Source organism: Bacillus sp. FJAT-26390 (genome assembly GCF_001682865.1).
Lineage (GTDB): Bacteria > Bacillota > Bacilli > Paenibacillales > Paenibacillaceae > Pristimantibacillus.
Map to the genome: position 1 here is coordinate 1 of NZ_MAQX01000001.1, position 56,604 is coordinate 56,604.

The following is a 56,604-nucleotide window of genomic DNA, read 5'->3' on the forward strand; positions in this document are numbered from 1 at the left end:
GCATGGAGTGCCCAGAATATCATTATCTAACGGCTGACTTGACACCCAATGCGCGGATGGGTCCTGCTATCGAGGTAACAAGTTGGTTAGTCTACCGCGTTTTCTTGTTACGGGATAAAGCTCTTGTGAAAATTTAGAAATATCTATTCCGATTTTGACAAGAACTTTATCTCATTGCCACAAATAGTAACGGATTGCTACGGCAGAAATTCACAATGAGAAACTCGGGCAAGCGGTTTGCATGCCGGGGCTTCTCTTTGGTTTCCAAAGGCCGATTTATTTTTTTAAATACAGGGGAAACTCTCATAAAATAAGGCGGCTGCTTTCCGAAAGAAATGTCGGAGAGCAGCGATTTTAAAGCTTTTTGTTTTATGCTCTTCCTGCTTGCTCGCCAGCGAACAGGACTTATCCAATTGGAGCGAATACTTGAAAAATATTACTGGCTGGTTATGTGGTGTGATAATTCCGACTCATGTTGAAAGAAAATAAAGTCTTAGACTAACCTAATGATAAAGTGCTGTAATGTAAAATATTTATTAGAAAACGAGATTAAGTGAATTGAAAGCACCTCCGGAATGAGGAGTGTTGCAACAAGGGGTTATTCATCCACTATTATTAACGATTGCAAGAGAGTCACAGCTGTTATATTCGCAACACGAACTCCTTAGAAAAAAGGATTCCTCATTAAATCAGCTGAAGAGATTTCGCGCCCTTCTTTCTCTACTCCCGTACTTTCAGCCACGATTTGTTTTAAATACTTATTTGAATGAATAATTGATGTAGGGGAATAAATGGTTTCATCTTGCAATACAATCGTAATGTTTCCTTTTCCGAGGATAAAAACTTGACATACAGAATTATCTTTGTTCATGTTTGACAACTGTTCCATTAAATCTTCCATCGTTTAACTTCTATCATATCAATCACCACCCATTGTAAGATTATAACAAGGTTCCGTACCTCTTTATCCACTGCCTAAGTCATCCTACGGATTTACTCCTATTGAGAATGGACGAGCTCCCACTGGAATGGTCGCAATCACTGTATTGGTTACTCCATTAATCACAGAAACGGAATTATCATCCTGATTTGTTGCATAAATACGATTGGTTAATAGGTTGGTTCCAACTCCGTTTGGATTATTCCCGACTGGAATGGTAGCAATCACTACATTTGTTAATCCACCAATCACAGAAACATTATCGGTATCTCGATTCGGTACGTAAATAGCGTTCGTTGATGTATTAATTCCTACTTCACCTGGAGTAGTACCGACCGGAACGGTAGCAATCACCGTATTGGTTACTCCATCAATCACAGAAACACTATTACCCGAAAAATTTGATACATAAATTTGATTAGTTAATGGATTGATTCCTATTCTAAATGGGTTAACCCCAACTGGAATTTGGGTAATCACGGCATTCGTTGCTCCATTAATGACCGTAACGACATCAAAATTAAAATTTGCTACATAAATACGATTGGTTATTGAATTGACGCCTACTCCTGTTGGAAGAGACAGACCTCCTACAGGAATAATGGTTGCAATCACTGTATTGGTCAATCCGTCAATTACGGAGACTGTACTATCATTAAAATTTGCTACATATATGGCATTGGTAGCAGTATTAACCCCGATTGAACTTGCGCCATCCCCAGTAGGGTCCGTAGCAATCACTGTATTAGTTATTCCATCAATTACGGAAACGTCACCACTAGTCAAATTTCCTACATAAATTCGGTTAGTTATTGGATGGACACCTACTCCCGCAGGATTTACTCCAACAGGAACGGCAGCAGTCACCGCATTCGTTACCCCATCAATCACAGAAACATTGTTACTATTGAGATTGATACATAAATACGATTGACTGATATGGATTCGACAGGACCTGTAGGTCCGGTTGTCCCTATTGCTCCCGTCGCCCCAGTTGCTCCTGCAGTTCCTGTTGCTCCGATTGCTTCTCCAAGTCCTTGAAGTAATTGCGGTCCTTCTGCTAGTGGTCCTTGGGGCCCTCGCGGTCCTTCAGGTCCAGGAGGTCCAGGAGGACAATTGCATCTACCCATCATTTCATCTCCTTGTTATTAAGCTTTTTCATCATATTAAAAGCCTAATATTAGAAACACTCCAAATACCTATTAAACTTAAAATAGGCAAATAGAAAAGTATATTCACTGAATATTTGCACAGCTATGTTAGGGATTTTAGTAACCAAAAGAAGCAATAGAAAGAGTGTTTTGAAGCTTTATGAGAGAGATATTCATTTAAGTCAAAAGCTATTTGTCTTTATTCCGGTGGACATTATTTGGGAGGAACAACGCATTAACGGAATCAGTATGAATAGGGGGATTAAGATAGGCTCTTTCGCTCTTCCTCATGTCGTCTATTACTGGTACTTAAAGGCGATCGGCATTGTTTAATAGAGGAAAGAAGTAATCAATGTGGAATTACAAAAAGAGTAGCTTGAAGAAATTATGGGCGAAATATCCGCAGCTATTCATAAATCTTGAGGTGTTCAGACTTGTAGCCTCCATCAAACGATCTGTAGAGCGTGGTGATAGGAATTGTATGATCACTTGCTCTAACTTGCGTTTCGATAATGGCATCCATGATATTTTTGTGCAAGGATTGCAAGGTTCCATTTCCCGCCTTCACCTATAATTAAACTTGAAAGAAGGATCTGAATGGATTGGCTGGACCGAATGAACAACGCAATGGAATATGTCGAATCAAACCTGTCTGAAGCAATCGATTACGACCAAGCAGCAATAATTGCCTGTTGCTCAACTTACCATTTTCAGCGCATGTTTTCGTTCATCACTATGTTCCGATGGCGGAATATATTCGGAGCAGGCGGCTTACACTTGCCGCATTTGAACTGCAAAATAGCGGTATAAAGGTCATCGATGTGGCATTCAAGTACGGTTACGAATCGCCTGAGGCATTCTCTAGGGCGTTCAAAAAATGCACGGTGTAATGCCAATGTCAGCGCGCGACAAAGGCGTTACACTCAAGGCCTATCCTCGGTTATCTTTTCATATTTCGATTCGAGGAGATGTTGAGATATATTACAAAATCGAGGAAAAACCAGCCTTTGAAATGTTTGGCATTTCAACTCTGGTCAATGCCGATGGCGAGAATCCGTTCATTGAATACCTGAATTTTGGGAGAAGTGCATTTCCGACGGAACCGTAAAACGAATCCGTGCCGCCGCAGGTTTGGGGGAACATGGCCAGATCCATGCGGTTTTATACAACAACCAAGGTGAGAGATTCTCCTACATGATCGGTTATTTCTTGCCTCAGACTGGCTTGCCGCAAGGGTTTAAAAAGCTTCAAATCCCCCCGCAAATGCATGCTATTTTTTCAACTGGCCTAAACCCAGACGGACAAAGCGGTATTCATGATTTGTGGAGACGTATTTGGGGAGAATGGTTTCCGACCTGTGATTATCAATTCGCAAATGGCCCTGAGTTTGAAATGACCTATGATAGAGGCAACGGTATGTACGAAATGGGAGTTTGGATCCCTGTCGTTAAAAAGTGAGTCGTGTGCGCAGTACCAAATTCACCTTAGTGTTAGGGGCGATTCCCTATGGAAAGCGAGAACAGAATGGATCATGCAATCATTGCACAACATGCGCTTGCACAGTACGATATAAACGTTGTATCCGTATCGCCAATAGCTCAAAGTGGTGCAGCGGTTTTTAAAATTGAAGATAACCGTGGATTGTTATACAGCTTGCGTGTTCATAAATCTAAAAGCAGTGCGCTTGAAAAGATATGGACGCGCCGAGATGTGCTGGACTCTGAGTTGGTATGGCTGGATGCGCTTAATCGTGTTACTAGTCTTACTATCCCTGAGCCAAAACGCAATCAGCAAGCGTCGTATGTCACGCAAGTGGACGAAGTTTATTGTACAATGCTCAGTTGGGTGGCGGGCGAGCAAAAACCATACTTTACGAACGAGCAAGATTTGAAATCCACCGCTGAGATGACGGCAGCTTTGCACCGTCATTCCAGTAAGTGGCAGCTCCCTTCCTCTTTAGTCCGTCCAACGAATAATAGTGCACGCATACGGCTCGTTCTTGACATGCTAAAAAGTCTGCGTCTCGTGAATTTGGCAGGTATGCAATAGGGAAGTTCATTATCATTTATTTATGAATTGTGTGATGCTAAGGCTCAAAGCAGACCGGATATCTGAGCACTGCACTCCCTTAATCTTTTGCTTACAGAACGGTCTCTTTTCCGGTTTAATCGGACGGCAGGGCCGGATATGGCTACCGCCGCGATTACGTTTCCTTTATAAAAGATCGGTGCAGCGATGCAGCGCAAACCTATTTCTGTTTCTTCATCATCAATGGCATATCCTTGCTGGCGTATTACGTTTAGATGCTCTTTTAACAAATGATTGTCGTCAAAGGTATGTTTTGTTGCTTTGTGCAAGGTAAGGTGATTAAGCATTTTATTTAGCTGTTCATCACTCAGGTACGCTAGGATTACCTTCCCAAAGGCACTCAGATGGGCATAAGCAGAATCACCAACACGGGAATGGCTGCGTATGGCATGATTCCCCTCGACTACCTGGACCGTCATGACATTCATTCCGTGCAAAACACCGATATAAGCGGTTTCGCCAATCTCCTGCGCTAATTGATGTAGGGAAGGCACAACCAGCCAATTAAGGTTGGTGTTAACAGATGAAGAATAAGTCCTTCTTAATTCAGAGGCTTTGTAAGTATTCCCATCTTTTTGAATAAAACCAGTCTTCTCGAGTGTATACAACAGACGAAAGGTTGTTGATTTGTTCAGATTAAACTGGCGCATAATGTCTGTCAATCTCAGGGGTTCCCCTTGCTGCAGCGCGTCAAGAATGAGCAGCCCTTTTTTTAGGGTCGCAACCTCATATTGATCCATTGCTTCACCTCAAAGCATCTTTGTTCGAACTTATAATCCTAAAAGGAAGGATTTAAAAGTTATTGTTTAAGTTTATATCTTGATCTTCACCCGTGTATACTATTCTTCCTCCTTAATTTTGATGTGTTTTCGATAAATAATGAACCAATCAAGAACGAAAAGAGAGGGCAAGAGCTTTACGCCCAACCCTCCCGTATATTTTCCGGATGCTGAATTCATTATAGAACTTACTGTAATTCCTATGAAATAATAATTCCGAGTTTGTTCTCACCCTACTCCATAACCATCACTTTCCTAGCAAAAATAGGCGAATGCCCTCAACCGCATAAGCATGATCCAACTCGCCGGTCAATCCTCCGACTGTAACTGACCCGACCACGCCAACATTTTTGACCCGTATGGGAAAAGATCCGCCTACCGCTTGATAGTCTGCTGCGGGCAGCAATGAGTGTTCAGCATGAGAAGCTCCACTTTGGATAAAGCGTTCTTCAATGTAGGCAGAACTACGGCTATAATGATCGACGATCCGTTTTTTGCGAAATAACCAAACGTAGTTTTCCTCCGAGGTACCATCCATCAGATGTGTAAACACGGGAACTCGGTTACGTTCGATATGAACGGCCACTGCTGCATTGTTTTCTCGTGCATATTGAACAATCCGGTTTCCAAGTGCAAGGGCATCCTGATGGCTAAACGTTATAAATTCTAAATCTTGCTCCACGCGGTCCAATTCATTCAAATTCATTTATTCTCTCTCCTTAACGAAATATATTTTGTTTCTTATCCAGCATGTAGTTTATTACGGCCAGAAAAGAGGCAAATCCAGCCATAATTGCTCCGATCCAAGCTGTGTCCATGATATGCATTTGTTCTACCGCAACCCCGCCCAGAGTGGAACCAACAGCGATCCCGATATTAAAAGCAGATATGTTGAGTGCAGAAGCCAGTTCCTTAGCAGAGGGCACCAGCTTCTCAGCAAGTATTAAAATGTAAGCCTGTACGCCGGGAGACATTATAAATGCGAACAAGCCCATCAATATGAGTGACAGAATGCTGAGCGTCTTGCTGGGCAGCAGCCATATTTGCAACAACAGGGCAATTGCCTGAAACAGAAACACGAATCGCAGTGCCTTTACAGGATGCCCGTTTGCTAATTTCCCCCCGATAATATTACCGATGGCCACTGCAACACCGTAAACCAGCAGGAGCCATGAAATGGACGAGGCGGAATACCCGCTGATCTCTTCCAGAATAGGAGATATATACGTAAATAAGGCAAAGGTCGCTCCGAAACCGAGTACCGTCATCAACAAAGCCATAATGATCCGGGGGTTGACGATTAAGCAACCCACATCCTTCAATGTTGGCGAGTGCTTTGAACGCTGGACTTTATCTACCGCTATGAGGTTGACCAGCAAGGCTATCAGCCCCAATCCGGCAACTGCGACAAATGTCATCCGCCATCCAAATTGCTGTCCGATATAAGTGCCTAGAGGCACTCCAAGAATGGTAGCGACGGTTAAGCCGGTGAACATGATGGAGATAGCGGTCCCTTTTTTTGTAGTCGGGACCATATCTGCGGCCACTGTAGCTGCAACGGCGAAGAAAACGCCATGCGCAACTGCAGTAATCACCCTTGAAATAAGCAGTACCGTATAAGATGGAGCTAAAGTGGACAGGACATTCCCGGCAGTGAACACGAGCATCAGGAATATCAGGTATCCTTTTTTGGGGAGTTTTCCGGTAAATACCACCACTACTGGCGTACCAATCGCGATGGCCACTGCATACCCAGAAATCAGCGTCCCTGCTTTCGTAACGGTTATCCCGAGATCGGCGGCTACTTCTTGCAGGAGGCCGACAATAACAAATTCAGTCGTTCCAATGGCAAAAGCACTCACCGCAAGTGAAATCAATGCAACATAGATTTTTGAGTTCATATATTCACCTCCCTTATATAAGCCTGATATTAAGAGAGAAGTTAAAAAAGTTCAAAAAAAAGAAAAAAAGTTTCTATTATAGAAATCTTTTTCGATTATAAAAAAACTAGAAACGGCTGGATGCAAGAGATCGAAAAGGGAGTTGAGGTGAATTAGTACGGAGAGCTCACGATTGATGGAAGCCTGATTAAATCGTTTTAAAAAGATAAAAGCTACCATGTAATATGGCAGCTTTTTAATGCTTAACGCAATAGTATTAATAGCATTTTATAATCAAATGATCCTTTCCATTCGACGTAGAATCGTTGATCTTTATTAGTGATTCAACTAAACAAGAGCGAAGGAACATGCGAAGTCAAAACGACGCAAGCTGCAGGACTCAAACCGGTAACCGCACTTCTTCACCCACATGCAGTCTAGTTCTCCATAACAAGACTAATGAAAGAATCACAATCACCAGACATACCCAATAAACGGACCGAAATCCTATAAACGGGGCAATGATACCACTCGGGTACCGATCCATTTCACCATTTCTGGATCCCGATGTGAAAAGAAGAGGCTCTGTTTCGTATCGAGCGCGGCAATCGACTCCATATCCTCTTTGTCTAATTCGAAATCGAAGATATTGAAGTTTTCGATAATTCTTTCTTTACGAACCGATTTTGGTATTACAACGACTTCTCTATGTGTGAGCCAACGCAAAACAACCTGGGCAACGGATTTATTATACTTTTCAGCTATCGTTAACAATTATTTTAAAAGTGTAAGTATAGGGAGCCAAAATTGAGCAAGCAGCTTATCTAATGATGAATGGTATGCTCGCCAATTACACCCTTATTATGCACCGGAAGAAAAAGAGAACGTTATCCCATTCGTGTCTAATGTTTGCCTAATCCTCTCACGACCACTTATGTATCAAATGAATATAGGCTATAATCGAACTATAAAAATAACGAAGTGGGAGGGGCCAATGTCTGAAATAATTATGAAACAGCAAAATGAACTCGCAAAATCATTGAGCGTTATTCAGAAAAAGACGATGTTCATCCCACCGCTATTTCATCTTTTTTTTTCATCCGTGTCTCAAATGCTGGCGTGAAGTCCGTCTGATTACCTTGTGGCATCCGTTCACTTGCCGGTTACAGCCCAAGTCACAGAAGCGGCACCGGAGGCTCCTTATTTAGGTTTCAAACTTGAATTTACGCCCAGCCAAATCTTAGAGGTTTTACATGAATCTGAAAAACAGGTGAATCCGAAAGTAGATCCTAAGAGGGCCATGTTTGTCAGCAAGTTGGATTCGTCTTTGTTGGATGCGGTCCTCCGGTTAGCTCGTTTGTTAGATAATCCCAAAAACATTCCGGTGCTTGCTCCATTATTTACGAAGGAGATTCTATATTGTGTGTTGGAAGGTGAAAATGGAAGTATTTTAGAACAAATTGTAATGGAGGGTAGCTCAATCTTTCAAATCAGAGAGGTTATTGAGCACATCATGACTCATTATGATGGACATTAGCAAGGTGCAATTGCGTTCGTAGAAGATACTTCGTTATTCCGTTCACGCCAACAAATTACGCCGAGTCTCTGGTATCTTTGCTTGGCGAAGGTATATGATATGGATATGAATGAAATGGAAGGATGAAATCACCGATGAGTTATAAAACCTATTTTAAAAACGTAAGGGAACAGCAATTGGACGAGCTGAAGCAATGGTTGTCCATCCCGAGCATATCTGCCCTGTCCGAGCATAAAGCGGATATGAACAAAGCGGCCGATTGGCTTGCGGACGCACTCACCCGCGCAGGCCTCGAGAATGTGGAAGTGCATCAAACCGACGGACACCCGATCGTGTATGCCGATCATCTTCATGCTCCCGGCAAACCTACCGTGCTTGTTTACGGCCATTACGACGTGCAGCCAGTCGATCCGCTGCATTTGTGGACGACGCCTCCCTTCGAGCCGGACATCCGGGACGGCAAGCTGTACGCGCGGGGCGCGACGGACGATAAAGGCCAGGTTTTTCTACATATCAAAGCGATAGAAGCTATATTGAAGCAAGAACAGCAGCTTCCAGTCAATATCAAGCTGTGCATCGAAGGCGAAGAAGAGGTTTCCAGCCGGAGCCTTCCCCCTTTCTTGGCGACGAATCGGGACAAGCTGGCCACTGACGTCGTCTTGATTTCGGACACATCGCTGATCGAGCCGGGCAAGCCCGCCATCAGTACGGGACTTCGTGGGTTGTGTTCGCTTGAGGTCACCGTGAACACCGCGAATACCGATTTGCACTCCGGAACATTTGGCGGAGGCGTTCCCAACGCGCTTCATGCCCTGGTCTCATTGCTTGCGACTTTGCATGATGATCGGGGCGGCGTAAGCGTCGAAGGATTCTATGAAGGCGTGCCAGAGCTTTCACCGCTTATGAAAGAAGAGTTTGCCAAGCAGATGCTGGATGAAGATCAATTGAAGGCAAGTCTTGGTCTTGACGCATTGTACGGCGAAGAAGACTTCTCCTTTGTGGAGCGGGTTGGAGCAAGGCCGACGCTTGAGCTGAACGGCGTTTACGGCGGATTTCAGGGCGAAGGCACCAAGACGGTCATTCCGAAAGAGGCGCATGCCAAGATCACCTGCCGCCTTGTTGGAGACCAGGACCCGCAGGACATTTTGGACAAGATTAAACGGCATTTGCAGAAGCATGTTCAGCCCGGTGCGAAGCTGCAAGTCAAAGACGGCGAGCAGGCCCGCGCTTTCAACATCGATCCTTCCGACCGGATGCTGCAGTTGGCTGCGGATGCTTACGAAGACGTCTACGGCACGCGAGCGCTGTTCACGAAAGACGGAGGATCGATTCCGATCGTCGAAACCTTCTCCCGCGAACTGGCGGCTCCTGTCGTTATGATGGGCTTTGGTCTTCCGGACGAGAATCTGCATGCGCCGAACGAGCATTTTAATCTGAGCAATTTCGATAATGGGCTTCTGACGATCGTATCGTTCCTGAAGCGGTTATAGGCATGAAAAATCGCGAAGCAGATGGCTTCTCGATTTTTTTTTGACGATCAGGCTGTTCAACGAAAATAAAGACTGGAGATGGGCAGTGAACTGATGGGCTGGTTCGTGTAACAATAATTTCCATATTTCGTCTATATTTTCGACTGCACAAACTGGGGTGGGGTGACAGTTTGAATGAAAAAAATCTTAGCTGTTGTTTTATTTATTTGTATTATCGTCAGTATAAGTGTTCTACGGCCTAATGTGGTATTTGCATGTAGTTGCAGTAATCCAAGCATTGAACAAAAATTTGAGGGAGCTAGCGTCATTTTCACGGGTACGTCGGTTAGTAAAGATAAAGAAGGCGGGAATATTTTTAGTGTGGATAAGGTTTGGAAGGGTAATCTCGCGGATGGTTATGTATATAGCGGTTTCAATGGTATGTGTGGGACTGAATTTGAAGTAGGAAAAAACTATTTGGTTTATACCTTCAATTCCTTGAACCCGAATGGAAAAACAAATATGATAATTGCATTTGTTTTCGCAATAATAATTTTAGTAACAATATGGAAAGTTAAGCTGAGGCTCAAAAATAACGTTCGTTAAGATAACTGGACACGATAGTTCCATACCTGAAGGGCTGCACATGGCAGCCCTTCGCTACGCTGACGGGCAGAAGAGTGTGGTGGAACGGCTATTTATTATCGCTCTTTCTTTTGCCAGAGTCACACATCCGCTTCACCTACAATATGATGAGTCTAGAAATCTAAAGAGGTGAGGCAATGGCAGTCGTAAAAAGCAGGAAACAGGATATTGATATGTTGGCAAGGTTGCTTAGAGCTGAAGCTGAGACCGAAGGCGAAATGGGCATGCTTCTTGTTGGAAATGTTGGCATTAACCGAATAAGAGGGAATTGCTCCGATTTTAAAGATATCCGGACAATTCCCCAAATGATCAACCAGCCGCATGCGTTCGAAGCGTTGCAACATGGTATGTACTATCAAAACGCAAGAGAGAGGGAACGCCGTCTGGCGCAACGGGCTGTGAATGGGGAGCGGAATTGGCCAGGCGAATTCTCCCTATGGTATTTCCGACCAGGATCGTTCGATAATCCCGGACCATGTCCGCCAACTTGGTATGATCAGCCGCTCGTAGGACGATGGAAGAAGCACTGTTTTTATCAACCGACCGTGAAAGAATGTGAAAATATATATAATACGGTTTAATTTTATAAACGGAAAGAGTTCATAAAGGATCTTTTAACCTGACTTATCACAGCTATGTGTCGGTTGACAAGAATTACAACTCATTTAATGCCGCGTAAATCGCGGCTTTTTTGGGTTTTCTTAAATTGCGGGCATTATTTATTATCGAATCAAGTTTTTGTCATTTGTCAATGTCAAGAACATTGTCCGATTGCGACGAGCTTTGCCGGTCAGCAGCCTGTTTAACGAACGGAAAAAAAGTTAAAAAAAGAAAAATCACGATGGATGGAGAATAAGTTGTTGTGATATTCAACGATAATAAAAACAGTCGCAGAGGACCGGCGGTCATGCCGATTTCCTGCGACTGTTTGGCGCATATCAGATCGAGAAACTTAGTTCATTGCGCTTCCTCGTCGGCCGAGGGACCGTAGAAGCCCGGCACCGGAATATCGAGAAGCCGCAAGTATACCCCGAGCTGCGCCCGGTGGTGGACCATGTGGCTTAATCCGAAGGTGCGGAATGCAATCGCCCGCGGCTCGCGGAGAATAATATGGTCGCCGTGGCGCAGCGTCCATTCCTCGCCGAGTGTTTTCTCGTCGCATTCGGTGAGCAACTTTTCAACCTTGCCGACGTTCGCGTCGAACTCCTCCAGAACGTCAGCGCGTTTCTCCAAAGGCTTCCTCCGCAGTGGCACGGTCGAAAGATCGAACTCCAGGTACTGAAAAATCGCGATTTGCCAGTTCAGCAGGTTGATCAGGTGCGTAGCTAGTCCCCCGAGCGTCATCGATTTCTCGTGCGGCTTCCATGACATATGCTCCTCGGGCAAGCGTTCCAGAATGCGGCGCGTAATTTCCAGTTCATGCGTTGCGTCGCCGACGATCAGTTGTTTGACCATAAATTCCTCTCCTCCCTTATGGTTTAGCATACTATAAATTCCAGTCTAGTGGAAAGTACTCTGGTTAACCGACTATGATATTGTGCTATTCTGCCGGGGAGCTAAACAATGGGATTAATCGATAATGCTAACTGGTAACGATTGCTCAATGAACACAAGAAACGGCTGCCGATATCATGGCTGCCGTTTTCTCAACTAACTGGAGGTTATCCATAACTGGTTGCCTAAATCTTGGATCAATTGGTCCACCCTATACTTAAACTTTCTCCCTATCCCCCGTTTTTGCAGACAGCATATCCCATACACTCATTAGCTGCGTTATGGCAGCATCAATTGCCTCAAGCGGAATACCGTCTCTAGCTTGTGATGAAATCCCTCGAAGAAAGGTGTCAAACAAGGTAACCAGCATGGGGATATCCGTTGAAGCGGGCAACTCACCATTTGCTATGGCCCGTTCTATACAATCTTGCTGCCAACCGCGTACCTTTGTTCGTTCCTTGGAGAGCATGACTTGGATATGTTCTAGCTCAGGAGAACAGGTTACCGCGGACATAACCAACAGACAACCTAGAGGGTGGGACCTATCTGTCTGCATCTGTGCCGATCGCCGTAATCCCTGCTCGATGGCTGCTTTCGATGTCATGCTTTGATCCCTGAAATCTTCCGATACCTGCCCAAAAGTAGAGATATACTGATCCACTGCTTCGCTGAACAGCGCTTCCTTGGATTCGAATGCTGCATAAAAACTCGCAGCTGATATATTGCCCATCGAAGCGCGCAGCTGAGCGAGTGAAGTGGATTCAAAGCCATGTTCCCAGAAAAGAAGCATTGCGGCAATAACTGCCTCGTCACGATTAAATGCGCGAGGACGTCCCGTTCGTGGCATAAAATGACCTCCTTTAATACTTATATACTAATCAATCCAGAAGTCCTTGACAAGTGAGTATCGTTGGCTTAATATGTGGAATGATCGATCCATAATTATATTCATCTTAAGGAGGAAACTAATTTGTCTCAACTTTCATCGTCCACCGGCATGTTCCAATCGACCAACATCCCTGCCAGGCTTCCCTGGCTTTCCTTGTTGGCGCTAGCGATGACAGGGTTTATCTGTATTCTTACAGAAACCATTCCAGCCGGGTTGCTGCCGTTAATCGGGGAAGGGCTACATATTACGAAAGCAATGGCCGGGCAGCTCGTAACCCTTTATGCCATTGGCTCGCTTGTGGCGGCGATTCCATTCGTTATATTTACCGGAGCGGTGCGACGGCGTCCGCTGCTGCTCGCCATTATTGCGGGATTTTTAGTCTTCAACACAATTACCGCCTTGTCGTCCAGCTATGCTCTGACGCTTGCCGCGCGATTTCTCGCCGGTGTTGCTGCCGGCGCTGCTTGGGGGATGATCGCTGGTTATGCGAGACGCATGGTTCCTGAGGACCTGCGGGGGCGCGCCCTTGCTGTCTCAATGGTAGGAACACCGATTGCGCTAACCTTTGGGGTGCCGGCTGGAACTTTGCTAGGCGACTTGTTCGGTTGGCGCGCGGTATTTGGGCTCATATCTCTTTTGACTCTTGTGTTAATCGCTTGGGTGCTATGGAAGGTGCCGGATTATCACGGGCAGCCGGCAGGGCAGAGAATGACAGTGGGTCAGGTGTTTGTTTTGCCGGGCATTCGTCCGATTCTAATGGTGGTGCTCACCTGGATGCTGGCACACAATATTTTATATACGTATATAGCGCCATTTCTTGAACGTTCCGGACTTGCTGAGCGCGTCGATCTTGTATTGCTCGTTTTTGGAGTAGCCGCGCTTCTCTCTATCTGGGTTGTTGGCCTGCTGATAGACCGCAAGCTGCGCCTGATGGTGCTACTCAGTCTGTTCGGTTTTGCGCTGGTGTCCGTTGCACTATGGGTTGGCGGGACATCGGCGTGGGTCGTTTATGCGGCAGTTGCGTTATGGGGACTTACTTTCGGCGGTGCCGCCACGCTATTGCAAACCGCGCTGGCTGATGCTAGCAGTGAAGAAGGCGTTGATATCGTGATGCCTATTAATACGACGGTGTGGAATCTGGCCATAGCCGGAGGAGGGATTGCGGGTGGAATATTGTTAGAACTGGGTGACGCGCAGGCTTTTCCGAGAGTGCTGTTGATTCTCCTGCTTATGGCGCTGATTACAGCGTGGAGTGCGAAGAGACACGGCTTCCCCGGAAAACAATAAAAGATTCGTGAACTATGGTCATACCGGATGTAAAAAAGAATCGACTTTCGCCTGAAGGAAACCCGATGGAGGATTAAAATATAATCCGATTTATTTTGCTGATTTGGATCACATAGTCCCGTTTCAAGAAAACGATGAAACAGATAAGATTTTATTTTGGAATTTAACCGATGATGTTGGCTATATTGATGAAGTTGACGTAGCAGTTCTTAAATGGTGTAAGTCACTGTGCTATCGGGTGGTATAGTCAATAAATTGAAATTATGTTAAAATATCGGTAACAAAATTGAAGGTGGACATGATATTATGGAAAATTATGCGAAAGTAATGGGAGTTCAGTTTCCCAAAATTACATTAGATCGCACCGTAGATATCCTTAGTAATGTAATTGAACAGGACAGGTCTCAACTTTTTCATGTTATTACGGTTAATCCGGAAATTACTATGGCATGTCAAAAGGACAAGTCACTACGTTCTATTATAGATGAAGCTGGTCTTATTACAGCAGATGGTATTGGGATTGTGATGGTATCTCGTTTAAGGGGTGGGAATCTTCCTGAAAGGGTTACTGGTTATGATACGTTGCTAAGGCTTCTAGATTCAGGGAATAAAAAGAAATGGTCATTTTATTTTCTGGGCGCAGACCCGAACACTAACCAAAAAGTATGTGAGGTTATTCGTGAAAAGTATCCTGACCTTTTAATACTAGGTAAGCATCATGGCTTCTTTAAACAAAATGAAGAAGATAAGATAGTTAAAGAAATTGGCTTCTTAAAACCTGATATCTTGATTGTTGCACTCGGAGCCCCCTATGCTGAGAGATGGATACATAAATATAGATTTGAGCTTAATGCCAAAATTGCAATTGGTGTTGGTGGAAGTCTCGATGTAATAGCCGGAAAAGTAAAGGAAACTCCTGAAAGTTGGAAGAGGCTAAACGTAGAATGGCTATATAGGTTGATTCGACAACCGTCAAGATGGAAACGACAGCTTATATTACCTCGATTTGCTATACGGGCATTGTTATTTAGGGAAGATAAGTAGACCATTATTTATTGATCTAACGGGTAACTACAGTGCGGTACTATGGAATGTGGCGCATGAAAAAGGAGCGAAGCATTTGTGATAGTTGAATAAAACACCGGGATGAGTAGGCGCTACGGATGCCTGCTCATTTTATTATGCTGACTGGTAGTATAGAGTAATAAAGGTAAGGAATCATCCAGTCTCTATTATACTTTGAAGGGGAAAGGAGAGAGAAAGTTGAGAATTCGAACCGCAGCGAGGGCTATAATGATTAAAGATGAAAAATTACTTGTACTACGCAGATCTGGAGTTCAAGGGGAATTTTATGTTCTCCCTGGTGGTGGTCAAGAACATGGAGAAAGCATCCAAGAAACTTTGGTCAGGGAAGTGCTTGAAGAAGTAAGTTTGGAGGTTGAGATTGAGGAACTTCTCTTCATAAATGAATTCATTGCTAAAAGAGATTCTCTTTTTCCTGATTTAGAGCCCGATGTCCACCAAATTGACTTTACATTTTTATGCAAGGTTATTTCGTTAAATGAAGAAAAAGTTGGAGACACTCCTGACGTGCACCAGGTCGGCATTGCTTGGATTCCACTGGATGAAATAACCGATTACAAATTGCATCCCAATAATGATGTCAATTTTATACTTGGTGCACCTTCGAGAAACGCTTTAACAAAATGGATAACAAATAAAGAAAACTTAAGAACGCCTTCATTTATTGCTGGATAAAGAGGACGAGGCTGCTGGCATAGAATGGCAGCCTCATAGATACTCTCGTTTATAGATAGTTCAACAAATCCGATCTAATACTTCATTTCCCTTGAACACGAAAATCATATCGGCGAATTAAAAAATCTGCTCGGTAGATGTCGTCAAAAACGGACTATAATGCTACGATTTATCATTGTAAAATATATGCTTGGCAGCTACTGTTCCAGCAGCAAGTTGAAAAATGCCGAACGAATACATGGGCTGCCGCCTCTTATCAGTTGGTGACCCAGGATTAAATACCAGCAGGCCACCTGAGCGCTTAAGTACTGGAATATGGGAATGGCCATAGATCAGCACATTCAAATGAACATTCTTGAAGGCTTCCAACGCACGCGCTTCCGTATTTATTCTTTTCCCAACACCATGTCCGTGAACGATACCCATTTTTACACCCTCGAGCTCTAACTGCCTCTGCAGTCCAAACTTGCGGATAATGTCTGGTCCATCATTGTTGCCTGCGACACCGTAGATCGGGGCGAATGCTGCCAAAGCCTCATACACGGAAAGATTCGTCCAATCACCTGCATGAATGATAGCATTTGCCGTTTTTAGCTCGCGAAGCAATCGATCTGGCAGTTTCTTGTTCATTCTGGGCATATGCGTATCAGATACGACGACGATTTTCATCCTCACCGACCTCGATTCCTTGTCTTCATATTTTCATTCGTATTTCATGTTTTCATCATATAGACCAATAAGACAACAATCAATGCAACAACGAAAAAAACGACAGCTATTGTTTTCTGACCAGAAAAATCGTGACCTTTCATGTTGACGTTGAGGTGCCAAAGCGTCTGGATATCGATACGGATTCCTTCGACCTGGGCTTGAATAAGTCCTGTGAATTAAAGCTTTATGCCGCTTTTGCGGATGGAACCCGGGAATGGATTACGGACAAAGCTCAATGGTCGTCTGATCATACGAATATCGCGGACGTGATCAAAAGCAAGGTGACAGGATACAAATCGGGAACAGCTACCATTAAAGACTCTTATAGTGGCAAAGAGGCGACCGCGATAGTTAGAGTGGACATTCGGAATCAGATTGTTCTGAGCAAAACAACGGTGGACAAGCAGATCGGCGAGTCGATGACCTTGACCGCCAATGCCAATTACAGCGATAACCGTGTGGTCGATGTCTCCGCGCTTGCTCAATGGAGCTCCGCTCATCCTAATGTGATCGAGGTCAACAAAGGAACGACTAAGAGCGTGAAAATTCAACTTTTTACGAGGCTACGGCGGATTTTACCTTAACGGTAACTCCCTGGGTTTCTTTTTTTATACAAGCTATTGCACTTAAAAGAACATCGTTCGTATTAGTCGCCCGGATGTAATATAGCAGAATTGGATTGGGAATCCTAATGAATTGGAGTTTAGGCATATAGACATTACTTGAACTGAACATTAGCGTCAAGCAAGAAAAAGTCATTGCAAGCTGAAGTTGAATCATTTATTATGGATATCGCGGGTCCATGTTTATAGGGTCCTTAGGAAAGGATGAGGGGACCATGCAATACTCTAAAAGTACAGATTACGCTCTACACGCCTTACTTCATTTGGGCCAATCGGATCGCCGCAACAATATTGGAATCAAGGAATTAGCTGTGACACTTGGCGTTTCTGAAAGCTATTTATCCAAAATCATGTCCAAGTTGAGGCAGGATGGAATCGTACGTGCGGTACCGGGGGTGAACGGCGGTTACGAGTTGGCACGACCGGCCGAACAGATTACATTTCTTGATGTGGTTCAAGTAATTGAAGGAAGACAGCAATTGTTCGAATGCTCGAATTCGAATTCGCAGCAGCATCGGTTGCTAGCGAAAGCTGGGGATGTACCACGGGAGCAAGAAGGCCCAAAAAATAGCGAATGTTTGGTTGAGAAGGTGATGGGCGGCGCGGAAGAGCATCTGCACCAATACTTGCGGGAGCACTCTATCCAGTCGGTAATGGATGAAGCTTTCAAGCGTTGCAATCATGAGGTAAACAAGAAGTGATACGCTTCTTGCGCTTTAATTATGGATAATATAGATCTATGGAGGGTGGTATTGATAGCGAAAAACGAACATCTTGATGTGGTGATTATTGGCGGAGGCCCCGCTGGGTTGAACGCCGCCCTCGTGCTGGGGAGGGCGAGGAAAAATGTAGCGGTGATCGATGAAGGCCGTCCTCGCAACGCTGTCACTCGCGAGACCCATGAACAATGAACTGAATGCAGAGGCTTGGAGGAAGACGGATGGACATTTTTGAGGCAGGAAGTACAAGGTGTAGTAGCAATGTAATCACTAAATTATGGGTCGGTTTTCCAGGCGAGCTGCAACAATCCCGGATGACAAAATGTCAGGAGTAATGGCTGGTCAGAGCCGGAGGTGATTTGGACCATTGTGGCGAGCGGTGCCGCCTTGATACTTTCGTCTGGCGGCAACTTATCCGTTATTTTCACTTGTCGCAGTGCTGCTCGTCATGTTAATGATGACATTTTTCTCGACGGCGATCATGCTTCCGTTGACGGCGTTCAAGTCTGGATTGATCCTGCTTCCCGGAGGAATAGTGAACGGGAGCATGGCTCCGGTCGCTGGAAAGCTGTTCGATTAGTAGCGGTGTACATTGCGATGATGATCGGTGTCTCGCTAGTGATGATGCCCGCACAGACCGCTGGGCTCAATCAGCTGCCGCGCCATCTGTACCCGCATGGGACCGCGATCTTAAACACGCTGTTGCAGGTAGCCGGTGCGATCGGCACTGCTCTGTATATTAGTATCATGGCCAATGGACAGAAAAATTACTTGAATGGATCGAGCGACCCGCATTCTCCAGGAGAAATAGTCAAAGCGCTTGCAAACGGCATAAATAACGCCTTCTGGGTTGGCGTTTTCATCGCACTTGGTGTGTTCATTCTCGGTTTGTTCCTCCGCAAAGCGAAATCGCCGGAGATAAAAAATGAAGGGTCGGCATGATGAAGATAGACGCTGGTCCAGAACAGAACGTCATAAACCATGATGCCGCGACTTAGCTGATGTAAGATAAAACGCTAAGTCGGTCATGTCCGAAGGCTTAGCGTTTAATGTTGGGGGGACCCCATAAAGGAGATAGAGAAATGACGGAATTTTGGGAATCAAGTTTTATAGAAAAACAATCGATGTGGGGATTTGAGCCTACAGACTCCGCAATCGCGACAAAGGACTTTTTCCTTGAAAGGAATGTTAAAGACATACTGGTGCCAGGTATAGGATATGGCAGGAATGCAAAGGTTTTTATTGACAATGGAATAAAAGTAACAGGTATTGAGATTTCAAAAACAGCGATTGATTTGGCGAGGCAAAATGGGATTGATATTAGTATTTTTCATGGTTCTGTAACAGAGATGCCTTTTGATAACAAACGCTATGACGGTATATTTTGCTATGCGCTTATTCATTTATTGAATGATCGCGAGAGAGAGAAGTTTATTAAGGATTGCTATAATCAGTTAAAGCCAAATGGATATATGATTTTTGCAACTGTTTCGAAAAAAGCCCCAATGTTTGGAAAGGGCAAACAACTGGATAAAGACTATTTCGAGATAATGGAAGGCGTTAACATGTTTTTTTATGATTCTGACTCCATAAAACAAGAATTTGAAAAATATGGACTGGTAGAGTTTTCAGAAATTGACGAGCCAAGTAAGAACGTGAAAAATAAACCTCCGCTTAAATTTATAATTGTAAAATGTATGAAAGCACTATAAATATATGAAGTTGCTTCTTCGTCAGCGGCTGCTCCCAACGGCAGGCGCTTTTTAGTATTGATCCTAAAAGTCGTTTGTTATAGGCGCGAACCTTCGCCATCCATTTCATTGGAATGTTGGAATCTTACGTACCAGAAGAAGTAGATGGATAGAATGAAGCTGTAGCATCGCAAGTTGGACTGCTAGTGAAAAAACATTTCTAGTTTGTTGAATAGAAAGATTTTCTTGGCGAGGCAGTAAGATTAATTTGTATGATTTTCATTCGGCGCTCGACTATTAATCTCTATTGAGCTAACGGGCAGCAAACTGTAAATATGTGTTAAAATAAGAAAGGACGTTTATTGAAGTTCCATGTAAAATTCGTTATGAAAGGTAGGGATGTAATTGGGGACGGACATTCATGTATATATCGAGCAGAAAACGATCAAAAATGACAATCCTTTAATGACTCACTGGATCAGCGTAGATGAATGGATAAATCACCCTTGCTTTGAAGCAATGGAAGTCCGAAAAAAATACTGGACAGATAGAAATTACTTGTTGTTTGCGATATTAGCTAATGTAAGAAATCGATATAGTATTCAACCAATCTCACTGCCAAAGGGTCTACCTGACGATGTTAGCCCAGAGGTAAAGAATGAAAGTGATGAAGAAAATGGGGACGCTCACACAAGAAGTTGGCTGTCTTTAAAAGAACTCCTCGAATATGATTGGCAACAAACAATGGAGGATGACGACGAAGTAATCTGTACTTTTGAAGACTTAGTTATTCCTTTTGTGAGTGACTTTATCCCACGGCTAAGTAAAATTGACGAGCCTGAGAATGTTCGCATGGTCTTTTGGTTTGATAATTAGCAGCTCTTTAAACTAGAGGATAAAGTTAGTTGAATAATAATTCGAAGGCGACGGAGCAGATCGATCCATTACTTTCTGCTTCGCTAATTGCGAATAAACCTTATGCTGAAATTTATGATATTCTATTGAAAACATGAAATGAGAGATCAGGAGAGGCGGGCACGTGTTATGAAGCTTACATTTCCACAAGTGAATACAACGGAACAAATCGCTGAGGTTGCACGATTGGCGGCAGAAATATGGCGTGAATATTATGTATCCATTATTACAATAGAGCAGATTGAATACATGATTAGCCAATTCCAATCGATTCCAGCGATTAAGGATCAGATCCATCATCAGGGCTATGAATATTACTTCATTCATCACGATGGATCTGCGGTCGGATATATGTCGGTCAGACAAGAAGAGGGTAAGCTCTTCCTGAGCAAGTTTTACATAGGTAAGGAGCACCGGGGGCGCGGCTATGCGAGCCAAGCGTCGGCATTCCTTGAGCAGCTGTGCAAAGAGCGGAATTTAAGCCATATTTGGCTGACGGTCAATCGTCATAACGAATCCACTATTGCGGTATATGAGAAAAAAGGCTTCAAGACCGTACAAGAAAAAAAGGCGGATATCGGGAATGGATTCGTCATGGATGATTTTATTATGGAAAAAGAAATTCCGGTTTCATAACTGAAAAGAGGACCAATTGCGAATACAAGAGACCGCTCTAGAGACAGGGCCGTCTTTTTTTGAAAGATTCACAAGGATTCAATTCACGGACAAAGATAGTTTAGTTGAAATCGATAACTATGGAGGGGTAACGATGGATGAAATAGTCGGAGCATGGTCTGCAGATGCTTTATTTGAACCGGGGCCAAGTGATGAGATAATTCTACGGAAAAGACAAATAAAGTACATTCAAATTTACTAGTAAGTATCCAACAAGGAACTACGACAAAAAATGAACTGATAACCATCCTTTCGGTAGAAAACGGTAACCTATTCGAAAAAAATAAATATGGTTTAGTGAAAAGAATAATTGAAAAGGATTACTTTGCTAAAAGACTGATACTTTTAAATAAAAGCTAACTGTTTGCTTTTTTTTAACTAACGGTCAGTTTAGTTGAGCGAAGCGTTATATCTAACACCTTTTGTATTATTCAATTGGAATCATTTCCACTTAAAAGGAGGTTTCGTTAAATGGAAGAGCAAGCGAAAATAGCGAATATATCTGGTTCATCAATGGTATTGCTAGTAAAGGATACACAAGCTGCTTCTGAGTTTTACAAGAAACTTGGATTTATATATGAAGAAATTGGCGGACACGTACACGTATCAAGAGGCAATATTACATTTATTTTGCATCCCGCTAAAAACAAAGAGGATGTAAGACCTTCATCTTCTGTTGAAGGTGGGTTATATTTTGATGCTTTTGCATATACAGATGCAGTCGATTTGTTGGTTGAAGAATGCCTTGCTAAAGGTATAGAGATAGTTAAGGGTCCTAGCTACTCTGAACACTGGAGTGAATTTACTATGAAAGACGCTGATGGATACCGCATCGCCTTCGGCGGTGGAGTAAGTAAGAAGCAGGATTAGTAATGAAATTTAAACGTTAACTGTCGCGATAGTTGAACATTCAAGGAGCAGTTTGCTGCGGTAGCTGCTCCTTTATTAATTAAGCTGACGGACAGGTTAGTGTAAGGAAGAATAGTTCAAAAATTACTGCCAATGCGGCTGATTGAGGCCCGGTTCCGCTATAACGCTTAACTCTTTACGACCCGCCTCGCATCCAATTGCTTCTGTACTTCTTTCCGTACCTCTTCGATGCCTGCTTGCTTCAGCTCCTCGTTAAACTTGGGGAGGATCATGTCGACATCGACGGTGCCGGTCATGAGGCTAGGATAATATTTTTTCCAAACCATCTCGATGTTATCGGTTTGGGCGGTCAGCTTGGATAGATCAGGCGTAAAGCCGAGAGCGGTGGACTTGATTGCTTCGGCGTTGTATTTGCGGAACTGATCCCATTTATCGAGAGGTTCCGGGTTATCACCGCCCAGGGTGTTCAGAATGAACCAGTTACCCTGTGTATATTGTACTCCTGCATAGCTTGCTGGTGCATCCGGGATCGGGTTGCCGTGGCTGTCTTTGCCGGGAATGGGCACCACTTGCCCGTGTTCGCCCCGCGTGTAATGCACGCCTTCAATGCCATAATTAAATAAGTTTCTTATTTCAGGGTCGGTATTGAGCAGATTCAAAAACTTAATAGACTGGGTGGGATGTTTGGTGGTGGCATTAACAGCCATCACTCCTCCACGGACTGATTCTGTGGTGACGACACTAGGGGTAACGGGATACGATACAACCTTGTAGCCGCGATCCTTACTCCAAGTATTCTCCGAGAGGGGGCCGCCGCCTGAGGACTTCCAGAACACTTTATCCCCACGCTTAAGTCCGCCAGGCTCCCGCAGCGCAGCGTCCTTGTTAATGAAGCCTTCCTTATAATAACGACGTAATGTGTCTAATACCTGACGTGCTTCCTTTGTTTCGAAGATATTTACGACCTTAGTGTTAGGGTCCAGTGATTTCACCATCAAGGGAACTTTATGGTTCAAAACATATTCGTAGCCGTAGAGGGCAAAGAAATTATGTGAATCCCGATCTAATTCCATCGGTATGTATGCAGGTTCATCCTGTTGAATCATCCGGAGCAGCGGTTCAAGTGATTCCAGCGTATCGTACTTGGTAATGTCAATATTGTACTTATTCACAATTGAAGCGGGGTACATCCAATGATCGCGCACGGCCAGCTCTTTATTGGTCGGCACACCATAAATGCCTCCATCATTCATTCGTACCCCTTGCCAAAAGGTGGGGTCAACGGTGTCGTACAAATCCTTGCCCAGGCCCGAAAGATAGTTATCAAGTCTGAGCCATGCGCCGCGCATAGCGGTGGATGCATAATTGGGTGCAAAAGCAATGTCAAAAGGAGTTCCTGCGGATATAAGTGTGTTCAGCCGATCTTCATACTCCTGCCAACCTACCTTGATATAGGTGATAGTCACGCCAATTTTACGAACCAGGATTTCGTTGATTTTATCATTTACGAGCTTCAGATCCTTGTCAGGCTCTCCAATTGTGTAATAAATCAGATTTACAGTGTCACCATAATTTTTGTCATCGTTGCTTTTGCTAGGCTGCCGGGAGCAACCGGTCGTATACGCTGTGAGCAGCAATATAATACTGATTGTCATGAAGATACATCTGTGTCTAGAGCACTTTAGCATCCGTATCCTCCTTTCTGCCTAGCTCATTGTTAACCTTTTCCCCGCAAATCAGAGGGGGATTTTCCGAAAAAGCTATGAAAGTGTGTATAGAAATAATTGAGATTATTGTAGCCGACGGAAAGCGCGACAGAAGAAATCTTCTCATCTGACGATTGGATTCGTTCTTGTGCGAGTAGCATTCGGTAACCCATTAGGTATTCTGAAAATTTCATTTCGGACTCTTTTAGAAATAGTTGTCCAAGATAGGTGCTGTTCATCTGGAAGCGCTCTGCCACTGATTTTAAGGTAATATTCTGAGCATACTCTGTCTTGATCATTAGCAGAATGCGGTTGACCAGCTTGGATAAGCTGTCATAGCTTACACCTAGAACCGGATCCTTGTTCAAACTCTCGCAGCTAATATTACCTATCGTACCACCCAGATCTTCAACAATAATCTTCTCAATAACTCGCTGCAGCTTTGTACGTTCTACAGGCTTGAGCAGATAGTCTTTGACACCACAGCGAATGGCTTCTTGGGCATACTTGAATTCGCTATAGCCGCTCATAATAACATATTTTGTAGGGATGTGGAGCTCGTTGAGTCTCTGGATCGTTTCATAGCCAAGATTCTTGCCAATGCAGACATCAAAAATGGCGACATCTGGCATCAGGTCTACAACCTTGGACATGGCCTCGTCCGTAGATTCGCAGGTTTCGATCCGACTGAAACCGTATTCTTTCCAGTCCACGATTCGCTTCATGCCCTCCAAAATCTGAGGCTCGTCATCCATAATCAACAGTTTGTACATGCTCAGTCACCTCTTTTGATATCCGTACGGAAATCTTAACTCCAGCTTCCTCGTTATTCTCAATCTCTATAGAAAAGCTTTTCCCATAAAAGAAGTGAAGCCTTGTGTATACGTTCCGTAGACCGATACTCTCGGAGTAAGTATCATCATGGTTGGACAGTGTGCTTCGCACTGCATGTAAACGCTCCGTATTGATACCACGCCCATTATCCACGAATTCCAATACATAATGCTCCTCGTCTTCCCAGCCATTAACGACATACAGGTTAAACTCATTACTAGCGCTAAAGCCATGGATGAAAAAATTTTCAGCCAAAGGCTGCATCCAAAATTTCACGGTCGGGAGCAAGAGTAACGTTGGCTCTACATTGACTTGATAAAAAAAACGCTCGGGATACTTAAACTCCATAATCTCTAAGTACTTCTGTAGTAATTCCAGCTCACTTGCAATAGAAATGATATTTTCCTTTTTGACAATCTCACGATAGAGCGCGCCTAAGGTAGCAATTGCATCAGCGGTGTCCCTGTCCTGGTTAACAAGAGCAGTGGAGCGGATAACCTCTAACGTATTGTAAAGAAAATGAGGGTTGATTTGGTTTTGGAGCGCTATCATTTCCGTTTCTTGCTGCTTAAGCTTAAGCAAATATTCATTTCGGATATACTTATCCAACTGCTGAATCATATCGTCTAATTCCCTTGCGATCATGCCGTATTCATTTCGACGATAACGGGCAGGGCGATTAGGTGTGAAATTGGCTGTTTTCACGCGTCCAATCGATTGAATAATGCGATGCAGGAAGCGGGAATCATCCCGCATATTGTACATTATGAGCAGTAACACACTTATCATGGTCGTTAATACGATCAAAAAGATGGTGATTAGCATCCTGGCATGCTGCCGAATCAGCATAGATAAATCAACGATGCTGACGAATTTGAAATTGAATTTGGTGGATGGAAAGGTAATAAAAAATATATGCTTTAAAAAACCATTCGAAATATAACCATGACTGCGTCCATTCGCCGCCGCCATACGGGCTAGTTCCTTCAAGTCTTGGTCCTGTCCATTACCGATAAGGTATATCTCGCCAGAAGCACTGATTGCAGCGGCCTTTCCAAATCGGTATTTTTGTGTAGATTTAAAGATTTGATCACTGCTGACCAAGAAGCGCAGCTCGCCTAATTCCTTAGAGTCCACTGTAGGATCCGATAGTTTCTTGCGGTATACGAATCCCTTTAGAATGGTATCTTGAAATGCTTCATCTGTATTTGGAAGACCGAACTTATAGCTTGCAATTCCGTTATCGTTAAAGCGTACGACATTGCCATACTGGTCGGTATGAAGACTAATCTGCGTTATTTCACCTTGCGCCCAGCTGTACAAATAGGTTTTAATATCCTCTGGGAAGGATACCAGCGGCTGTGAGAACTGGCTGTTTTGCAGACTATTGGTTAAGTAGCCTTCGGCGCTGCTGCTTAAAAAGCTGCGAGCATCATCCATCAGACTATGATTGGAATATATACGCTGCATGTAAGCTTCAATCCGGTCGGCATCATACTGCAGCTCGTTCTCTACGCCAGCGAAAGCATTAGCGGCCTCTAGACGGGCATCGCCAACCCATTGATTCAGCAGCATTGCACAGGTTAGAATGCCTAGCGTGAGCCCGATGGTCAAGACGAAGACGACATAGGCGATAAACTTGTAACGATAAATTTTGATTTGTAAAAAAGAGCTCATACGACACCTCAATTGCAGCAGCTCATTGTAAGTAAGCGTTTACCATTCCACTTTAACATGATTAAGCAAAGCTTCATAGGTAGCAAGAAATAAGCATCCCATACAGAGTGTCTCAATAAGGGATGCTTATTCATTTAATCTTACTTGAAGTAATTATTAATTTGCTCTTGAGCAGCTTGCATAATCGTGTCCATACCAGCGGACTTTAGCTCAGCTGTAATCTTTGGAACCATTTTCTCCGGATCAGATGCCCCTGTAATGAGTTCATATTTGTATTTATCCCATACGGATTGGCAATTCGCCACTTCTGTCTGAAGATTACTGATGTCCAGTGCGAAACCTAGTATAGTGGACGATGTCGCTGCGTCATTCAGTTTTTTGACCTGTTCCCATTGATCCTCAGGAGCACCTTTGGTAACCGCTAGATTAAAGAATGTTCCTTGGGAGTAAGCGGCAAGCGGCCAAGTATCGGAAGTACGCTCGATTACCTTTTCGCCATCGACATTATTGTAGTCTACGCCTAACTCACCGAATGCCAGCATATTGCGCAGTTTTGGATCTGTGTTGACTAATTCGAGGTATTTCAATGCTTCCTTCTTATATTTCGAATTCGCAGAAATCGCGTTCAGGGAGCCTTGGATCGTACTCGTTGTATAAATAGGACCGAAGTGCTGAACCATATCATATTTTTGAACCGCGTCATTGATCTGCCAGCTTACTTCTGCGCCTGGAAATGCTTGAGCCGCAAAGAATGGTCTGCCTTTGTCGTTCTCTGTTTTGGTCGGAGCATCAGGGTTGATGATGCCATCCTGGTACCATTGATGCAGGAGCTTCAGATCGGCCATAACATCAGGCTGCTCGAGAACAGAGACAACCGTGCGTGATCCGTCATCAGCTTTTACGCCAATTGGGGTGAAGCCTAGCGTTAAATCGTCATAATTGTTAAAGAAGCCGTTCAATCCTTCGCCTTGCGTCATTGGCAATGGGTAGAAGCTCTTGCCTTCGCCAGACTTGATGCTGCGCAGAGGTTTATCAAGATCCTGCAGTGTTTTGATGTTATTGATATCGATGTTGTACTTTTGCACGTATTTATCATCGTACACCCAATATTGCGTTAGTGCTGAATCCTTATATGTGGGAACGGAGTAATACTTGCCGCCAATTTTTGTGCCATCCCATACTTTTTCAGGAATCAATTTGTATAAGTCAGCCGTTTCGCTTTGAACCAGATCAGTAATATCGGCAAAAGCACCCATAGCCACTTGCTTGCTGTATTTACCGCTGTTTGTGAACATAATGTCGAATGGTTCGCCAGTATTCACAATCGTGTTTATTTTGGTATCCCATTCGCCCCAGCTGGCTACCTTGATGTCAATTTTCACACCAATCTTCTCGGCTGTGTATGCATTCATGGCATCAATAGCTTTGCTGAAGTTATTTGGCACTTGGCCGCCGATGGTCCACCAGACTAACGTCGGTATATCCTTGCTAGGTGCTGCGGTGTTCTCTGCTGTGTCTGTAACTGTGGGAGGTTCGTTTGTTGTAGACGGAGCCTTCGAGCCGGAGCAGGCTGCTAAGGCACTCACCATTACTGTAAGAATACAGAGTGTAGAGAGTAGCTTCCAAGATTTCTTCATTTCATTTCCCCCTTATTGAAGTTGGATCACCGCAAGAGTTGCACAGTGATTTATCATAAACCAAGCTTGCTTGGCTTATTTCGTTTATTATCCTTTGACAGCGCCGATCGTTAGTCCAGAAATGAAATATTTCTGAAAGAACGGATAGGCGAAGGCTACAGGCAGCACAATGATTATGGCTACAGCCATGCGGGCAGATTCCTTCGGCATAGTTGCGACGAGCACGGCATAGCTAACGCCCATGCTTGCAGCATTCTTGGCAAGCGCATCCACATTGCTCATCAAGCTATTTAACAGTGCCTGAAGAGAATACAGGTTTTGGTTGTCGATATATAGCATCGATTGGAACCAGTCATTCCAATAAGAGAAGCAGAGGAACAGCCCAATTGTTGCAATGACGGGCAAGGAGATCGGTAAGATGATAGAGAAAAAGATTCGCAGCTGGCTCGCGCCATCAATTTCAGCAGATTCAATAAGCCCATCGGGAATCGTGCTTTTGAAGAAGGTTTTACAAATGATAACGTTGAACGATGAGACGGCCAGCGGTAGAATAAGTGCCCAGACGCTATCTTTTAGCCCTAATAAATTTGTATTAATGAAGTAGCTGGATACCAGACCGCCATTGAATATCATCGGGATGAATACGACCCAGGTCAGAAAGCCATTCAGCTTGTAGGTTGGTCGAGAAAGTACATAGCCCATGGAGGTCGTAAGCAATACGCCGAGCACAGTGCCAACGACAGTAACAAGAGCGGATACGCCGAGCGCCCGCAAAATCATCGTTCCCTGCTTGATTACATAGGCGTAAGCCTCACCTGACAATGCAATCGGCAACAGATGGTATCCTGTCTCACGTATGGAGTCCTCACTGGAAAATGAAATAGATAGTACAACAACTACTGGAATGACGCAGAGCAGCGCCAAGATGATAAAGATCAGGTTGAAAAAGATGTTAACGACGTTGTTTGTACGGTTAAATTTCTCAAGGCCCGTTTCGTAAGTCGTCCTTGTTGACATTGTGTTACCTCCTTACATCATCGCGCTATCAGGATCAATTTTGCGAACAATCCAATTAGCGATTAGAATAGTTGCGCAACCCAGAACCGACTGTACGAATGCGGCAGCAGCTGCCATCCCTAGTGTTGCGGACTTCAGTTGTTTATAGACCATGACATCGATCGTGGTAGACACGTTGAACAGTGAATTGGAATCTCGCGTGACCTGATAGAACAAGCCGAAATCGGTGTAGAATATACGTCCAACGGCCAAAATGAACAGCATGACGATAACTAGCTTGAGCATAGGCAATGTAATAAATCTCGTCTGCTGCCAAATGGAAGCGCCATCAATAACAGCTGCCTCATAGTATGTGCTGTCAAGGCTTGTGATGGTTGCCAGATAAATGACCATACCATAGCCCAAGCCTTTCCAGACATTTAAGAGAATCAGAAAATATGGCCAGTATTGCGGCTCCATATACCAGTTAACAGGATCGCTGCCCATATTGACGAGCATTTGATTGACAATCCCTTTATCGAAGCTTAGGAATGCCCAGCCTACAGCGGATACGACAACCCATGATAGGAAATAGGGGAGGAACATCATCGTCTGATAGACTTTACTTGCTTTGCGGTTGTGGAGCAGTCCGATCATAATCGCTAATAGAACGGGCAGCACAATGCCTAGAACGATAAAAATAATATTGTATCCGATGGTGTTTCGAATAATAATCCAAGCATCATTCGACTTGAATAAGAACTCAAAGTTTTTGAAGCCAACCCACGGACTGTTAAACACATTGCTCAAGAAGCCGCCGCTAATTCTGAAGTTTTTGAAGGCAATAATGATCCCGAACATAGGTAAGAAACAAAACAGTATGTACCAAATCGTCGTAGGCAATGCCAAGATCGTTAGTTCCGTATCCTGCTTGTGCCAACGGAATGGTAAGCGCTTTCTTTTGACTTGTTGCTCAACTGCAGATCTCATGTCTGTCACTCCTTCCGGTGTTTTCTCGCTTGTGTTGCACTTGTTAGGCTCATTGTATAATAGAGCATTCGACGCTTCTAGATAACAAACTTGATACTATAGTCAACAAACGTTAGATTCGAAAATTTCTGCTTACAGGACATGTTTGCTATTCCGCTTACCGAAGTGTTTAATCAAGTTCCTCGGGAAGGTTAATCCAAAGATTTCTAGAATGATTTGTACGATGGAATTTTAAAGGAAAGGTATACAGAATAAATGAAAACGATGTATATGAAAAAAATAATACTTATAGGTTCAGGAGGTTCTGGAAAGTCTTCTTTGGCTCATAAGTTAGGTGACAGTTTAGCTATTGATGTATACCATCTTGACGCAATGTTCTGGAAACCAGGGTGGAAAGCCACTCCGAAAGATGAGCAAAAAACGGTTCAACAGGAACTGGTGAATCGTGGGAGTTGGATTATCGACGGTAACTATAACGGTACAATGGATATCAGATTGCAAGCCGCGGATACTATAATTTTTTTAGACTTGTCGAAGTGGCTGTGTTTATACCGTGTAATAAAGAGGAGAGTTCAGTACCGTAACAAAAAAAGGAGTGACATGGCAGAGGGCTGTGAAGAAAGAATTAGTCTGCATTTTTTGAAGTGGGTCTGGGACTACCCTAAGAAACAAAAACCTGTAGTTTCCGAAAAACTGCAAAGATTATCGCAAGAAAAAGAAGTCATCATTCTAAAGACTCCTAAGGACGTGAGAGGTTTTTTGGAAAAAGTGTATTCATTAAACGAACGCGCAGACAAACAATAACCGAATATTTGAAAACGTCCCATATGTAATTGAAGTATACGGGGCGTTTTTGCGTGATGGAGAAAGCTTCAATATTTATGTGAATGGTCCTTAACATTTTGTTCGAAAATTCGCTTTTCCCTCCAAAGTTGCAGTCAAGAATTTTTTCGACTTTCTCAATTGCTTTTCAATTTCTTCAATCTCGATGATTTTCTGTTCAACTATTTTCTTCTTTACCTCGTAAGATAAGTTAAGTTGTTGATTTACTAGCAAACTTAACTCTTCTATAGAAAAGTCTACGGATAAAAGAGTCTTCACATCATTTAGAAAGTCAACAATCTCTTCAGAATAAACACGATAATTGTTTACATCCCTTTTAACAAATGAATCCGGAATTAGATTCTTGCGTTCATAGAATCTCAATGTTGATATGGGCAGACCAGTTAATTTTGAAACCTCATTTATTTTCATAATAGGACCTCTTTAGTTGTTGCTATAAACCTAGGTTTATAGTTCATAATACGAATATGATAACGAACGACATACACAATGTCAAAAAATCTAATGTTATCAAAAGGAGAGGTATTATGTTTAACAATATTCAAAATAACGATTTCGCCAACATAGTAAAGGGACGACGTTCTGTGCGTAGTTACGATGAGAACATTAAAATATCGAAAGAGGAGATAAGCGAGATTATTTCGGAAGCCAGCTTGGCGCCATCCTCTGCCAATATGCAGCCCTGGCGTGTAATGGTGGTTGATACGCCAGAAGGAAAAGAAAAACTAAGACCTCTTGTTCGTTTCAATACTTTACAAAATGATACTTCATCAGCCATGTTATTAATTTTCGGTGATACCGAGAGCTATTTATATGCTGAAGAAATTTACAATACAGCTGTGGAACAAGGAAAGATGCCCGCCGAAGTACGAGATAGACAACTTGGAACTATTCTAACGATGTTCCCGTCTCTATCAAAAGAATTGAAAGTCGAAGTAGCGAAAGTCGATAGCAGTCTCTTTGCCATGCAGCTAATGTTAGTAGCCCGTGCTCACGGGTATGATACGAATCCAATGGCAGGCTTTGAAGTTGACCAGTTAGCAAAAGCATTTGATTTAGATGAAGAACGTTATGCTCCGGTAATGATTATTTCAATCGGAAAAGCCAAAGAAGCTGGGCATGAGTCAGTTCGATTAGGATCCGATAAGATTACGTTTTGGAGATAGCCATATATCTGGAATCTATTCATACTAGTGGAAAACAATATCTCAATCATGGAGCGAAAGCAGCCGATCAGAATGATCGGTTGCTTTTTCTATGCTAACGGGCAACGTAAAGTGCCTACCAAGAAAAAAGGAACTAAAAAGGTGTGTGAACAATGAAACCTCTTCAAATCGAGATCTTAAGTAACGAATTAATCTCCTCATACAGTTTGATTATTTCGATTTTTCTGAATATAGCAGAATAAGTAGTTCCAGTATATGGTATAGTATGTTGTGAAGAATGTCATGCTATAGGGGCTGAGTAAGGATGATAGGGGATACGACAGAGAAAGAGCGGACGATATTTGATCATGCTGGAAATACGATCAAGACAGATGATCGAGAGATTCGTATTCTTGCCAAGTATGAGGAGCCATTGGTTGTCGTGCTGGGTAGTGTGCTTAGCGATGAGGAATGCGATGAGCTAATTAAACATTCTAGGGAACAATTGCAACGTTCGAAAATAGGTGGAAATCGTGAAGTCAATCAAATTAGAACGAGCAGTGGAGTGTTTTGTGAGGAGAAAGAGACGATTACAAAAATCGAGAAGCGCTTCTCTCAAATTATGAATATTCCTATCGAGCATGGTGACGGTTTGCAAGTTCTGCTATATACCCCTGGACAAGAGTATCAACCTCATTATGATTTCTTTGCAGAAACGAGTCGAGCAAGCGCTAACAATCGAATTAGTACGCTCGTGATGTATTTGAATGACGTGGAGGAAGGCGGAGAAACGGCTTTCCCCATGCTTAATATCTCAGTGATTCCTAACAAAGGCATGGCTGTCTATTTTGAATATTTTTACAGCAATCATGAATTAAACGATTTCACCCTTCATGCAGGTACACCCGTGATCAAAGGGGAAAAGTGGGTTGCCACGATGTGGATGAGAAGACAAGCCCATCGCTTTCCCTAGATGAATAATGATATGGAAGCAATGGGAAGACAGGTTGTTAACGATGGAAAAATCCGACCTCACGAGGTCGGTTTTTTTGATTTTTAGTCATGTAGATAGAACTATACCAGCTAATAGCCTGTCAATATTTAATTATTAATGAAGTAAACGAAGGGTGCTATACTGGTAAAAATGCACGACAAATAACCGCCCCATAGAATTTGGGAAGGTTTTCCTCAATATCTAAACGTTTCTTATTCAGTCAAGCGGTAAGGTTCTTTCTTGGTCAAAATTGCATAAATCCATTGGATTAGTTTATTTGCACATGCAATCACGGCTACTTTAAATAGTTTACCTTCTACTCGCTTTTTATCGTAATAAGCTCTGATTTTCTTATTACGTGAGCTTCGCAAACCACATCGCACAGCTTGATATAAGGCTGTCCGGAGTCTTCTGGAGCCGCGTTTGGTGATTTTATTTCGGGTTGCTGTAAATTTACCAGAAGAAAAGACACTTGGATCAATACCGGCAAAAGCAACCAGCTTCTTTGCGTGATCGAACCGATCGATTTCTCCGATCTCAGCTAAAATTGTTGCAGCAATTTTAGTGCCAATGCCGGGTATCGATTGGATTAAATCATACTCCAGTAATTCTTCAGCCAGGGCCTCTATCGATTTATCAAGTTTCGTTAGATGCTCCTGGTACTGAAGAAGTAAATTAATGAACAGCTCTAATGAGATTAAATGACTCGGAAATGCGGTCTCCCTAAAGGGATTTAGCTGTGCTGCAGCCATTAGTTTCTGTGCCCGTTCCAGCGACCACCGGTTCGAGGCGACATGTCCAACAAGGCGTTGTATGTTCGCCGTAACGTTTTCCACGGTCATCGCTAGCACGGATTGAGACGTTGGATACTGAGCCAGGAAACGAAGCGACACCTTAGAATAAAGGTCACCAAACACGCCGTGATACTCTGGAAAGACTTGATCCAGTACCGCTTGAAACTGCAACTTTGTCTGGACATACATTTCTGTCAGTGACTCATGTTGCCGAGTCAGGTATCGCAGATTCATCAGATACTGACCCCGTTTTTTGTAAGGCTCCAGCTCTTCTTTGTAGAACAATTCCCCCAGCTGGTAAGCGTCAGCAACATCCGTTTTCACCTTACGTAAATTCATCTTTTTCGCCTGGTGTGAAATTAACGGATTGATAATGATATACAGATATTGATGCTCATCTAGAAACTGTATAACTGGACTATGATAATGCCCCGTTGCTTCTAACACAATGGCCGGACGCTGCCCAGTAAAAGACTCCAGGTTTTGAGTAAAACGGAGGAAGGACGCTAATCCCTCAAGATTGTGCTCAAATCGAAAGGTCTTTCCGTAGGGCGATCCTCGATCTGAAAAAGCTTGTGCATGACTTTCTCCTTTAGATACATCTAATCCAATGACAGGGTTCATTCAATCACTCCCGATATTATATTCGCCGGCAACCCCTAACCTTCTTGTCGTCCACATTATCGTATGTGATTCGGGATCTGGGTCCCAACCAGCCTAATCATGGTTTAACAAGTAGGGGGGATGAACTGTATAGCTCTCGGGATCCAACTCCCACGGGCAGAAACGTTCGATCCCCGGCTACCGCTATCTTACGACCACACAAAAATGAGGTCCACCAGAAAGATCTGGTGACCTCATAATACGAACGGGTAGAATAGTAGAATAATTCCAGTTGGTTTTCGTAAAATATAAAAAATAATATTTAACGTATGGTTATAGTGCGTTTATGTCGAAAAATAAAGGGAGGACTCGATGCTTTTAATGGTCTCTTTAATGACTTACATTCCTAGAATGATAGAAGTTATTGCTTTTATCTTTCTAGTTGCTGGACTGTATCGAATGTGGAAATCTAAGCCTTTAAACGCTAACGGGTAGCAATAAATAAAGCAGTGAATTATGTCCACATAGTGCAAAATTAGGTCTTGTTAATTCAAAGATTAATATAGCTTGGGAGTGTATCATAAAAGAATACGCCTTCACGAATAGACTTTTCGAGTCGAATGTAGAAGCCTAATCCTTTTTTTGCAAACAAAGAACAATGACCAATCACTTTACTAAGGAATAGAGGGATTCATTATGACAACAAACAAAACTCCGCAATTAGGAAATACGGCACGCAGCTATGATCTTGTTCCAGATTGGGTAAAGCTTCCTGCACACTTAGAGTTTGGCTATACACATGGAATTGTCGTAGACCAGCAGGATAATGTCTATGTTTTTCATACAGGAAAACCGTCAATTTTCAAATTTGATCAGACAGGGGAGTTTCAAGCGGCCTGGGGCGAAGAGTTCGAGGGTGGCGCTCACGGATTTTATCTTCATAAGGAGCAAAACAGCGAATACCTCTTTGTTACAGACACCTCTCGCGGCAATGTTGTAAAAATGGATTTAGACGGAAAGCACTTGCTGACATTGGGAACGCCAGATCGTCCTGATTTATATAGCGAGGAGCTAAAATATATCCCTACAGACGTAGCCGTTTCGGCAAATGGTGATATTTATGTATCTGATGGCTATGGTCAAAGCTGGATCCATCACTATAATGCAGCAGGGGAATATATCCGTTCCTGGGGCGGCAAAGGTACGGAGTTGGGACAATTGAATTGTCCGCATGGTATTTCCATTGATACACGTAGTGGTGTAGAAGAGGTTTATGTAGCTGATCGCGGCAATCATCGGATTCAAGTCTTTACCTTACAGGGCGATTTCAAAAGAGTCATCGTGGATGATATGGATCAGCCTTGCAGCTTCTATTATCACGGGGATGATCTTTTCTTCCCAGACTTAAACAGTCGGATTACGATCTTCGACAAAAATGATCGGTTGATCTGTCATTTAGGCGAGGATCAGCAGGCATACAAACAAGAGGGCTGGCCGAATTTACCTAAGTCTTACTACAAAGATAATAAATTCAGCTCACCTCATGGCATTTGCGTAGATTCCAAGGGTTCTGTTTATGTTGCTGAATGGATTTTCGATGGACGAGTAACCAAGCTTGCGCTTGCATAATTGTAAATAAAGGGAACCGGCGTGTCCAGATTGACTGGATATGCCGGTTTTTTTGATTTCACGGTTATGTTTTTTCACCTCTTTTATCAATTTAAGGAGTAGGTTTGCGCAACATTTTATTACCATTATCGTCTAATTGCTAAGAGAACTTTTGGGCAAAATTGGGAGGGGTATAAATGGTTGGCAAGATAATTGGTGGCTGGATGGTTATTACGTTTAGCTATTTTCTTACGATGTATGCAATGTTTACGTTGTATTGGATCATTTTCAAAGAACCTATAGACCATAATTGGGACAAATCTGGTACTTTTGCTGGTATACCGTTGCTGATCATTCCATATTTCATAGCTGGAATATATTCGAATCTGGTTTTTGTCAATAAACGCGCGGGTGCGCTATGGATAAGCATAATTCCTGTTATTTGTGAGCGATTGTTGATTTATTTAATTGGCTATTTATTAGTGCTTGCAGGCGGTGACGGATCGATGAATGGAATAACAACTATGATGTTCATACGTGGTGAGGCAGCGCCTTACTACACGTATACCTATATCATCTGTGGTGTGATAAGCATTTTGATTTGTTTTATTGTTGCTTCTTATAAGCCTAAAGTTAATCGGTTGCTGCACTAACAGTTAACGATAGTGGAATGCAGCAGATTGCATCAGCAGTCTGCTTCTTTAATAGAAGAAATGGGCATAAAGCTTCTTCTTGGCCTTTACACTAGTGTGATGCTTTATGATTGGATTATAAGATCAACTCTGTGCCTTTGAAAATAAGTCAACTCGCTAAACGAACTGGGATTGGTCCGTTCGGCACTATGAGGAAAAAGGGTTAATATCTGGGTTTCAGACATGATCAACACTTTAGGACTTCTTGAAACGTAACTATATTAACGGTGTAACGATAGCTTAATAAACTCGAAGAAACGGCAACGGGAACTTGGCTGCCGTTTTCACGACTAATGGGCAGGAAATTTTTATCATTTTCACGAATTCTAAGTTAGAAACTTTTGCGAAGTTTGCAAAATAAACGTGATAAGAAAGGGCGGCAAGCCGAAGATACGACCGGCGCTTCTTATTGTTATAGCACCAGAGGGAGTGGGAGAATGTATCCAATACTAGAAACAGAAAGACTGTTATTGCGAGAAATTGTCAAAGAGGATGCTCAAGGTATCTTCAATTGTTTTTCTAATAAGGATGTAACACGTTATTACGGACAAGATCCTTTAACAAGCATAGAACAAGCAGAGCAGTTTGTTGCGTTTTTTGCAAAGAACTACAATGAAAAACGGGGTATAAGATGGGGGATCGAATTAAAAGGTTATCCAGGTATTATCGGGACAATAGGGTTTAACGCTTGGATGACTAAACATAAAAGAGCCGAGATCGGCTATGAGCTTCATCCCGAATATTGGCAGAAAGGATATGCCGCTGAAGCTGTTTCCGAAGTGATTTCATATGGTTTTAAAGAACTTGATTTGATGCGTATTGGAGCAGTTGTTTTTATTGAAAATGTAGCTTCTAATGAATTGTTAACAAAATTAGGATTTGAAAAAGAAGGGGTTCTAAGAAATTATATGTACCAAAATGGCGTTCCGTATGATACGAACGTTTACTCATTGATAAATTCAATTTAATGAGGGAAGCAATCAAACCTGCTGTAAAACGAGGCTGCCAGCATGCAGCAGCAGCCTTGTCGAGCTAACTTTGTCGTATTTGTCTGACACAATCTTTGATCGTATCAATCACCACTTTTGGCTCTGAGAATTGAGGGAAGTGTCCGCTTTTTTCAGCGGTGATATGCATGCTATTACTAGACAGAGCAAGCAGTTCCAACTGATGGTTGATTCGTTTTTTACGAACTTCCTCTGGCATCATACGGTTTTCTTTCCCACCTGTTATCACATATATCGGTATATGGGGAAAATGATCGATTGCGTGAATTTGTTCCGCCGTTTTTTTAACAAAATGAACCTCATTGAATTGCTTATGGGAAGACAAGGAATCAAACATCGAAAGTATCTTGTTAATTGTTTTTACGATTTTACCTTGATGTTCATCAAGGCTGATATCTTTCGGATGGCTGGATTCTAAAAACACAATGCCAGCTACTTCGTCTGGATAAAGCCGGGCAAACAAATTTGCATATAATCCTCCTAATGAATGTCCAACTAGCAGGAATGGAGGTTCAAATCCTACTATCTTTAATGCCTCACGCAACGTTTCGACAATCGTTAATCCGTCTTGGGGTTGTTGCGGCTTATCGCTACCCGTAACCCCAAAGCGATTATAGGAAAAAACAGATGATGACTCCGAAATTTCTGGCCATATTTTCAGCCAGCCCTCTATGGGCCCAGCACCGCCATTAATCAAAACGATATTGGGTTTACCGCTCCCGCTAATACAATATTGTAACTTTCCTCTTGTAGTTTCCATTTTTAAATGCTTTTGTGTCAACGCATTACACCTCACTTAGTTATCAAACATTCCCGTTTTTTATACGTGCATATTGAATATAAGTTACCAAAATTTAGCGCATTTTTTGAGAACAAGCTTTTGGACTGGTTTAGTGAAGCTAAGCATTTAATTTGAATCTCAATCAGTATGCTTAAACTAGGAGCTGCGTATCTTTTTTACGATATGGATCGTTTTCTAATAAAGGAGTTTTTCAAAGGGGGAATTATGATGCAAAAGGTACTTATATTAGGGGCAAGCGGTCTTGTAGGAAGAGCTTTGATCGATGAATTGAAAAATGGATTTGACCTGTATGGAACATATTATTCTTCGGTTACTAGTCTCCCTATTGATAAGCAGTACAAATTGGAACTTCATCAAATCGATCAGTTTAAGGAAATGATCCGTAAGATTAAACCCGATATTGTGATTTCCTGTTTGAGGGGAGAATTTGATCAGCAGCTCAGGCTCCATAAAGAATTAGCTATCGAATTAACGAATACAAATAGCCGTATATATTATTTTTCTACGACTAATGTATTTGATGGGGACTATTCGAGGCCACACGTTGAAACGGATATACCTGTATCGGAATCCGATTATGGAAAATTCAAAATTGCTTGTGAAAACATGCTGCAGGAAACTTTGGATGAGCGAGTGATCATTGTCAGAATTCCTGCGATATGGGGCAAAAATGGTCCAAGGCTGAGCCAAATCAAAGAAAATATCAAAAATAATAATGAGATAGATGTTTACAGCAATCTAGTGTGTAACCATTTATTAGATGTTATGCTGGCAAAGCAATTGCGCTTCATTATTGAAAAGGATCTAAGAGGGATATTTCACTTAGGCTCAGTGGATAGGATGACGCAGGGACAATTTTATGAACAGCTCTTAAGCGGATTAGGAAGCGAGAAGAGCATACTGCGAAATCGTTTCTATCAGGATAAAGCTGCTACGTATTATTTTCAACTGAGTTCAATTCGTGATGATCTCGCTAGTTCTCTACAGAGTAAGAATGAGGAGATTATTTCTTACTTAATGGAAAATGGTACTATGTGTTAAGGACATTTTAAACAATCATGGAGCAGTTGCTACTGAGAATCGAATATCAACATTAGAGGCGATTAGTAAGGCTTTGGAGTGTCGGCCTGGAAATATTTTAGAATACAGAAGTGACGAAGATACTCAGGCATAAACAACTGGTTTGTATAGGCAACATCCAAAAAAACAATTGGAAAATGAATTACAAATTGGTATATTAGCTTTATTGTGTTTGTTCTAATGATAGCGGAGGGGATTAGCGATGAGATTAGCGGAAGCGCTTGTAATGCGAGCGGACTGCCAACGGAAGGTGGCGCAGATCAAGCAGCGTCTTGGGAGAGTCATAAAGGTTCAAGAAGGAGAGCAGCCTTCGGAATCGCCGTCAGAGCTGCTGGATGAATTAAGGCGGACGCTGGGGGATTTGACGGTCTGGGTGAAGAAGATTAATAAAACGAACGCTTTAAGCGCGTTCGATACAAGCATGAGTCTATCAGAAGCGCTGGCTGAACGTGATCGCATCATGCAGTATCGCAATATCCTTAATGAATTGCTTAGCGAGGCTTCCATTAAACAGGAAAGATACAGCCGGCAAGAAGTGAAATTTTACACAACCGTTGAAATCGCCAATCTTCAAAAAGAGGTTGACGAGCTGTCGAGGAAATACCGCGAGTTGGACTTCAAGATACAGGAGAAAAACTGGAGCACGGATTTACTGGATAACTAAATAAGTTGGTAACCGAAATCATACAGGCGAGCACAACCCACCAACGGGTAGTTGGACCTTGATGTAGATGCAGGGCCATATCTACAAAACATAACGAATTAGCCCAATAATGTAACAAGAGTGCGCGATAGCATGTAACTAGGCTGTAGATTGTTTAATGTAACGACCACGTGCTGATGTATCGGTTAGGTGAGGGTGGGTTCGGGGACTTGTTTAATTTGTAGTAGAAGAGAGGCAGTTGGCATATAGCTGAGCTGTCTCTTTTTTTTACGTCAAGAAGCGGAAAAAGAAAAGCTGTCCAGTCGCCAACCATGGCAAAAGGACAGCTATATTGCTCACAGAGCCTGCTCTGAGGATGGGTCGGCGTATTTACTTTATCGGCTGCTGTGGGGCGAGCAGCTCATTTAATTTTGAATGTAGCTGCAATCGGAGTGCCTCTACGACCGAAAAATTCGTTGCCGCTACATAGAAGGCCTTAATTTGAGAATCAATCGCTTCAGCTACAGCCAGATAGGAGGTGGCCTCCTTCATTTTCGCAGAGTAGCGTTCTTTAATAGCGGCTAATTCGGCAGCATATGCTTCATCGGTGCCTTGGGACATCGTGAGCGTATACATATCCAAAATTTCATCCCCGTCTCGATCAGGGAAGTATTCATGAGGGGCGGTGCTGTCGAATATAGCTGTGCTGAGCTGTGGGAAAATTAACATATCAAGGCTGTTTGGATCAAAGCCGCAATGAAACACTTGAACATCGATTCCATTCTGTTCAGCAGCGGAAGCAAGTTTTTTGAGCAGTGTCGATTTTCCGGAGCCTGGTCTTCCTTTGATGAAAATCCGCCTCTCCAGCTCAGCGGTCAAGCTTTGAATAAAATCGAATGCGCCCTTGGGAGTGGCGGCCCCGAAAAACAAGTGTCGCCCAATTGTTTCTGCGTCGTTTTCATGGCCAGCGTAAAGCTGTTGGATCAATTGCTGTGCAATCTGGTCTGCCTTCAAGAAATCCATGCTTTCTATATAATATTTTTCCCATTCGTCATGAATCCGTAATGCTGTCAAGAACGTTTCATATGTTTTTGTATAAGCATCAACAAGCTTGCCTCTAAGGTCTTCGATCGTTCTTAGATGCTCCGGTTTCATATGGCTATTGTCTAGCGCTTCCCCGAAGTTGATAAAGACGATTTCACCAGCCTCATTATCCGGAATCCCCTCGCAGACTCGCCCATCGACAACACCAACCTTCAATTCTGTTGCAATGATGCCATCCAGTTCGCCCGGACGAAGAGGGGAGTGGAAGTATTGTACGTGCTGGCCTTTTTCCGCCAGGCTATCCGCCAAGCTGCGAATGACCGTCGATTTTCCCGTACCAGGGGGACCTGTAAGAACGAATATTGTATTCAGTCCTTGTAGGGTGGATTTATACAAGAAATGGGCGCCGTGTGCGGTGTTGCCGCGGGCAAAGTAGTGAGATGATTTTTCACTCAACCTGAAACACTCCTTTGTGCCTATTCGCAATTCGCAAAATTTGCAGGTTCCGCGAAGTTGGTCAGAATAAGCATACGTGGGATAAATGCCTATGCTTCTGTATATTCCAAGCGGTGCTTAGAAGTGTTTCTTTGTTTATCAATTCCGAGAAATTTATCCTCCAAATTATACGGTTCGATAAAGGCGCCCCCACGGATTCCAAGGGTGAACGACTCTTAGTGAAACTCCTGCGCGATATCTACGCGACGACTAGATGATGAATGGTAATGTTTTTAAAACGTTGATTTTGCTAGTCCGGTGCTTTAAACTTCATAGTAGAGCGACCTTCTGACTGGCTTTTTAGGGGAAGCAGATTTAGCTCCTCCATAAAACATTTTACAATTAAATTCAGATTATGCCAGGTTAAGATGGATTATAGACCATATTCTCCGCAACTTCCTAGGGATAGAAAAAATCCCTGTGACTTAGTTGTGGAGATTTTTTTTGTGCAAAATGAACTTTAATGACCTCTGCGGTCTCTTATCTATGAAAAGGGGTGAGAACATGAATATAAGCCGTCTGGTCAAACAAGCCAAAAAAGGCAACAAGGAAGCTTTATTACAACTAATCATAGCCGATCAAGATGCTTATTACCGTCTTGCCTACAGCTACATGAAAAATGAGCATGACGCGATGGATGCAATGGAAGACATGATTGTTACGCTTTATGAAAAGCTGGATCAACTGCATAAGGGCGAAGCCTTCTACAGTTGGAGCAAAACCATTCTCGTCAATCGTTGCAAAAAAATACTCCGAATTAAGGAAAGATTTCTTCCACTGGGAGACGAGGGGGAACCATCGCTTGCTGCATTAACTGACGATAATCCGTATCACTATACAGAGTCTGATATGGACATGCAGGTGCTGCTCTCTCATCTGAATGAACGGCAGCGGGAGGCGATCGAGCTTCGTTACGTGCATGATCTTCCGTACCAGACGATTGCGGACATGACCGGTGCACCGGTTGGCACAATCAAATCCAGAATATCGCAAGGCATACAAAAACTGAAAGTCATGATCGGAGGTGATCGTTATGAAAACGATCGAGGAGAGATTACAGGGGCACAAACAGACCTTAAATATCGTACAGGCACCGTCAGAACTTGAGGGCAGACTTCGAAATGCGCTTGAGCGTGTCCCTACTAAGAAAAGAAACATGAGTAGAGCGATGACATGGGTTGCAACATCAGCTGCAGCGCTCCTTCTGATTGTCGGAACTTATCAATATCCTGCTTTTGCTTATTTCGGAGGTAAGTTATTTAATAAAATCGAGCTGTCTTCTCTAAGCTTTGCTGAAGTGGCGGAGCAAGGATACGGACAAACGGTCAACAAAAGCAAAACGCTTGATGACGGCACCGTCATTACCATTAACGGGGTTATAGCGGACGACAACGCATTGCTAATGTATTACACCATTGATCGAACCGCGGGCTCCGTATTAACTGAAAATGGTTCATTTCGTTACGACGTAGGTAAATTGCATGGATTATTGACTAATTCAGGTTTCAAAGAAGGAAGTGGCGGTTATAGCAAAGACGAGACCCAGTACGAGGGAGTATATAAATTCGAGCCGGTTAGTCCCTTCTCCAGAACATTAACCGTTACATTCAGTGAATGGCTAGAAAATGGAAAACGGGCAACATATCCGATCTCCTTCAAGTTTGAAGCGAATAAAGCGATGAACAGTTTGCTTAAAGAGGACATTTCGAAATCCGTTCCTGTTGATCAGGGGACTGTCCATTATGACTCCATTACGGCTTCGCCGACTTCAACCATCGTGAAGGGACATTATGAAATGGATGATGAGGGATACCCAAGATTTCCAGGTAAAACAAAGCTTTATGTGAACGGAACAGAAGTGGAATCATGGGGAATGCGTTCGTACAATCCCTCTAAAAAGGGATTCCCTAGATTTGAACTTGAATTTGATGTGCTTCCAACAGACAAGATCGAGACCGTTGAACTTGTACTCGAAAATTTCTCCGGATATCAGAAAGTAGAAGAACCCATCTCCCTAGCCTCGCCATCGGATCTATCTATTAAAATTGGCGATGAGAAGCTTTGGATTCGAAGCGTCACAAAAACCGATACAGGCTATGATATCGTGATCGCCAGAAAACAATTTACAATTTTGGATAGGGAAAATGTATCCGTTCAAGCTGGTGGTATCGTAGTTCCCGTATCATCAATTTCCCAATCACGCCCGTGGGATCTGAAAAACGGTAACATCCTATGGGAGCAGACGTATTCTTTTCACACAACGGAGGAACCGGAAAGCTTGCTGCTGGACGGATTTCACTATATTAAAACCTACGACAAGACCATATCTATTCCTCTGGATATCAAAAAATAAAATCATACGTTTGTTTCTTGCGCAGTTGACCGGGGGTAACCCCGGTCTTTTTTTTGAATTGCTTATTGAAGAAGCTGAGGTCGTCGAACCCGACATTCTGCGCAATTGTGGCGATTTTGTCGTCGGTGTCCAGGATGGCTTCCTGGGCAATATTCAAACGGATCTCATTGCGATATTCGATAAAGGTTCTCCCTGTGTACATCTTGAATTTGGAAGAGAACACAGACGCGCTCATGCCGCATATATGGCTAATTTGCTCGAGCGTGAGAGGTTGGGCATAATGGCGGTGGATGAAATCGACGATCATCTGAAGACCTTGTTCGTCGGGAAAGGCTTCTTTGGGACGCCCCATCTGTTGATAGTAACGGCTTAAAGAGATAAACAGCTGGATCATGGATGTCTTGATCATCGTCTGGTAGCCTAGACTCCGGATGTTCTGCTCTGCGATCAGTTTGTCCAAAATGCTGCCGATCTCGAGCTGCTGGCTCGTTCGCAGACTGAGCCGCGATACGAATCGTGCATTGTTGCGGAGGAAGGGCTCGACATAAAAAAAGTCGACGAAGGGCGTAACCGAAGACATTGTAATCAGCTCGTTCTTGAGCAGAGAAGGCATGAATAAGACGTTGCATATAACGAGTTTCCCGGCAGACCCGACCCTGTAGGCATGCACCATATCGGGCTCAATTAGGAACACGTCGCCAGCGCGTATGGCATAATAGTCCCCATGGTTATAGCTGTGCTCGCCAGAGCCTTCCGACACGTACGCCAACTCTGTAAATTCGTGGGAGTGCTCGGCTATCGCCTCGCCCGGCGCAATGACGTAATATCCGGCGTAAAAGGGAAAGTCGGGGTTGTCGAAATATTGCTTGCTCAAGATCCGGGTCATAGGCTTCACTTCATTTCCGAAGAAGTTTGCATGTCGCGGTCTGCCGGTTATTTGGCCAGCAGGGGCAACGTTCCTGCTTTGATTTTATCATTGATTTCTAACCCCAGTCCATCAGTGGCAATATGATTCTTCCCGTTATAGGTCGTTCCGTCCGGCATGTAGATGATTGCCAGCACGCGGCGGGGCTTATCCGACTGATTGGAGTGGGCATAGTGGAAAGTCTGCCCGTGATGGAACGTGCAGCTGCCCTTCTTCAACGGAACGACGACCGGTTTCACATGCTCCATCTCCGTACCGGTGACAAAATCGAAAATATTTTGCGGGTTAACGAGGTCGATGCCAGTTAATTTGCCAACTTTGTGCGAGCCGGGGATGAACATCATGCAACCGTTCCTCTCGTCGACGTCGTCGACTGTGATCCACGCGGAGAGCGCGCCGGGCTCGTTCATCGGCCAATAGGGCAGGTCCTGATGCCAGGGAGTTGGCTTGGAATCGTGTGGCATTTTCCAGAGGGCATGGTCATGGAACAGGCGAATGCCGCTCGCGCCGGAAAGGTCCTTGGCCGCTTGGGCGATTCTGGCGTGCAGCGAATATTTAGCCATGATGCCGTGGTCACGCCAAACGTTGACCTTCTGGTTAAGCACCTTGTAATAAGAGCCGGTGCTGACATCGGTGGCAATGGAGAGCTGAGAGCGATCCACCATCGCTTCTTCCATCGCTTCTGCGAGCTCCGCAACCTCTTCCGGGCTGAGGATATTGTCCACCTGAACGAATCCGTTCTTCTGATAAAATGCAATCTGTTCTTGCGTTACGACATGAGTCATCCACCATCAACCTTTCGATTTTTATGGACTTAGCTTATCACGCCGACTCGGCTTGCTCTTGGGGGATCTTATCCGTTATTAGGTCAATCTTCTCTGGGACAGATTACCGGTGGCTTAAGCAGTCCGGAGCCGAATCCGGAAATTTACAGAGGTTGAAAAAAATGCTAAATAGCCGCTCTATAACTGGATCGTTAAGCGGAAGGGGCAGGAATGTTCAATCATTTCGCGAATATTCCAAGATAAAATATTTTTGCTAAATTCGAAAATGAATGTGGTGATGATTCAAGTAAGTAGGGAGGCGTTGAAGGATGAGAAGGTTTTGGCAGCTCTGTTGCATTCCAATTGCTATTTTGATGGTTTTGAGTGCCTGTGCCAATCGGAACATTACAGCGGAAGATGTTCAAAAAGGGTTGCAACAACAAGGCTTGGAAGTTACTAAAATAAATGCGGGTATCGCGGAGCAAGGCGTAGAATCTTCTTTGCAGCTTAACGGCGTATTTCCTGATGCCTTCGAGCTTACGCTTCCTACGGCAGATATGGCGAATCGTGAGTTTGTTTTCATATATCAGTATACTTCTGAGGAAGAAAGTAAGTCAGCCAACCAATCAGGGGGGATATCATCATTGCGTATGGTTGACCTGCATCCCAACATTCGCCAAAAGAAAAACGTCGTAGTTATCTATTGGTCACATAACAAACAAAATCCACTCATGATAAACCCGTTCACTAAAGCGATGAACAAACTTTAAGCGTCTCGTTGAAATCGAAAAATATAATAGTTACTTATTTTAGTAAAACATTATAAGATCCATTAATAAATAAAATCAAGTCGCCAATGGCACCAATCCCAAAAAACATAAAATAATAACTCGCAATAGTGATTTCCTTATTAAACAGCTCTTTAAATGCCTGAACGAACAATTGATTAAACTTAAACCAACTTAATACCCAAGCGATAATAAGAAAACTTACAATCATCATTTCTTGTCCCCCGCTCTAAAAAAGATGAGTTTGATGCCTTCTTAAATGTATCATAAAAGCCCTCCTTATGGTGTTGCTTCAAGAAAAAACAGAGCTTATTAGATTAAAATAGGAAAGGGACTATAATGAACGATAATCGTACTCGTAAAAGGGTTGTATTTATTATACTGCTAGTCGTACTGTTGGTGGCGCTCGTTATCGAGCTTAAGAATCGCGGGGTGAAAAAGGAAAAATGATCAGTTCCTAGAAGCCAGTTACTATGTAGATCCGGAATCACAGAAATTTATAAAGATCATCTTTAATTGGCGATTAATGGCCATTGATGATGGCAGTGCAGCTAAGGCCAATGAGTATAAGGAATTAAAATATACGATTATCAAAGATTCTAATCGTCTAATAGGTACTTCCCAGATCATGAATGTAAGTGCAGACGCTGATGAGATAGCCGCCTATCGGGGTAAACTGTTGACGTGGTTTGGTGCTCCCCTTTATGAAACGAATCAAAATGATGATGCATTCACGTATCTATTTGAAGCTAGTGATCACGCAAATCACAAATGGCTGTTTACGGCTTATCAGGGACCATCTGGATTCGCGATTGGCGGCAATCCTACACAGAAAGATAGCAAAGCTGCAGCAGTTGCATTTGTAGAAGATCTGAGCACAATGGCTCCAGCTGACTTTGAACATTCTTTAATGAACCGTGACGACACAACCAACATTACATATGGCTGTAAAAATAAGAAATGCTATTCGAAATAAAAAAGGGAGCGAGAACTTAATCCCATTCCCGATTGTTAGGCTATAAGTTTGAAATAATATTTTGGACATCGTTGATCATTCCTGTCCAAACCGTAATCTGTCTGTCGGGGTATTTGAATGCCACGTCAATATAGTCTCCTAATGAAGTGCAAGGTTCCCCATAACTCGGGTCTGCATTGGGATCAAACGAAGTGTCTGAGAGTCGCGTATTAGGGGCAAAAGTGGCGCCTGCATCGCCCGAAGTCGTGCCAAAAACATCAAGCATGCTGGAGTCGACACGATTCGTGTAATACACAATTTGGATTAGGCCCGTAGTACGTGAAACCGCAATATTCGGATAAAAATTTTGCGTACCGGCGGGGCTGTCATCCACTTGAATCGGCGTCGACCAAGTATTTCCTTTATCTGTTGACCTTGCAATGTAGATGTGCGAAGATCCTGTCTGATAGCCTTGCCAAACGGCGTATATGATTCCTTGACCAAGGTTGGGTGAAATATCTACCGCTAGGAAGGCGCTCGTCAACACCCGGAAAGCGAATCCCGGTACGGGAAGTGGACTTGGTACGAGGGAAATATTCGAAACCACAACAATCGGATTAAAGGTAGCACCTCCATCATCTGATCGGCGAAAGAGAAATTGTGGATTGCCTGGAGCATACTGCGCCCATGCTACATAGACCTCTCCCGTTGGTCCAATCGCGACATTCGTGCCGAACACGGCAGTCCCTGTCGTTTGATTGGACAGAAGAATGGGTATCGACCACGTTTGCCCTAGATCGAGAGAACGTTGATAATAAGTGCCAGAAGTAGCGAAATTATCATAGTACCTTGTAAACCCAACATGTGCGAGGCCCAGATAAGGGCTTCCGTTAGAATTATCGAGTTGAATAAAAGGCTTATCATTATATATTTGCACGCCAAAGCCCTCACATTGATTCTGGAGGTTCCTGTTGCAATACTGCTTGATGTAACAATGACTGTTTAAAGTATTAACGGTTATGGAAGGTTCTTGCTGTGACAATGTTCCCATAGTAACCGGTATATTCGTCAAATGGACGTCCCTCCTTAAAATGGATTTTATTAAACGGAGAAAAACAACTTGACGCCTGCAAATTGCATGCCCAAGTTGTTTTCCTTTTTCATCCTAGAACTTGCCCAGTAAGATTGACCGGTCCCGTAATGGCCACGTTTCCAAGGCCAAAATAGGAAACGGTCAAATAATAGGGAACGGCCACCCCGATCAAAGTCGGATCCGGTACTTGCGTATGGGTGAATGAAGTATTGAATGTAGTCTGAATGATTAAGCCAAGATTTCCAGGAAACAGCTCGGAGTCAGTCGTTTGGAATACGATAGGATCTGCTGGACTGAAACCTCCCGTGCGAATGCGAAAAGTTAGCTGCGGAGTTACAGCCTGATTGAGAAGCTGTACCGCCCAACCGATATTTCCCCAAAATTGAAGCTGGTTCGTTGCGCTTGTGGCTGTCAGCCATATCGAAAATACTTGGCATAGGCCGATTCCTCGCTTTTGCTAACGTACAACGGAGAGTTTCCTTTAACCGAGAATCATGCCTGTGAGATTGACAGGACCGATAATAGCAACATCTCCGATGCCAATATGTTGAACGGTCAAATAATACTGCTGATAACTCCCCACGATCGATGGGCTGGGATTCTCCGAATGATCAAATGAAGTATTAAAGTTAATTGGCATAATAAATTGCTGGAAATCCGGTAAATACTGCGAATCTTGCGTCTGATAGACAATAGGGGAGCTTGTCCCCGGCCCTCCGCGGCGAATCCGAAAGACGAGTTTAGGGATAATGGTTTGATTCAGCAGCTGTACCTCCCATCCCACGGTAGCAGACAATAAGATGTCGATATTCGTGCTGGATATATTGAGGAATATGGAAGTTAACGCAAGTTCGGTGCCTGGGGTCAAATTTAAAGGAAGCGCTCCTGTGCCGATAGGGATTTCTTCCTTGTCAAAATCAAGGATATTGAGCATTCAAATCACAGCTCCTCTGTAGTAAACTATTGATTTCCTAAGGTGTATCCATCAATCATCCCAATACAAAACCGGTTAAATTGACGGGACCGACAATGGAAGCATTGCCAACGCCTATATTTTGAACCGTTAAGAAATATTGCTGCGCTACTCCAATGACAGACATCGGAGGGAGCTCAGTATGATCAAATGCTGTAGTCATACCAATGTTCATACTGATGGCTGTGTTCCCAATCAACAAAGCAGAATCCGATGTTTGAAATACAATGGGGGAATTAGTTCCAAAGCCGCCGCGTCGAATACGGAAGATAAGCTCGGGAGCAATAGTCATAGTGGTGACTTGTGCTTGCCAGCCAACCGTAGAGTACATGAAGATATATTGATTAGAGCCGGTGACACTAAGCCATATTTCTGTTAACGGTAATTCGGAAGCCCCTGCATTTACAGCTAAGGGCAAAGACCCTCCTCCGATAGGAACTTCTTCGAATTCGAAATCAAGGATATTTAACATGAGCGACATCTCCTTTTTTATGATTCTGGCCTTCATGGCTTGTCCGATCATAGTGACGGGTCCAACAATCGATACTCTCCCGAGAGCATTGGACTCATTACCAGTTTCGTTCAGATAGCTCCTTTCAGTTGAAATCTACTACTCTACCACTATATTCAAGCCCGTTTTAAAAGAAATGTGCAAAAACCCCGATGCAAAAGTACATTTTGCTTCGAGGTTGAGATGGAATTTTAGAAATTGGGATGAAAGTATATTGAAAATTGATAGTTTCGCTCCAATAGGATGTGGATCAGCGATAAGGTATTTGATCCAATCGACCGAAATAAAATAGCAGCTTTATCAAATTGCAGCTCATACACGTTAAATCTCTCGCCCTGCATACCGCACCAAAACGGGAGGCCATCGCCTTCCATGTCAATCGTACAGGCAGGATTGTTTCTCTGCGAATACAATAAGGTGTATTCCAAAACAGGAAGGGGTAATTATTGTGAATCGTAATAACTACTATAATATGAACAATATGAATAACGTAGGCGGCGTAAATGAAGCTGAGTTTTGTCCCAATTGTCCAACTCAGACGATCTATGATCCTCCAATTACACAGTACGAGGACTACTACCATCCGCAGCTTGTGAATGTCGTTCAAAATATTGAAACGATAAAACAACATCATTGTTGTCCTGTCTACAAGCAGCATTACACGTATACGGAAAAAAATGTTATGGTTTCGAGCGTGAAGCGAGTAAAACTTGCTAAAACATCTGCCAAGAAACGTTCGAAAAAATAGTCCTTTTATTGATTAAAAAGACCCGTAAGAGTGGACAATTCGCAAATGAAGTCCCCATCTTACGGGTTTTTAGTGTGCGTTTACTTTAAAGCCGCAGGTAAGGTAGACGCCTTTTCCATAAACCACTGTTTTTGCGGACGGGTTATCCCCAGTCCAGCTCATCTTTTGTCCGTTTACCGTTTTTGAAATCATATCCCGCTATAAAAGTTGCCTTTAACAAAAATTAGAGTTAATATGGATTCGCAGAATCTTTAATGGAGGTGCTGAATGAAGTATTCCCAGGCGACCGACTACGCGCTTCATGCGATGCTCTATCTAGTAACAGCGGAGACAGATAAGCCTGTTGGCGTTCAAGTGCTTGCTGAGAAGCTGGGCGTTTCGCCAACCTATCTGTCCAAGATGATGACCAAGCTTGTAAAGGCCGGATTGATTCAGTCCGCGCCCGGCGCAAACGGTGGATATCGACTAAGACGGAAGCAGGAGGATATCTCCTTTCTTGATGTCATCCGTGCGATCGAAGGGACAGCGTCCTTCTTCGAATGCAGCCTGGACCACGGAAGCGAATGTCTAATCCAGCAGGTTGTGCTAGACGCCGAACGTCAGATGGAGCAGTACCTAGAGAATAAAAAAATAGCGGATTTAGCGAAATTACTCAAGACGGTGTAAGGATCCGTCCTTATTTTTTATATCTCAAAAAGGTGAAAGTAGAGAGAAAAGTGAGCTAGTTATGTGAGTCATTCGCATGAAAATACAGCCATCCATGAAGCCGAGGAGGAGTTATGTTTTCTGTCATTTTTGAAGTTCATCCTAAAGGTGAACAATGGGATGCTTATCTTGGAAGCGCAAAGATGCTTAGGCCAGAGTTAGATCTAGTGGAAGGCTTTATTGACAATACTCGGTATCGAAGCCTTACTCGTGAAGGATGGATTTTATCGCTTTCGAGCTGGCGGGATGAGAAATCGGTTGTCCGTTGGCGTACTCGAATGAGTCATCATGAGGTCCAAAAAAAAGGACGATCTGAAATTTTATTGGATTATCATTTGCGGGTTGGCCAAATTACAATAGATACCCGAATCCCAGCAGGATATGCCTTGCATGAGCAGCGTTTGGACGAGACTGAGGTCGGCGAGGGTACGACCGTTACGTTGATCGAAGCAAAACGGTCTGCTGAATGGCTGAAAGAAATGACCGTCGAACAAATAAGGGAATATTTAGGACTTGCTCAAGAGTATGCTGGAATAATCGCTTGGGACATTTTCGATGCTGTTTTTGCTTCGGGAGATATTGTTCTCCTTGTAACGTGGCTTGATCATTCCTTTGCAGAAACCTTCGAGAACAACGTCATTTTGAAAGAAGCAGTACGACTTCGCCGCGTTCGAGTGATACGAGATTATGGCATGTTTGATCGGCGTGAGGCACCGCAGTACTATCCAGATGCCGAAGGTGCTAAGACGCTTCATAATGAATAAATCGATAACAAATAGGTAAAACAAATAAAAGCATAACCCCGTCAAGCAGATCATGAAAATGACATTCTATGAAGCGGCTTTTTTCCGGTATTTTATCGGGGAGAAGCCGCTTTTTTTTGATGCGGGTCTATGACGGCGGCAGACCTTCTAATGATTATTCGCGAAGCTTTGCCTGAAAACGATAATAATGATGGAGATGATGTAAACAATGACAGTAACTGATTTAATTAGATCCCGCAGAAATATTCGATCATTTAAGTCTGAGCCAATTAGCGAAAACGATTTGTTGGCTTGGCTGGAAACGGCTAGTTATGCGCCTAATCATCGTTTTAACGAACCTTGGGTTCCTGTTTTGTCCAAAATTTTTTAATCGCTGCTCATGAATTAGGAGTCGGAGTCTTTTGGGCTTCTTGGGGGGCTTTGCCTCATAATCGCCTCATTCTCGGTGTGCCGGATGATTACGATGTTGTTGGTGTATTTGGTATTGGCTATCCGCCGGAAGTTCCGGCTGCCAAGCCAAGAACGTCGATTGCTTCTAAGATTACTTACTTGTCCTAACACATATGCTTAGCGAATAATGGGGAGTATCTCTCGTTTCCATCGACAAAATGTTCACAAACTTTTCACTTATGAGGAGGCATCCATTATCTTTATAATAACAAAGGTAACTAGAGAGGATGATGGAAATTGCCAACAACGAAGAAAGAAAATTTTTATTTTGGGCTGATGATGTGTTTTGGGATGGTCGTAGCGATGACAACTTATAATTTATTTACAAACGGCTTGATTGGCAAAATATCGCTGAATGGATTAATTTTTCAATTTATTTTCGGCTTTATTACTGCTTTATTGTTGGAATTATTTATTGTGGGCCCAGTAGCAAAAAAAATAGCTTTATCATTACCGTATGATAAATCTAAGAAGGTATTAATGATTTTATCGATTTCTTTTTTTATGGTAATTGGAATGGTTCTCTGTATGTCTCTTTATGGATTATCGAATGCTTACTTTTCTGGCAGTTTGAGCGGAGACTCCTTAATTGAAAGTTATTTTTCAATGGTTTTCAAAAATTTCATTTTCGCTCTCCCTCTGCAACTCATCATTATGGGACCGCTTATGCGTTACTTATTTGATAAGTTCGTTAAAGATAAAAGAATGATGAAATCCTTAAGTTGAATCAATTAAAAGAGACGTTAGAGTGTAGGAGCAGCTTGCCTAAGGCAACTGCTCCTTTCTTGCGATTCCTCTTGACTTGGAGTTAACTCCAAATGTAATAATAGCGTTGATATGATCAGTCACAAAAGGAGGAAATGAAACATGGATCGCCTATGGACGAAGTCCTTCACTCTAATGACTATAGGAAACCTATTCTTGTTTAACGCATTTTATATGCTGTATCCGACGCTCCCGCTTTTCATCAAACAGATGGGCGGCAATGAATCGCAGGTCGGTCTGGCGATGGGCGCGTTTATGTTGTCTGCCGTTATTTTTCGGCCGATCGTCGGCGGGCTGCTAGACCGGTTCGGCAGGCGTCCGTTTCTCGTCGGTGGTCTGCTTCTCTTCATCCTGGCGATGTATATGTATAATTGGGTCGGGGGAATAGTCGTTCTGATGGGGCTCAGAATTTTGCACGGGATGAGTTGGGCCGTTTCCACGACCGCAACGATGACGGCGATTACGGATATGATCCCGCCCACCCGACGCGGCGAGGGAATGGGGTGGTTTAGTACATCTATGACGCTAGCCATGGCAGTCGGCCCGATGTTTGGCATCTGGGTTACTCAAAACCGGTCGTACAGCGATTTGTTTCTCATCGCCGTCGTCCTCTCTGCGGGAGCGCTGCTCCTGATGTTAGGTGCAAAAATGCCTTTCCGACCGAATCCTAGCGCTAGAAAAATCGAATTGTTCGAAAAATCGGTCTTGCCCGTTGCGGCATCGGTCTTTTTTCTGTTTATCGCTTATGGCGGCATTACTACCTTTGTTCCGCTGTTCGCTGATTCAATCCAGGTCAATTCCGGCGCGTTTTTTCTAGCCTTTGCTGCAACGCTTGCGCTCAGCCGTCCTATTTCGGGTAAGCTTTCTGATCGGTTCGGAGAGGTTTTTGTCATTATGCCGGCACTTGTGATGACCATTTGTGCATTGATTGTCTTGAGCCTCTCGACCGGTTTGATTGGTGTGCTAGTATCGGCGGTTCTATATGGTATCGGCTTCGGCTCCGCGCAACCGGCCCTTCAAGCGGCAACGATACGTCTAGCCCGTCCGGACCGGATTGGGGTTGCCAACGCCTCTATATCGACTGCCAATGACCTTGGCATCGGGCTAGGTGCGATCATGTTAGGCTGGGTTTCCCAATACATGAGCTACCAAGCATTATTCACGGTCAGCGCCGTGTCGGTAGGGCTTTCCTTGCTGCTGTTCGCTTTGTTTGTGAAACGGTTGTTGAAAAACTAATCCAATAATTTTTATGAACCATCTACTTTAATCACCTTTATGACTCTATAATCATGTTTTTATGAAAAATTTCTTTACAAAGAAACGTACATTCGTTAGTCTGAAAATGGGTTTAATTACCATCTCTGGTGAAGGAACGACTTGATTTTCACGTCCGCCTCTTCATTAAAGATAAGGTGAAAAGAGGAGGTTCTTTATGGGGAAGTTTATAAGCCACGTACAGATTCCAGTAACAAACTTGGTCGAAGCAGCCGCATGGTATAGTACTTATCTCGATTGTACGTTGCATGCTAATTTCGGTGAACTTGCTATTATCAGCTTTAAAGAGGATAAAACGAATATCTTTTTATGGCAGACTTCAGATGGAAGCTCATCCACGTTTACCGTTAACGGTGAACCGTTCCCTACGATCGGATTTCAGGTTGATGACATGGATGCGCTTTGCAAAAAGATATCAGAAGCCGGCGTAAAGGTACATGGTGACCCACTAGCGCCACCAGTAGAGGAAGGGCGAAGATTTTTGAAATTTTTTGATCCTGATGGCAATTTGTTGGTTGCGCATACCGCCTAATGAGTGTTGGTCTTCGTTTACACCGATCATCTTCTGCAAAATATAGACATTACAAAAGCGAGGAATAATATGAATATCGTTCTTATAGGTATGTCTGGAGCTGGTAAAAGCACTTTAGGTGTGTTGCTTGCAAAGGCTTTAGGAATGGATTACGTGGATACAGATATTGTTATACAACAACATGAAGGTAGGTTGTTGCAAGCTATCATTGATCATGATGGCATTGAAAAATTTATGGAAGTCGAAGAAAAAATAGTGTCAGAATTGCAACTGAAAAATTGCATTATATCTACAGGCGGAAGCGTTATCTATTCCGAAAAAGCGATGAATGCCCTTAAACAGGAGGGAAAGATTATTTATTTACATGTCCACTATGAAGAAATAAAAAAGAGGCTGCTAAACATAACAACCAGAGGGATTGTGATGAAGAAAGGAAATAGCCTTAAGGACGTTTACGAGGAAAGAGTTCCGCTATATTTAAAGTATTGCGATAAAACGTTTGACTGCTCAAATAAGGATATAGAACATTGTGTCAGTGAAATCATAGAGAAATACATACGATAGTCCAAGAGCAGCCTGAAAAAAGTACAACGGATACACGGTAATTTACTCAGCAGCCATCCTGCAGAATCATTGGAGGCTATCGCCTTCCATGTCAATCGTACAGGCCGGATTGCCATCCTGCGAATACAATAAGGTGTATTCCAAAAATGGGAAGGGGATAATTATTGTGAGCCGTAATAACTACTATAACATGAACAATGTAGGCGGCATAAATGACGCTGAGTTTTGTCCCGATTGTCCAACGCAGACGATCTATGATCCTCCAATTACGCAATACGAGGACTACTACCATCCGCAGCTTGTGAATGTCGTTCAAAATATTGAAACGGTAAAGCAGCATCATTGCTGCCCTGTTTATAAGCACTATTACACGCATACGGAGAAAAACGTAATGGTTTCGAGCGTGAACCGCGGGAAACATGCAAAAATATCTTCCAAGAAACGTTCGAAAAAATAGTTTTTTAATCGATATATTGACCTGTAAGAACGGACGCTTCGAATGAAGCCGTTATCTTACGGGTCTTTCATTTTGATTATGCATCTAGCTCTAATTACGAAAAATAATGCATAAACGCTTGACTTAGAGTTAACTCCAAGAAGTAAACTACAGCTGAAGGAAACCATATCGATTTGAAAGTGAGGAACAATGAAATGGAATATGTGAAACTCGGAAATACAGGGTTGGATGTTTCCCGGCTTTGCCTTGGCTGTATGAGCTTTGGCGTAGC

General features: G+C 43.2%; 63 protein-coding genes and 5 pseudogenes (1 of these 68 only partly in view). 43 read left to right on the forward strand and 25 right to left on the reverse strand.

The window, feature by feature from the left end; translation table 11 throughout:
* Positions 1-664: 664 nt before the first annotated feature.
* Entirely contained in the window at positions 665-901 is a 237-nt protein-coding gene (locus tag A7975_RS00005) for a hypothetical protein (RefSeq protein ID WP_065383752.1), read from the reverse strand.
* Positions 902-985: 84 nt separating this feature from the next.
* Positions 986-1,831 carry a YncE family protein gene (locus tag A7975_RS00010; RefSeq protein ID WP_082197904.1) on the reverse strand — a complete coding sequence of 282 codons (846 nt, stop codon included), beginning with the start codon at positions 1,829-1,831 and terminating at the stop codon, positions 986-988.
* Between the two features lie 1,003 nt (positions 1,832-2,834).
* On the opposite strand from A7975_RS00010, the gene A7975_RS35570 reads away from it, so the two are divergent.
* Genes A7975_RS35570 through A7975_RS00030 form a run of 4 tightly spaced genes read left to right on the forward strand, consistent with a single transcriptional unit; the run spans position 2,835 to position 4,140 of the window.
* Positions 2,835-2,981 carry a helix-turn-helix domain-containing protein gene (locus A7975_RS35570; RefSeq protein ID WP_483295895.1) on the forward strand — a complete coding sequence of 49 codons (147 nt, stop codon included), beginning with the start codon at positions 2,835-2,837 and terminating at the stop codon, positions 2,979-2,981.
* Positions 2,969-3,199: a hypothetical protein gene (locus tag A7975_RS35575; protein ID WP_483295883.1), complete on the forward strand. Its 231-nt coding sequence runs from the start codon at positions 2,969-2,971 to the stop codon at positions 3,197-3,199. The genes A7975_RS35570 and A7975_RS35575 overlap by 13 nt, the downstream gene beginning before the upstream one ends.
* Before the next feature lie 5 nt (positions 3,200-3,204).
* Positions 3,205-3,549, forward strand: coding sequence for a GyrI-like domain-containing protein (locus tag A7975_RS35580; protein ID WP_483295896.1), 345 nt, complete (start codon positions 3,205-3,207; stop codon positions 3,547-3,549).
* Between the two features lie 48 nt (positions 3,550-3,597).
* A complete protein-coding gene (locus A7975_RS00030; protein ID WP_255314126.1) occupies positions 3,598-4,140 on the forward strand; it encodes an aminoglycoside phosphotransferase/kinase family protein in 543 nt (180 codons plus the stop codon).
* Between the two features lie 44 nt (positions 4,141-4,184).
* On the opposite strand, the gene A7975_RS00035 is transcribed toward A7975_RS00030, so the two are convergent.
* From A7975_RS00035 to A7975_RS32715, 4 genes and pseudogenes are all read right to left on the reverse strand, one after another.
* Positions 4,185-4,919 (reverse strand): IclR family transcriptional regulator, encoded by a 735-nt coding sequence (locus A7975_RS00035; RefSeq protein ID WP_065383756.1) that lies wholly within the window; start codon positions 4,917-4,919, stop codon positions 4,185-4,187.
* 286 nt (positions 4,920-5,205) lie between these two features.
* A complete protein-coding gene (locus A7975_RS00040; RefSeq protein ID WP_053375172.1) occupies positions 5,206-5,664 on the reverse strand; it encodes a heme-binding protein in 459 nt (152 codons plus the stop codon).
* Positions 5,665-5,677: 13 nt separating this feature from the next.
* Positions 5,678-6,859 (reverse strand): MFS transporter, encoded by a 1,182-nt coding sequence (locus tag A7975_RS00045; protein WP_065383757.1) that lies wholly within the window; start codon positions 6,857-6,859, stop codon positions 5,678-5,680.
* Positions 6,860-7,345: 486 nt separating this feature from the next.
* Positions 7,346-7,612 (reverse strand): annotated as a pseudogene (locus A7975_RS32715) (aldo/keto reductase); the annotation flags it as partial.
* Between the two features lie 220 nt (positions 7,613-7,832).
* On the opposite strand from A7975_RS32715, the pseudogene A7975_RS00050 reads away from it, so the two are divergent.
* From A7975_RS00050 to A7975_RS00065, 4 genes and pseudogenes are all read left to right on the forward strand, one after another.
* Positions 7,833-8,366, forward strand: a pseudogene (locus tag A7975_RS00050) (AraC family transcriptional regulator); the annotation flags it as partial.
* Positions 8,367-8,509: 143 nt separating this feature from the next.
* On the forward strand, positions 8,510-9,865 hold the full coding sequence (locus tag A7975_RS00055; protein WP_065383759.1) for a dipeptidase: 1,356 nt from the start codon (positions 8,510-8,512) through the stop codon (positions 9,863-9,865).
* A gap of 174 nt (positions 9,866-10,039) precedes the next feature.
* A complete protein-coding gene (locus tag A7975_RS00060) occupies positions 10,040-10,450 on the forward strand; it encodes a hypothetical protein (RefSeq protein WP_065383760.1) in 411 nt (136 codons plus the stop codon).
* A 176-nt stretch (positions 10,451-10,626) separates the two neighbouring features.
* Positions 10,627-11,070, forward strand: coding sequence for a cell wall hydrolase (locus A7975_RS00065; RefSeq protein WP_065383761.1), 444 nt, complete (start codon positions 10,627-10,629; stop codon positions 11,068-11,070).
* 376 nt (positions 11,071-11,446) lie between these two features.
* On the opposite strand, the gene A7975_RS00070 is transcribed toward A7975_RS00065, so the two are convergent.
* Positions 11,447-11,944, reverse strand: coding sequence for a DinB family protein (locus A7975_RS00070; protein WP_065383762.1), 498 nt, complete (start codon positions 11,942-11,944; stop codon positions 11,447-11,449).
* A gap of 256 nt (positions 11,945-12,200) precedes the next feature.
* A complete protein-coding gene (locus A7975_RS00075; RefSeq protein ID WP_065383763.1) occupies positions 12,201-12,830 on the reverse strand; it encodes a TetR/AcrR family transcriptional regulator in 630 nt (209 codons plus the stop codon).
* Positions 12,831-12,953: 123 nt separating this feature from the next.
* On the opposite strand from A7975_RS00075, the gene A7975_RS00080 reads away from it, so the two are divergent.
* From A7975_RS00080 to A7975_RS00090, 3 genes are all read left to right on the forward strand, one after another.
* Positions 12,954-14,159, forward strand: coding sequence for an MFS transporter (locus A7975_RS00080; protein WP_065383764.1), 1,206 nt, complete (start codon positions 12,954-12,956; stop codon positions 14,157-14,159).
* A gap of 306 nt (positions 14,160-14,465) precedes the next feature.
* On the forward strand, positions 14,466-15,203 hold the full coding sequence (locus A7975_RS00085) for a WecB/TagA/CpsF family glycosyltransferase (protein WP_065383765.1): 738 nt from the start codon (positions 14,466-14,468) through the stop codon (positions 15,201-15,203).
* A gap of 219 nt (positions 15,204-15,422) precedes the next feature.
* Complete coding sequence (locus A7975_RS00090) at positions 15,423-15,917, forward strand: NUDIX domain-containing protein (protein ID WP_065383766.1); 495 nt, start codon at positions 15,423-15,425, stop codon at positions 15,915-15,917.
* A 162-nt stretch (positions 15,918-16,079) separates the two neighbouring features.
* Here A7975_RS00090 and A7975_RS00095 read toward each other — a convergent pair whose 3' ends face one another.
* Positions 16,080-16,586 (reverse strand): metallophosphoesterase family protein, encoded by a 507-nt coding sequence (locus A7975_RS00095; RefSeq protein WP_053375185.1) that lies wholly within the window; start codon positions 16,584-16,586, stop codon positions 16,080-16,082.
* A 131-nt stretch (positions 16,587-16,717) separates the two neighbouring features.
* Here A7975_RS00095 and A7975_RS00100 point away from each other — a divergent pair, with 131 nt between their 5' ends.
* The 8 genes and pseudogenes from A7975_RS00100 (at position 16,718) to A7975_RS00135 (ending at position 22,121) form a co-directional block, all read left to right on the forward strand.
* Positions 16,718-17,212, forward strand: a complete 495-nt coding sequence (locus A7975_RS00100; protein WP_065383767.1) for a hypothetical protein — start codon at positions 16,718-16,720, stop codon at positions 17,210-17,212.
* Between the two features lie 254 nt (positions 17,213-17,466).
* Complete coding sequence (locus tag A7975_RS00105) at positions 17,467-17,952, forward strand: RrF2 family transcriptional regulator (RefSeq protein WP_053375187.1); 486 nt, start codon at positions 17,467-17,469, stop codon at positions 17,950-17,952.
* 21 nt (positions 17,953-17,973) lie between these two features.
* Positions 17,974-18,153: pseudogene (locus tag A7975_RS32720) on the forward strand (FAD-dependent oxidoreductase); the annotation flags it as partial.
* A 171-nt stretch (positions 18,154-18,324) separates the two neighbouring features.
* On the forward strand, positions 18,325-18,912 hold the full coding sequence (locus A7975_RS00110; RefSeq protein WP_141680167.1) for an MFS transporter: 588 nt from the start codon (positions 18,325-18,327) through the stop codon (positions 18,910-18,912).
* Positions 18,913-19,052: 140 nt separating this feature from the next.
* Positions 19,053-19,682 carry a class I SAM-dependent methyltransferase gene (locus A7975_RS00115; RefSeq protein ID WP_065383769.1) on the forward strand — a complete coding sequence of 210 codons (630 nt, stop codon included), beginning with the start codon at positions 19,053-19,055 and terminating at the stop codon, positions 19,680-19,682.
* Positions 19,683-20,066: 384 nt separating this feature from the next.
* Positions 20,067-20,537, forward strand: coding sequence for a hypothetical protein (locus A7975_RS00120; protein ID WP_065383770.1), 471 nt, complete (start codon positions 20,067-20,069; stop codon positions 20,535-20,537).
* Positions 20,538-20,705: 168 nt separating this feature from the next.
* Positions 20,706-21,212 (forward strand): GNAT family N-acetyltransferase, encoded by a 507-nt coding sequence (locus tag A7975_RS00125; protein ID WP_065383771.1) that lies wholly within the window; start codon positions 20,706-20,708, stop codon positions 21,210-21,212.
* A gap of 510 nt (positions 21,213-21,722) precedes the next feature.
* On the forward strand, positions 21,723-22,121 hold the full coding sequence (locus A7975_RS00135) for a VOC family protein (RefSeq protein ID WP_065383773.1): 399 nt from the start codon (positions 21,723-21,725) through the stop codon (positions 22,119-22,121).
* Between the two features lie 167 nt (positions 22,122-22,288).
* Here A7975_RS00135 and A7975_RS00140 read toward each other — a convergent pair whose 3' ends face one another.
* The 6 genes from A7975_RS00140 to A7975_RS00165 form a co-directional block, all read right to left on the reverse strand.
* Positions 22,289-23,776 (reverse strand): ABC transporter substrate-binding protein, encoded by a 1,488-nt coding sequence (locus A7975_RS00140; protein WP_255314127.1) that lies wholly within the window; start codon positions 23,774-23,776, stop codon positions 22,289-22,291.
* A gap of 62 nt (positions 23,777-23,838) precedes the next feature.
* Complete coding sequence (locus tag A7975_RS00145) at positions 23,839-24,600, reverse strand: response regulator transcription factor (RefSeq protein WP_065383775.1); 762 nt, start codon at positions 24,598-24,600, stop codon at positions 23,839-23,841.
* Positions 24,575-26,338 (reverse strand): sensor histidine kinase, encoded by a 1,764-nt coding sequence (locus tag A7975_RS00150; RefSeq protein ID WP_065383776.1) that lies wholly within the window; start codon positions 26,336-26,338, stop codon positions 24,575-24,577. Before A7975_RS00150 ends, A7975_RS00145 begins: the two co-directional genes overlap by 26 nt.
* Before the next feature lie 140 nt (positions 26,339-26,478).
* Positions 26,479-27,975 (reverse strand): ABC transporter substrate-binding protein, encoded by a 1,497-nt coding sequence (locus tag A7975_RS00155; protein ID WP_065383777.1) that lies wholly within the window; start codon positions 27,973-27,975, stop codon positions 26,479-26,481.
* Positions 27,976-28,062: 87 nt separating this feature from the next.
* Complete coding sequence (locus A7975_RS00160; protein ID WP_053375199.1) at positions 28,063-28,992, reverse strand: carbohydrate ABC transporter permease; 930 nt, start codon at positions 28,990-28,992, stop codon at positions 28,063-28,065.
* A gap of 12 nt (positions 28,993-29,004) precedes the next feature.
* Positions 29,005-29,961: an ABC transporter permease gene (locus A7975_RS00165; protein WP_065383778.1), complete on the reverse strand. Its 957-nt coding sequence runs from the start codon at positions 29,959-29,961 to the stop codon at positions 29,005-29,007.
* A gap of 270 nt (positions 29,962-30,231) precedes the next feature.
* On the opposite strand from A7975_RS00165, the gene A7975_RS00170 reads away from it, so the two are divergent.
* Entirely contained in the window at positions 30,232-30,765 is a 534-nt protein-coding gene (locus A7975_RS00170; RefSeq protein WP_065384760.1) for a DNA topology modulation protein, read from the forward strand.
* A gap of 90 nt (positions 30,766-30,855) precedes the next feature.
* Here the strand turns inward: A7975_RS00170 and A7975_RS00175 are convergent, their stop codons facing one another.
* The gene (locus tag A7975_RS00175; RefSeq protein WP_065383779.1) at positions 30,856-31,215 is read right to left on the reverse strand and encodes a MerR family transcriptional regulator; all 360 of its coding nucleotides are present in this window, start codon (positions 31,213-31,215) and stop codon (positions 30,856-30,858) included.
* 116 nt (positions 31,216-31,331) lie between these two features.
* Here A7975_RS00175 and A7975_RS00180 point away from each other — a divergent pair, with 116 nt between their 5' ends.
* On the forward strand, positions 31,332-31,970 hold the full coding sequence (locus A7975_RS00180; protein ID WP_065383780.1) for a nitroreductase family protein: 639 nt from the start codon (positions 31,332-31,334) through the stop codon (positions 31,968-31,970).
* Between the two features lie 304 nt (positions 31,971-32,274).
* On the forward strand, positions 32,275-32,922 hold the full coding sequence (locus A7975_RS00185; protein ID WP_065383781.1) for a 2OG-Fe(II) oxygenase: 648 nt from the start codon (positions 32,275-32,277) through the stop codon (positions 32,920-32,922).
* Between the two features lie 233 nt (positions 32,923-33,155).
* Here A7975_RS00185 and A7975_RS00190 read toward each other — a convergent pair whose 3' ends face one another.
* A complete protein-coding gene (locus A7975_RS00190; RefSeq protein WP_065383782.1) occupies positions 33,156-34,361 on the reverse strand; it encodes an IS110 family RNA-guided transposase in 1,206 nt (401 codons plus the stop codon).
* A gap of 675 nt (positions 34,362-35,036) precedes the next feature.
* Here A7975_RS00190 and A7975_RS00195 point away from each other — a divergent pair.
* The 3 genes from A7975_RS00195 to A7975_RS00205 all read left to right on the forward strand — a co-directional run bounded on the left by A7975_RS00195 (position 35,037) and on the right by A7975_RS00205 (position 37,608).
* A complete protein-coding gene (locus tag A7975_RS00195) occupies positions 35,037-35,969 on the forward strand; it encodes an NHL repeat-containing protein (RefSeq protein WP_053375204.1) in 933 nt (310 codons plus the stop codon).
* Positions 35,970-36,145: 176 nt separating this feature from the next.
* The gene (locus A7975_RS00200; RefSeq protein ID WP_065383783.1) at positions 36,146-36,601 is read left to right on the forward strand and encodes a hypothetical protein; all 456 of its coding nucleotides are present in this window, start codon (positions 36,146-36,148) and stop codon (positions 36,599-36,601) included.
* A 476-nt stretch (positions 36,602-37,077) separates the two neighbouring features.
* Positions 37,078-37,608 (forward strand): GNAT family N-acetyltransferase, encoded by a 531-nt coding sequence (locus A7975_RS00205; RefSeq protein ID WP_065383784.1) that lies wholly within the window; start codon positions 37,078-37,080, stop codon positions 37,606-37,608.
* A gap of 64 nt (positions 37,609-37,672) precedes the next feature.
* Here the strand turns inward: A7975_RS00205 and A7975_RS00210 are convergent, their stop codons facing one another.
* Positions 37,673-38,428 carry an alpha/beta fold hydrolase gene (locus A7975_RS00210; RefSeq protein ID WP_255314128.1) on the reverse strand — a complete coding sequence of 252 codons (756 nt, stop codon included), beginning with the start codon at positions 38,426-38,428 and terminating at the stop codon, positions 37,673-37,675.
* A 225-nt stretch (positions 38,429-38,653) separates the two neighbouring features.
* On the opposite strand from A7975_RS00210, the gene A7975_RS00215 reads away from it, so the two are divergent.
* From A7975_RS00215 to A7975_RS00220, 3 genes and pseudogenes are all read left to right on the forward strand, one after another.
* Positions 38,654-39,490: a sugar nucleotide-binding protein gene (locus A7975_RS00215; protein ID WP_082198047.1), complete on the forward strand. Its 837-nt coding sequence runs from the start codon at positions 38,654-38,656 to the stop codon at positions 39,488-39,490.
* 4 nt (positions 39,491-39,494) lie between these two features.
* Positions 39,495-39,623: pseudogene (locus tag A7975_RS34625) on the forward strand (helix-turn-helix domain-containing protein); the annotation flags it as partial.
* 108 nt (positions 39,624-39,731) lie between these two features.
* Positions 39,732-40,193 carry a DIP1984 family protein gene (locus A7975_RS00220; RefSeq protein ID WP_053375207.1) on the forward strand — a complete coding sequence of 154 codons (462 nt, stop codon included), beginning with the start codon at positions 39,732-39,734 and terminating at the stop codon, positions 40,191-40,193.
* Positions 40,194-40,562: 369 nt separating this feature from the next.
* Here the strand turns inward: A7975_RS00220 and A7975_RS00225 are convergent, their stop codons facing one another.
* Positions 40,563-41,672, reverse strand: a complete 1,110-nt coding sequence (locus tag A7975_RS00225; protein WP_065383785.1) for a P-loop domain-containing protein — start codon at positions 41,670-41,672, stop codon at positions 40,563-40,565.
* Positions 41,673-42,215: 543 nt separating this feature from the next.
* Here A7975_RS00225 and A7975_RS00230 point away from each other — a divergent pair.
* Positions 42,216-42,818, forward strand: a complete 603-nt coding sequence (locus A7975_RS00230) for an RNA polymerase sigma factor (protein WP_065383786.1) — start codon at positions 42,216-42,218, stop codon at positions 42,816-42,818.
* The gene (locus A7975_RS00235; protein ID WP_065383787.1) at positions 42,745-44,064 is read left to right on the forward strand and encodes a DUF4179 domain-containing protein; all 1,320 of its coding nucleotides are present in this window, start codon (positions 42,745-42,747) and stop codon (positions 44,062-44,064) included. The genes A7975_RS00230 and A7975_RS00235 overlap by 74 nt, the downstream gene beginning before the upstream one ends.
* Here A7975_RS00235 and A7975_RS00240 read toward each other — a convergent pair.
* Both A7975_RS00240 and A7975_RS00245 read right to left on the reverse strand, forming a co-directional pair.
* A complete protein-coding gene (locus A7975_RS00240) occupies positions 44,054-44,950 on the reverse strand; it encodes an AraC family transcriptional regulator (protein WP_065383788.1) in 897 nt (298 codons plus the stop codon). The genes A7975_RS00235 and A7975_RS00240 overlap by 11 nt on opposite strands.
* A gap of 47 nt (positions 44,951-44,997) precedes the next feature.
* Complete coding sequence (locus A7975_RS00245; RefSeq protein WP_053375212.1) at positions 44,998-45,774, reverse strand: phytanoyl-CoA dioxygenase family protein; 777 nt, start codon at positions 45,772-45,774, stop codon at positions 44,998-45,000.
* A 308-nt stretch (positions 45,775-46,082) separates the two neighbouring features.
* On the opposite strand from A7975_RS00245, the gene A7975_RS00250 reads away from it, so the two are divergent.
* Positions 46,083-46,523, forward strand: coding sequence for a hypothetical protein (locus tag A7975_RS00250; protein ID WP_065383789.1), 441 nt, complete (start codon positions 46,083-46,085; stop codon positions 46,521-46,523).
* Positions 46,524-46,557: 34 nt separating this feature from the next.
* On the opposite strand, the gene A7975_RS00255 is transcribed toward A7975_RS00250, so the two are convergent.
* Positions 46,558-46,755 (reverse strand): hypothetical protein, encoded by a 198-nt coding sequence (locus A7975_RS00255; protein WP_065383790.1) that lies wholly within the window; start codon positions 46,753-46,755, stop codon positions 46,558-46,560.
* A gap of 312 nt (positions 46,756-47,067) precedes the next feature.
* Between A7975_RS00255 and A7975_RS00260 the strand changes: the two genes are divergently transcribed.
* Positions 47,068-47,517: a hypothetical protein gene (locus A7975_RS00260; protein WP_065383791.1), complete on the forward strand. Its 450-nt coding sequence runs from the start codon at positions 47,068-47,070 to the stop codon at positions 47,515-47,517.
* A 40-nt stretch (positions 47,518-47,557) separates the two neighbouring features.
* Here A7975_RS00260 and A7975_RS00265 read toward each other — a convergent pair whose 3' ends face one another.
* The 3 genes from A7975_RS00265 to A7975_RS00275 all read right to left on the reverse strand — a co-directional run bounded on the left by A7975_RS00265 (position 47,558) and on the right by A7975_RS00275 (position 50,034).
* On the reverse strand, positions 47,558-48,433 hold the full coding sequence (locus A7975_RS00265; protein ID WP_141680169.1) for a sialidase family protein: 876 nt from the start codon (positions 48,431-48,433) through the stop codon (positions 47,558-47,560).
* A gap of 637 nt (positions 48,434-49,070) precedes the next feature.
* On the reverse strand, positions 49,071-49,523 hold the full coding sequence (locus A7975_RS00270; RefSeq protein ID WP_065383793.1) for a hypothetical protein: 453 nt from the start codon (positions 49,521-49,523) through the stop codon (positions 49,071-49,073).
* 55 nt (positions 49,524-49,578) lie between these two features.
* The gene (locus A7975_RS00275; RefSeq protein ID WP_065383794.1) at positions 49,579-50,034 is read right to left on the reverse strand and encodes a hypothetical protein; all 456 of its coding nucleotides are present in this window, start codon (positions 50,032-50,034) and stop codon (positions 49,579-49,581) included.
* A gap of 487 nt (positions 50,035-50,521) precedes the next feature.
* On the opposite strand from A7975_RS00275, the gene A7975_RS00280 reads away from it, so the two are divergent.
* From A7975_RS00280 to A7975_RS00320, 11 genes and pseudogenes are all read left to right on the forward strand, one after another.
* The gene (locus A7975_RS00280; RefSeq protein WP_053375220.1) at positions 50,522-50,821 is read left to right on the forward strand and encodes a hypothetical protein; all 300 of its coding nucleotides are present in this window, start codon (positions 50,522-50,524) and stop codon (positions 50,819-50,821) included.
* A 267-nt stretch (positions 50,822-51,088) separates the two neighbouring features.
* Entirely contained in the window at positions 51,089-51,487 is a 399-nt protein-coding gene (locus tag A7975_RS00285; protein ID WP_053375221.1) for an RrF2 family transcriptional regulator, read from the forward strand.
* A gap of 113 nt (positions 51,488-51,600) precedes the next feature.
* Positions 51,601-52,290 (forward strand): antibiotic biosynthesis monooxygenase family protein, encoded by a 690-nt coding sequence (locus A7975_RS00290; protein WP_053375222.1) that lies wholly within the window; start codon positions 51,601-51,603, stop codon positions 52,288-52,290.
* Positions 52,291-52,498: 208 nt separating this feature from the next.
* A pseudogene (locus A7975_RS35310) lies at positions 52,499-52,633 on the forward strand (nitroreductase family protein); the annotation flags it as partial.
* Positions 52,630-52,848: a nitroreductase family protein gene (locus tag A7975_RS35315; RefSeq protein WP_331459269.1), complete on the forward strand. Its 219-nt coding sequence runs from the start codon at positions 52,630-52,632 to the stop codon at positions 52,846-52,848. The pseudogene A7975_RS35310 and the gene A7975_RS35315, both read left to right, overlap by 4 nt.
* Before the next feature lie 129 nt (positions 52,849-52,977).
* Positions 52,978-53,466, forward strand: a complete 489-nt coding sequence (locus tag A7975_RS00295; protein WP_053375223.1) for a DUF2798 domain-containing protein — start codon at positions 52,978-52,980, stop codon at positions 53,464-53,466.
* Between the two features lie 141 nt (positions 53,467-53,607).
* The gene (locus A7975_RS00300; protein ID WP_065383795.1) at positions 53,608-54,741 is read left to right on the forward strand and encodes an MFS transporter; all 1,134 of its coding nucleotides are present in this window, start codon (positions 53,608-53,610) and stop codon (positions 54,739-54,741) included.
* Positions 54,742-54,937: 196 nt separating this feature from the next.
* On the forward strand, positions 54,938-55,312 hold the full coding sequence (locus A7975_RS00305; protein ID WP_065383796.1) for a VOC family protein: 375 nt from the start codon (positions 54,938-54,940) through the stop codon (positions 55,310-55,312).
* A 69-nt stretch (positions 55,313-55,381) separates the two neighbouring features.
* Positions 55,382-55,876: a shikimate kinase gene (locus A7975_RS00310; RefSeq protein WP_065383797.1), complete on the forward strand. Its 495-nt coding sequence runs from the start codon at positions 55,382-55,384 to the stop codon at positions 55,874-55,876.
* Positions 55,877-55,964: 88 nt separating this feature from the next.
* A complete protein-coding gene (locus tag A7975_RS33915; protein ID WP_082197906.1) occupies positions 55,965-56,333 on the forward strand; it encodes a hypothetical protein in 369 nt (122 codons plus the stop codon).
* A gap of 194 nt (positions 56,334-56,527) precedes the next feature.
* Positions 56,528-56,604 carry the 5' end (the start) of an aldo/keto reductase gene (locus A7975_RS00320; protein ID WP_053375228.1) on the forward strand. The gene runs 910 nt beyond the window's last position, so 77 of the gene's 987 nt are visible here — the first part of the coding sequence; it begins with the start codon at positions 56,528-56,530; its stop codon lies off the right edge, out of view.

Bases quoted from the DNA above. Each gene is read 5' to 3' on its own strand.
- A7975_RS00035 (WP_065383756.1), bottom strand. From the start codon at position 4,919: ATGGATCAATATGAGGTTGCGACCCTAAAAAAAGGGCTGCTCATTCTT.
- A7975_RS00245 (WP_053375212.1), bottom strand. From the start codon at position 45,774: ATGACTCATGTCGTAACGCAAGAACAGATTGCATTTTATCAGAAGAAC.
- A7975_RS00095 (WP_053375185.1), bottom strand. From the start codon at position 16,586: ATGAAAATCGTCGTCGTATCTGATACGCATATGCCCAGAATGAACAAG.
- A7975_RS00040 (WP_053375172.1), bottom strand. From the start codon at position 5,664: ATGAATTTGAATGAATTGGACCGCGTGGAGCAAGATTTAGAATTTATA.
- A7975_RS00085 (WP_065383765.1), top strand. From the start codon at position 14,466: ATGGAAAATTATGCGAAAGTAATGGGAGTTCAGTTTCCCAAAATTACA.
- A7975_RS00065 (WP_065383761.1), top strand. From the start codon at position 10,627: ATGGCAGTCGTAAAAAGCAGGAAACAGGATATTGATATGTTGGCAAGG.
- A7975_RS00220 (WP_053375207.1), top strand. From the start codon at position 39,732: ATGAGATTAGCGGAAGCGCTTGTAATGCGAGCGGACTGCCAACGGAAG.
- A7975_RS00105 (WP_053375187.1), top strand. From the start codon at position 17,467: ATGCAATACTCTAAAAGTACAGATTACGCTCTACACGCCTTACTTCAT.
- A7975_RS00030 (WP_255314126.1), top strand. From the start codon at position 3,598: ATGGAAAGCGAGAACAGAATGGATCATGCAATCATTGCACAACATGCG.
- A7975_RS00070 (WP_065383762.1), bottom strand. From the start codon at position 11,944: ATGGTCAAACAACTGATCGTCGGCGACGCAACGCATGAACTGGAAATT.
- A7975_RS00215 (WP_082198047.1), top strand. From the start codon at position 38,654: ATGATGCAAAAGGTACTTATATTAGGGGCAAGCGGTCTTGTAGGAAGA.
- A7975_RS00180 (WP_065383780.1), top strand. From the start codon at position 31,332: ATGTTTAACAATATTCAAAATAACGATTTCGCCAACATAGTAAAGGGA.
- A7975_RS00140 (WP_255314127.1), bottom strand. From the start codon at position 23,776: ATGACAATCAGTATTATATTGCTGCTCACAGCGTATACGACCGGTTGC.
- A7975_RS35570 (WP_483295895.1), top strand. From the start codon at position 2,835: ATGGCGGAATATATTCGGAGCAGGCGGCTTACACTTGCCGCATTTGAA.
- A7975_RS00005 (WP_065383752.1), bottom strand. From the start codon at position 901: ATGGAAGATTTAATGGAACAGTTGTCAAACATGAACAAAGATAATTCT.
- A7975_RS00255 (WP_065383790.1), bottom strand. From the start codon at position 46,755: ATGATGATTGTAAGTTTTCTTATTATCGCTTGGGTATTAAGTTGGTTT.
- A7975_RS00165 (WP_065383778.1), bottom strand. From the start codon at position 29,961: ATGAGATCTGCAGTTGAGCAACAAGTCAAAAGAAAGCGCTTACCATTC.
- A7975_RS00305 (WP_065383796.1), top strand. From the start codon at position 54,938: ATGGGGAAGTTTATAAGCCACGTACAGATTCCAGTAACAAACTTGGTC.
- A7975_RS00240 (WP_065383788.1), bottom strand. From the start codon at position 44,950: ATGACCCGGATCTTGAGCAAGCAATATTTCGACAACCCCGACTTTCCC.
- A7975_RS00275 (WP_065383794.1), bottom strand. From the start codon at position 50,034: ATGTTAAATATCCTTGATTTCGAATTCGAAGAAGTTCCTATCGGAGGA.
- A7975_RS00285 (WP_053375221.1), top strand. From the start codon at position 51,089: ATGAAGTATTCCCAGGCGACCGACTACGCGCTTCATGCGATGCTCTAT.
- A7975_RS00190 (WP_065383782.1), bottom strand. From the start codon at position 34,361: ATGAACCCTGTCATTGGATTAGATGTATCTAAAGGAGAAAGTCATGCA.
- A7975_RS00125 (WP_065383771.1), top strand. From the start codon at position 20,706: ATGAAGCTTACATTTCCACAAGTGAATACAACGGAACAAATCGCTGAG.
- A7975_RS00235 (WP_065383787.1), top strand. From the start codon at position 42,745: ATGAAAACGATCGAGGAGAGATTACAGGGGCACAAACAGACCTTAAAT.
- A7975_RS35575 (WP_483295883.1), top strand. From the start codon at position 2,969: ATGCACGGTGTAATGCCAATGTCAGCGCGCGACAAAGGCGTTACACTC.
- A7975_RS00045 (WP_065383757.1), bottom strand. From the start codon at position 6,859: ATGAACTCAAAAATCTATGTTGCATTGATTTCACTTGCGGTGAGTGCT.
- A7975_RS00270 (WP_065383793.1), bottom strand. From the start codon at position 49,523: ATGCTCAATATCCTTGATTTTGACAAGGAAGAAATCCCTATCGGCACA.
- A7975_RS00075 (WP_065383763.1), bottom strand. From the start codon at position 12,830: ATGCCACGAACGGGACGTCCTCGCGCATTTAATCGTGACGAGGCAGTT.
- A7975_RS00155 (WP_065383777.1), bottom strand. From the start codon at position 27,975: ATGAAGAAATCTTGGAAGCTACTCTCTACACTCTGTATTCTTACAGTA.
- A7975_RS00060 (WP_065383760.1), top strand. From the start codon at position 10,040: ATGAAAAAAATCTTAGCTGTTGTTTTATTTATTTGTATTATCGTCAGT.
- A7975_RS00150 (WP_065383776.1), bottom strand. From the start codon at position 26,338: ATGAGCTCTTTTTTACAAATCAAAATTTATCGTTACAAGTTTATCGCC.
- A7975_RS00230 (WP_065383786.1), top strand. From the start codon at position 42,216: ATGAATATAAGCCGTCTGGTCAAACAAGCCAAAAAAGGCAACAAGGAA.
- A7975_RS00310 (WP_065383797.1), top strand. From the start codon at position 55,382: ATGAATATCGTTCTTATAGGTATGTCTGGAGCTGGTAAAAGCACTTTA.
- A7975_RS00115 (WP_065383769.1), top strand. From the start codon at position 19,053: ATGACGGAATTTTGGGAATCAAGTTTTATAGAAAAACAATCGATGTGG.
- A7975_RS00300 (WP_065383795.1), top strand. From the start codon at position 53,608: ATGGATCGCCTATGGACGAAGTCCTTCACTCTAATGACTATAGGAAAC.
- A7975_RS00055 (WP_065383759.1), top strand. From the start codon at position 8,510: ATGAGTTATAAAACCTATTTTAAAAACGTAAGGGAACAGCAATTGGAC.
- A7975_RS00145 (WP_065383775.1), bottom strand. From the start codon at position 24,600: ATGTACAAACTGTTGATTATGGATGACGAGCCTCAGATTTTGGAGGGC.
- A7975_RS00260 (WP_065383791.1), top strand. From the start codon at position 47,068: ATGGCCATTGATGATGGCAGTGCAGCTAAGGCCAATGAGTATAAGGAA.
- A7975_RS00290 (WP_053375222.1), top strand. From the start codon at position 51,601: ATGTTTTCTGTCATTTTTGAAGTTCATCCTAAAGGTGAACAATGGGAT.
- A7975_RS00195 (WP_053375204.1), top strand. From the start codon at position 35,037: ATGACAACAAACAAAACTCCGCAATTAGGAAATACGGCACGCAGCTAT.
- A7975_RS00170 (WP_065384760.1), top strand. From the start codon at position 30,232: ATGAAAAAAATAATACTTATAGGTTCAGGAGGTTCTGGAAAGTCTTCT.
- A7975_RS33915 (WP_082197906.1), top strand. From the start codon at position 55,965: ATGTCAATCGTACAGGCCGGATTGCCATCCTGCGAATACAATAAGGTG.
- A7975_RS00160 (WP_053375199.1), bottom strand. From the start codon at position 28,992: ATGTCAACAAGGACGACTTACGAAACGGGCCTTGAGAAATTTAACCGT.
- A7975_RS00200 (WP_065383783.1), top strand. From the start codon at position 36,146: ATGGTTGGCAAGATAATTGGTGGCTGGATGGTTATTACGTTTAGCTAT.
- A7975_RS00175 (WP_065383779.1), bottom strand. From the start codon at position 31,215: ATGAAAATAAATGAGGTTTCAAAATTAACTGGTCTGCCCATATCAACA.
- A7975_RS00205 (WP_065383784.1), top strand. From the start codon at position 37,078: ATGTATCCAATACTAGAAACAGAAAGACTGTTATTGCGAGAAATTGTC.
- A7975_RS00185 (WP_065383781.1), top strand. From the start codon at position 32,275: ATGATAGGGGATACGACAGAGAAAGAGCGGACGATATTTGATCATGCT.
- A7975_RS00250 (WP_065383789.1), top strand. From the start codon at position 46,083: ATGAGAAGGTTTTGGCAGCTCTGTTGCATTCCAATTGCTATTTTGATG.
- A7975_RS00135 (WP_065383773.1), top strand. From the start codon at position 21,723: ATGGAAGAGCAAGCGAAAATAGCGAATATATCTGGTTCATCAATGGTA.